The sequence below is a fragment of the Flavobacterium soyae genome (genome assembly GCF_021245985.1).
Classification (GTDB): Bacteria; Bacteroidota; Bacteroidia; order Flavobacteriales; family Flavobacteriaceae; genus Flavobacterium; species Flavobacterium soyae.
Genome location: NZ_JAJQXA010000017.1, coordinates 1 through 57,671 on the forward strand (window position 1 = coordinate 1; position 57,671 = coordinate 57,671).

Annotated in this window: 54 protein-coding genes (1 of these 54 running past the window's edge); 15 read left to right on the top strand and 39 right to left on the bottom strand. The window is 32.8% G+C overall.

What is annotated here, in order from left to right:
- Window positions 1–787: 787 nt before the first annotated feature.
- Together LUU93_RS17805 and LUU93_RS17810 are read right to left on the bottom strand one after the other, a co-directional pair.
- Window positions 788–2,023 carry an ABC transporter permease gene (locus LUU93_RS17805; RefSeq protein WP_232682513.1) on the bottom strand — a complete coding sequence of 412 codons (1,236 nt, stop codon included), beginning with the start codon at window positions 2,021–2,023 and terminating at the stop codon, window positions 788–790.
- Between the two features lie 108 nt (window positions 2,024–2,131).
- Window positions 2,132–2,626 carry a YkgJ family cysteine cluster protein gene (locus LUU93_RS17810; RefSeq protein ID WP_232682514.1) on the bottom strand — a complete coding sequence of 165 codons (495 nt, stop codon included), beginning with the start codon at window positions 2,624–2,626 and terminating at the stop codon, window positions 2,132–2,134.
- 74 nt (window positions 2,627–2,700) lie between these two features.
- Between LUU93_RS17810 and LUU93_RS17815 the strand changes: the two genes are divergently transcribed.
- Window positions 2,701–3,408 (top strand): class I SAM-dependent methyltransferase, encoded by a 708-nt coding sequence (locus LUU93_RS17815; protein ID WP_232682515.1) that lies wholly within the window; start codon window positions 2,701–2,703, stop codon window positions 3,406–3,408.
- A 21-nt stretch (window positions 3,409–3,429) separates the two neighbouring features.
- A complete protein-coding gene (locus tag LUU93_RS17820; RefSeq protein WP_232682516.1) occupies window positions 3,430–3,975 on the top strand; it encodes a YfiT family bacillithiol transferase in 546 nt (181 codons plus the stop codon).
- Window positions 3,976–4,051: 76 nt separating this feature from the next.
- Here LUU93_RS17820 and LUU93_RS17825 read toward each other — a convergent pair whose 3' ends face one another.
- The 8 genes from LUU93_RS17825 to LUU93_RS17860 all read right to left on the bottom strand — a co-directional run bounded on the left by LUU93_RS17825 (window position 4,052) and on the right by LUU93_RS17860 (window position 10,526).
- Complete coding sequence (locus LUU93_RS17825; protein WP_232682517.1) at window positions 4,052–4,684, bottom strand: 7-carboxy-7-deazaguanine synthase QueE; 633 nt, start codon at window positions 4,682–4,684, stop codon at window positions 4,052–4,054.
- 101 nt (window positions 4,685–4,785) lie between these two features.
- On the bottom strand, window positions 4,786–6,453 hold the full coding sequence (locus LUU93_RS17830) for a tetratricopeptide repeat protein (RefSeq protein WP_232682518.1): 1,668 nt from the start codon (window positions 6,451–6,453) through the stop codon (window positions 4,786–4,788).
- Window positions 6,454–6,469: 16 nt separating this feature from the next.
- Window positions 6,470–7,393 carry a PstS family phosphate ABC transporter substrate-binding protein gene (locus LUU93_RS17835; RefSeq protein WP_232682519.1) on the bottom strand — a complete coding sequence of 308 codons (924 nt, stop codon included), beginning with the start codon at window positions 7,391–7,393 and terminating at the stop codon, window positions 6,470–6,472.
- A 2-nt stretch (window positions 7,394–7,395) separates the two neighbouring features.
- Window positions 7,396–7,626 (bottom strand): hypothetical protein, encoded by a 231-nt coding sequence (locus LUU93_RS17840; protein WP_056208268.1) that lies wholly within the window; start codon window positions 7,624–7,626, stop codon window positions 7,396–7,398.
- Window positions 7,626–8,426 (bottom strand): energy transducer TonB, encoded by an 801-nt coding sequence (locus tag LUU93_RS17845; protein WP_232682520.1) that lies wholly within the window; start codon window positions 8,424–8,426, stop codon window positions 7,626–7,628. The genes LUU93_RS17840 and LUU93_RS17845 overlap by 1 nt, the downstream gene beginning before the upstream one ends.
- Window positions 8,427–8,464: 38 nt before the next feature.
- A complete protein-coding gene (locus LUU93_RS17850) occupies window positions 8,465–9,013 on the bottom strand; it encodes an ExbD/TolR family protein (protein WP_232682521.1) in 549 nt (182 codons plus the stop codon).
- A gap of 19 nt (window positions 9,014–9,032) precedes the next feature.
- The gene (locus LUU93_RS17855) at window positions 9,033–9,644 is read right to left on the bottom strand and encodes an ExbD/TolR family protein (RefSeq protein ID WP_232682522.1); all 612 of its coding nucleotides are present in this window, start codon (window positions 9,642–9,644) and stop codon (window positions 9,033–9,035) included.
- A 57-nt stretch (window positions 9,645–9,701) separates the two neighbouring features.
- Window positions 9,702–10,526: a MotA/TolQ/ExbB proton channel family protein gene (locus tag LUU93_RS17860; RefSeq protein WP_232682523.1), complete on the bottom strand. Its 825-nt coding sequence runs from the start codon at window positions 10,524–10,526 to the stop codon at window positions 9,702–9,704.
- Window positions 10,527–10,906: 380 nt separating this feature from the next.
- On the opposite strand from LUU93_RS17860, the gene LUU93_RS17865 reads away from it, so the two are divergent.
- Complete coding sequence (locus LUU93_RS17865) at window positions 10,907–12,424, top strand: helicase HerA-like domain-containing protein (RefSeq protein WP_232682524.1); 1,518 nt, start codon at window positions 10,907–10,909, stop codon at window positions 12,422–12,424.
- A gap of 159 nt (window positions 12,425–12,583) precedes the next feature.
- Here the strand turns inward: LUU93_RS17865 and LUU93_RS17870 are convergent, their stop codons facing one another.
- Window positions 12,584–13,927, bottom strand: coding sequence for an FAD-dependent oxidoreductase (locus tag LUU93_RS17870; protein WP_232682525.1), 1,344 nt, complete (start codon window positions 13,925–13,927; stop codon window positions 12,584–12,586).
- A 498-nt stretch (window positions 13,928–14,425) separates the two neighbouring features.
- On the opposite strand from LUU93_RS17870, the gene LUU93_RS17875 reads away from it, so the two are divergent.
- The 3 genes from LUU93_RS17875 (at window position 14,426) to LUU93_RS17885 (ending at window position 16,982) form a co-directional block, all read left to right on the top strand.
- A complete protein-coding gene (locus LUU93_RS17875) occupies window positions 14,426–14,749 on the top strand; it encodes a hypothetical protein (RefSeq protein ID WP_232682526.1) in 324 nt (107 codons plus the stop codon).
- A gap of 171 nt (window positions 14,750–14,920) precedes the next feature.
- Window positions 14,921–16,381, top strand: coding sequence for a serine hydrolase domain-containing protein (locus LUU93_RS17880; RefSeq protein WP_232682527.1), 1,461 nt, complete (start codon window positions 14,921–14,923; stop codon window positions 16,379–16,381).
- A 151-nt stretch (window positions 16,382–16,532) separates the two neighbouring features.
- Window positions 16,533–16,982 carry a hypothetical protein gene (locus tag LUU93_RS17885; RefSeq protein ID WP_232682528.1) on the top strand — a complete coding sequence of 150 codons (450 nt, stop codon included), beginning with the start codon at window positions 16,533–16,535 and terminating at the stop codon, window positions 16,980–16,982.
- 177 nt (window positions 16,983–17,159) lie between these two features.
- Here LUU93_RS17885 and LUU93_RS17890 read toward each other — a convergent pair whose 3' ends face one another.
- Window positions 17,160–19,547, bottom strand: coding sequence for a penicillin acylase family protein (locus tag LUU93_RS17890; protein WP_232682529.1), 2,388 nt, complete (start codon window positions 19,545–19,547; stop codon window positions 17,160–17,162).
- Window positions 19,548–19,847: 300 nt separating this feature from the next.
- Between LUU93_RS17890 and LUU93_RS17895 the strand changes: the two genes are divergently transcribed.
- On the top strand, window positions 19,848–21,659 hold the full coding sequence (locus LUU93_RS17895; protein ID WP_232682530.1) for a hypothetical protein: 1,812 nt from the start codon (window positions 19,848–19,850) through the stop codon (window positions 21,657–21,659).
- Between the two features lie 61 nt (window positions 21,660–21,720).
- On the opposite strand, the gene LUU93_RS17900 is transcribed toward LUU93_RS17895, so the two are convergent.
- From LUU93_RS17900 to LUU93_RS17995, 20 genes are all read right to left on the bottom strand, one after another.
- The gene (locus LUU93_RS17900; RefSeq protein WP_232682531.1) at window positions 21,721–22,143 is read right to left on the bottom strand and encodes a YMGG-like glycine zipper-containing protein; all 423 of its coding nucleotides are present in this window, start codon (window positions 22,141–22,143) and stop codon (window positions 21,721–21,723) included.
- A gap of 524 nt (window positions 22,144–22,667) precedes the next feature.
- Window positions 22,668–23,945 (bottom strand): kynureninase, encoded by a 1,278-nt coding sequence (gene kynU, locus LUU93_RS17905; RefSeq protein WP_232682532.1) that lies wholly within the window; start codon window positions 23,943–23,945, stop codon window positions 22,668–22,670.
- Window positions 23,946–24,230: 285 nt separating this feature from the next.
- Entirely contained in the window at window positions 24,231–25,280 is a 1,050-nt protein-coding gene (queA, locus tag LUU93_RS17910; RefSeq protein ID WP_229355780.1) for a tRNA preQ1(34) S-adenosylmethionine ribosyltransferase-isomerase QueA, read from the bottom strand.
- 370 nt (window positions 25,281–25,650) lie between these two features.
- On the bottom strand, window positions 25,651–26,880 hold the full coding sequence (gene aroA, locus LUU93_RS17915; protein WP_232682533.1) for a 3-phosphoshikimate 1-carboxyvinyltransferase: 1,230 nt from the start codon (window positions 26,878–26,880) through the stop codon (window positions 25,651–25,653).
- 134 nt (window positions 26,881–27,014) lie between these two features.
- Window positions 27,015–27,341, bottom strand: a complete 327-nt coding sequence (locus tag LUU93_RS17920; protein ID WP_012022600.1) for a nucleotide pyrophosphohydrolase — start codon at window positions 27,339–27,341, stop codon at window positions 27,015–27,017.
- 2 nt (window positions 27,342–27,343) lie between these two features.
- Window positions 27,344–29,332 (bottom strand): DUF3858 domain-containing protein, encoded by a 1,989-nt coding sequence (locus tag LUU93_RS17925; protein WP_232682534.1) that lies wholly within the window; start codon window positions 29,330–29,332, stop codon window positions 27,344–27,346.
- Between the two features lie 2 nt (window positions 29,333–29,334).
- On the bottom strand, window positions 29,335–31,350 hold the full coding sequence (locus LUU93_RS17930) for a DUF3858 domain-containing protein (RefSeq protein WP_232682535.1): 2,016 nt from the start codon (window positions 31,348–31,350) through the stop codon (window positions 29,335–29,337).
- Window positions 31,351–31,370: 20 nt separating this feature from the next.
- Window positions 31,371–33,278, bottom strand: coding sequence for a DUF3858 domain-containing protein (locus LUU93_RS17935; protein ID WP_232682536.1), 1,908 nt, complete (start codon window positions 33,276–33,278; stop codon window positions 31,371–31,373).
- Between the two features lie 64 nt (window positions 33,279–33,342).
- Window positions 33,343–33,795: a D-aminoacyl-tRNA deacylase gene (gene dtd / locus LUU93_RS17940; protein ID WP_232682537.1), complete on the bottom strand. Its 453-nt coding sequence runs from the start codon at window positions 33,793–33,795 to the stop codon at window positions 33,343–33,345.
- A gap of 177 nt (window positions 33,796–33,972) precedes the next feature.
- Complete coding sequence (gene rsgA / locus LUU93_RS17945; protein ID WP_232682538.1) at window positions 33,973–34,950, bottom strand: ribosome small subunit-dependent GTPase A; 978 nt, start codon at window positions 34,948–34,950, stop codon at window positions 33,973–33,975.
- A gap of 277 nt (window positions 34,951–35,227) precedes the next feature.
- Complete coding sequence (locus LUU93_RS17950) at window positions 35,228–36,310, bottom strand: bifunctional 3-deoxy-7-phosphoheptulonate synthase/chorismate mutase type II (RefSeq protein WP_232682539.1); 1,083 nt, start codon at window positions 36,308–36,310, stop codon at window positions 35,228–35,230.
- Between the two features lie 12 nt (window positions 36,311–36,322).
- Window positions 36,323–37,183, bottom strand: a complete 861-nt coding sequence (locus LUU93_RS17955; RefSeq protein ID WP_073485360.1) for a prephenate dehydrogenase — start codon at window positions 37,181–37,183, stop codon at window positions 36,323–36,325.
- 223 nt (window positions 37,184–37,406) lie between these two features.
- On the bottom strand, window positions 37,407–38,552 hold the full coding sequence (locus LUU93_RS17960; RefSeq protein WP_232682540.1) for a pyridoxal phosphate-dependent aminotransferase: 1,146 nt from the start codon (window positions 38,550–38,552) through the stop codon (window positions 37,407–37,409).
- 88 nt (window positions 38,553–38,640) lie between these two features.
- Complete coding sequence (locus LUU93_RS17965) at window positions 38,641–39,480, bottom strand: prephenate dehydratase (RefSeq protein WP_232682541.1); 840 nt, start codon at window positions 39,478–39,480, stop codon at window positions 38,641–38,643.
- Window positions 39,481–40,048: 568 nt separating this feature from the next.
- Window positions 40,049–40,321, bottom strand: a complete 273-nt coding sequence (locus tag LUU93_RS17970; protein ID WP_232682542.1) for a hypothetical protein — start codon at window positions 40,319–40,321, stop codon at window positions 40,049–40,051.
- A gap of 3 nt (window positions 40,322–40,324) precedes the next feature.
- Complete coding sequence (locus LUU93_RS17975) at window positions 40,325–40,549, bottom strand: hypothetical protein (protein WP_232682543.1); 225 nt, start codon at window positions 40,547–40,549, stop codon at window positions 40,325–40,327.
- A gap of 2 nt (window positions 40,550–40,551) precedes the next feature.
- Entirely contained in the window at window positions 40,552–41,046 is a 495-nt protein-coding gene (locus LUU93_RS17980; RefSeq protein WP_232682544.1) for a hypothetical protein, read from the bottom strand.
- A gap of 200 nt (window positions 41,047–41,246) precedes the next feature.
- On the bottom strand, window positions 41,247–43,640 hold the full coding sequence (locus LUU93_RS17985) for a ribonucleoside-diphosphate reductase subunit alpha (protein WP_232682545.1): 2,394 nt from the start codon (window positions 43,638–43,640) through the stop codon (window positions 41,247–41,249).
- A gap of 265 nt (window positions 43,641–43,905) precedes the next feature.
- Entirely contained in the window at window positions 43,906–44,883 is a 978-nt protein-coding gene (locus LUU93_RS17990) for a ribonucleotide-diphosphate reductase subunit beta (protein ID WP_053472511.1), read from the bottom strand.
- 337 nt (window positions 44,884–45,220) lie between these two features.
- On the bottom strand, window positions 45,221–45,790 hold the full coding sequence (locus LUU93_RS17995; protein ID WP_232682546.1) for a DUF3109 family protein: 570 nt from the start codon (window positions 45,788–45,790) through the stop codon (window positions 45,221–45,223).
- 380 nt (window positions 45,791–46,170) lie between these two features.
- Here LUU93_RS17995 and LUU93_RS18000 point away from each other — a divergent pair, with 380 nt between their 5' ends.
- The 3 genes from LUU93_RS18000 to LUU93_RS18010 all read left to right on the top strand — a co-directional run bounded on the left by LUU93_RS18000 (window position 46,171) and on the right by LUU93_RS18010 (window position 47,664).
- A complete protein-coding gene (locus LUU93_RS18000) occupies window positions 46,171–46,749 on the top strand; it encodes a MarC family protein (RefSeq protein WP_056208369.1) in 579 nt (192 codons plus the stop codon).
- 105 nt (window positions 46,750–46,854) lie between these two features.
- A complete protein-coding gene (locus LUU93_RS18005) occupies window positions 46,855–47,055 on the top strand; it encodes a hypothetical protein (protein ID WP_053472508.1) in 201 nt (66 codons plus the stop codon).
- A 3-nt stretch (window positions 47,056–47,058) separates the two neighbouring features.
- Window positions 47,059–47,664, top strand: coding sequence for an FAD-dependent oxidoreductase (locus LUU93_RS18010; protein WP_232682547.1), 606 nt, complete (start codon window positions 47,059–47,061; stop codon window positions 47,662–47,664).
- 116 nt (window positions 47,665–47,780) lie between these two features.
- Here LUU93_RS18010 and LUU93_RS18015 read toward each other — a convergent pair whose 3' ends face one another.
- The 5 genes from LUU93_RS18015 to LUU93_RS18035 form a co-directional block, all read right to left on the bottom strand.
- The gene (locus tag LUU93_RS18015) at window positions 47,781–48,098 is read right to left on the bottom strand and encodes a hypothetical protein (protein ID WP_232682548.1); all 318 of its coding nucleotides are present in this window, start codon (window positions 48,096–48,098) and stop codon (window positions 47,781–47,783) included.
- Between the two features lie 92 nt (window positions 48,099–48,190).
- Window positions 48,191–48,556 (bottom strand): nuclear transport factor 2 family protein, encoded by a 366-nt coding sequence (locus LUU93_RS18020; protein WP_232682549.1) that lies wholly within the window; start codon window positions 48,554–48,556, stop codon window positions 48,191–48,193.
- A gap of 18 nt (window positions 48,557–48,574) precedes the next feature.
- On the bottom strand, window positions 48,575–50,152 hold the full coding sequence (locus tag LUU93_RS18025; RefSeq protein ID WP_232682550.1) for a S41 family peptidase: 1,578 nt from the start codon (window positions 50,150–50,152) through the stop codon (window positions 48,575–48,577).
- Entirely contained in the window at window positions 50,152–50,583 is a 432-nt protein-coding gene (locus tag LUU93_RS18030; protein ID WP_232682551.1) for a deoxycytidylate deaminase, read from the bottom strand. Before LUU93_RS18030 ends, LUU93_RS18025 begins: the two co-directional genes overlap by 1 nt.
- A 5-nt stretch (window positions 50,584–50,588) precedes the next feature.
- Window positions 50,589–51,182 carry a HupE/UreJ family protein gene (locus LUU93_RS18035; protein WP_232682552.1) on the bottom strand — a complete coding sequence of 198 codons (594 nt, stop codon included), beginning with the start codon at window positions 51,180–51,182 and terminating at the stop codon, window positions 50,589–50,591.
- A 171-nt stretch (window positions 51,183–51,353) separates the two neighbouring features.
- Between LUU93_RS18035 and LUU93_RS18040 the strand changes: the two genes are divergently transcribed.
- Window positions 51,354–51,785 (top strand): tellurite resistance TerB family protein, encoded by a 432-nt coding sequence (locus tag LUU93_RS18040; RefSeq protein WP_232682553.1) that lies wholly within the window; start codon window positions 51,354–51,356, stop codon window positions 51,783–51,785.
- A gap of 288 nt (window positions 51,786–52,073) precedes the next feature.
- Here LUU93_RS18040 and fbp read toward each other — a convergent pair whose 3' ends face one another.
- On the bottom strand, window positions 52,074–53,081 hold the full coding sequence (gene fbp / locus LUU93_RS18045) for a class 1 fructose-bisphosphatase (protein WP_232682554.1): 1,008 nt from the start codon (window positions 53,079–53,081) through the stop codon (window positions 52,074–52,076).
- Window positions 53,082–53,252: 171 nt separating this feature from the next.
- Between fbp and LUU93_RS18050 the strand changes: the two genes are divergently transcribed.
- On the top strand, window positions 53,253–53,747 hold the full coding sequence (locus tag LUU93_RS18050; protein WP_232682555.1) for a GNAT family N-acetyltransferase: 495 nt from the start codon (window positions 53,253–53,255) through the stop codon (window positions 53,745–53,747).
- A 164-nt stretch (window positions 53,748–53,911) separates the two neighbouring features.
- Window positions 53,912–55,171 carry an aspartate kinase gene (locus tag LUU93_RS18055; protein ID WP_232682556.1) on the top strand — a complete coding sequence of 420 codons (1,260 nt, stop codon included), beginning with the start codon at window positions 53,912–53,914 and terminating at the stop codon, window positions 55,169–55,171.
- Between the two features lie 60 nt (window positions 55,172–55,231).
- Here the strand turns inward: LUU93_RS18055 and LUU93_RS18060 are convergent, their stop codons facing one another.
- Complete coding sequence (locus tag LUU93_RS18060; protein WP_232682557.1) at window positions 55,232–55,585, bottom strand: helix-turn-helix domain-containing protein; 354 nt, start codon at window positions 55,583–55,585, stop codon at window positions 55,232–55,234.
- A 762-nt stretch (window positions 55,586–56,347) separates the two neighbouring features.
- Here LUU93_RS18060 and LUU93_RS18065 point away from each other — a divergent pair.
- Together LUU93_RS18065 and LUU93_RS18070 are read left to right on the top strand one after the other, a co-directional pair.
- Entirely contained in the window at window positions 56,348–56,590 is a 243-nt protein-coding gene (locus LUU93_RS18065; RefSeq protein ID WP_232682558.1) for a hypothetical protein, read from the top strand.
- Window positions 56,591–57,169: 579 nt separating this feature from the next.
- Window positions 57,170–57,671 carry the 5' portion of a hypothetical protein gene (locus LUU93_RS18070; RefSeq protein WP_232682559.1) on the top strand. It continues 128 nt past the right edge of the window, so only the first 502 of its 630 coding nucleotides appear in the window; the start codon lies at window positions 57,170–57,172; its stop codon lies beyond the right edge, outside the window.

Consider the following 57,671-nt stretch of genomic DNA (forward strand, 5'->3'; position numbering starts at 1 on the left):
ATGTAAAAGCATTTTTCAAATCTCACAAGCTTTTTCTAATCTTTTTTCTGAAAAATTTTTCAGTTTTGATTTTCATTTCTTGCCAGTGTTTCAGGGAACGTCTTTCGCTGTTGCGGGTGCAAAAGTAGAACCTTTATTTACATTTACAAGCCTTTTTAGCGAGTTTTTTTAATCTTTTTTGCAATTATTTCTTAACTCTCTGATAACACAAGTTTTACAATGCAAAGTTTTTTAAAATATTGTCAGGTTTTTCTGCAGTCCTTTGCTTTTTCCTTATTTTACACCCTTTCACCAATACCGTTTTTGAAGAGTTTTTATGTTTTGCCAGGGTTTAATGATGAAGAATTATGTTTCCAAGGTCCGATTTTCTGTCGTTTTATTAATCTCACAGAGGCGCAGAGGTGCAGAGTTTCTTTTTTTTAAGATGTTTTTCTTCTGAAAACTCATACCCCAGCCCTGATAGTCCCGAGGCTTCGGGAGGAAATCCTTTTATTTTGGGTTCAAAATAAAAGATTGAAACACATAGCGGGATTAAGCTCCTTATTAATCTTCAAACTTAAAAGGCTTCGACTTCGCTCAGCCGGACAGTACTATATATATTAGGTATGGGTGAATTAGATTTTCTTTGGAGATGCAGTTCGTCTTATACAGGACGTAGACGCACTGCTGTGCGTCTCTACGGTGAATTAGGACGCAATTATAATGTTATTACATATAATATGTATAAAAAACAACCCCGACAGGTTTTCAAAATCTGTCGGGTTGTTAAATATCTTATTTTCTTGAATCAATCGAAGCGAATTGCTTTTACAGGAGAGATTTTTGTAATTATATAGGATGGAATTAATAATACTAAGAAGCATACTGTGATGGTTAGTAAATTCAACAGAGCTATATAACCCCAATTTAAATATACGGGAGCCTGGTTAACGTAGTAGTTTTCGGGATTTAAATGGATGATTCCGAATTGCTGTTGAATTAACAACAGTGTAATTCCAATTAAATTCCCCCAAAACAATCCTCGAACGATTAGATAGAATGCATTGTATAGAAAAACTTTGCGGACTGTCCAGTTATTTGCTCCTAATGCTTTTAGGATTCCAATCATTTGTGTGCGTTCTAAAATAAGAACGAGTAATGCGACCACCATATTAATTGTAGCAACCAGAATCATTATAGCAAGGATTACAATTATATTGAAATCGAAAAGTTGAAGCCAGTCAAAAATATAACTATATTTTTCGGTAATTGTTTTTGTATCGAGATTTGAAGAGATTTGTTCGTAAATCTGATTTCCTGTTTCTTTAATAGTTGTAAAGTCTTTTACAAAAACCTCAAAAGCCCCAACCTGATCTGGGCTCCATTTGTTGATTCGCTGAATATGACGAATATCTCCTATTATATATGTAGCATCGAAATCCTGAAATCCTGAACTAAAAATTCCTGCTATTTTAAATCTACGGCTGTTTGGCAGTTTCCCTTGTTCTTCTTTTATAAAGAAAGTATTAAAACTGTCACCTAATTTTAAATTCAATCGATCTGCAAGAAATCTTGAGATGATGACTTCTTCGTTTAGTGTTTTTGAAAAATCAGGCAGTTTACCTTCTACTAAATATTCTTTTATATTATTCCAATTGTAATCGGCCCCTACTCCTTTAAAAACAATTCCTTCAAAAGCATTTTCGGTTCTAATTATTCCTGCTTTACTTGCGACTGCCTGAATATGGCTTACTTCTGGAACTGATTTGAATTTTGGATAAAAATCTTGTTTTTTTGAAATTGGAATTAAGGTTATCTCTGAATTATTGTTATCGTAATTCGAAATAATAATCTGGCCGTTGAATGCAGAAACTTTTTCGCGTATTTTTTGCTGTAAACCAATTCCGGTTGCTACAGAAACGATCATCATAATAATACCTATTGCAATTGCCGAAATAGCAATTTTAATAATTGGTGCCGATATACTGCTTTTGTAATCTTTGGCAGTGATGAGTCTTTTTGCTATAAAGTATTCTAGATTCAATTTAAGGTTCTGTTATGATTTATATTTCTTATTCAATTTCAGGTTATTCAAAAATACATTTAAAAAAGCGAAATGTATAATCTTAAAGTAACAATGCTTTTTAAACACTTAAAGCGGTAATTTCTTTTTCATTTCTTCTACTATATTATAGGCGGCTGGACAAATTGCAACATTTTTTAAAGTCAAGTCGGCAATTTGATGAAACTTTTTACGATCTGTATGCGGAAATTCACGGCAGGCTTTCGGTCTTACATCATAAATCATGCAATAATTCTCGCTATCTAAAAAAGTACAAGGAACGCTTTTCAACACATAATCTTTATCTTCATCGATACGCAGATACTGGTCAATAAATTGCTGTGGTTTTTGCCTGAAAGATTTTGATATTCTTTCAATATCTGCCAAAGTAAACAGAGGCCCAGTTGTTTTGCAACAATTGGCGCATTGTAAACAATCCGTTTTTTTAAATTCGACATCATGCAAGTCCTGCATAACATAATCTAATTTTTTTGGCTGTTTCTTTTTCAGCTTATCAAAATACTTTTTGTTTTCGATATGCTTATCTTTGGCTAACTTATTTAAGTTATTTAAAATCTGTTTCAAGTTTAAAATTTAAAGTTGAGCTGCAAAATTAAACAACTTTAAACTTGAAACCTTAAACTTTGAACTAAATTACGATGAAAGATCTTTTTGGGAAAGCGATGTATGATTTCCAGACTAATAATTCGCCCGAAGATATTATTACTGAAACTTCAATTTCTGAAGAAGATGAAATGAGTGTTGAATATTTATTCCGCTCTTATAATGAAATGCCGAAAATTGAACAAAAGGCTTTACAACTTGCAACAGGAAAGACTTTAGATGTTGGATGCGGAGCCGGAAGCCATAGTTTGTCTTTGCAAAATGACCGCAATTTAGATGTTGCTTCAATAGATATCTCTGAAAAAGCAGTTGAAACTTGTAAACTTCGAGGATTGAAAAATGCTAAAGTTGAAAATATATTAGATTTTGAAGGAGAAAAATTTGACACGATTATTTTACTGATGAACGGAACTGGTATTTTTGGAAAATTAGAAAACTGTAATACCTATTTATCAAAACTGAAATCACTCTTGAATCCGGGCGGGCAGATTTTAATTGACAGTTCTGATATCATTTATATGTTTGATGAAGATGAAGATGGCGGAAAATGGATTCCGTCTGAAACAGAGTATTATGGGGAGCTTACTTTTACAATATCTTATAAAGGAGAAAAAGAAGAAACTTTTGACTGGCTGTATCTCGATTATAATACCCTGCAAAATGCCGCAATTGCAAACGGATTAAAATGTGAATTAGTTATGGAAGGTGAGCATTACGATTATTTAGCCAGGCTTTCTATTTAACACAAAACAAAAATTGAAATCATGGAAAATTTAGATTTAGAAAAATTAAAATACCCTATAGGAAAATTTGAAGTTCCTAAAGAATTCACATCTAAATATATTTTAGATAAGATTGAAGAAATTTCGACTTTTCCAGAAAGGTTAAAAAAGGAAGTTATTCTTCTTAATGATGAGCAATTAGATACTCCGTATCGTCCTGAAGGATGGACTGTTAGACAAGTAATTCATCATTGCGCCGAAAGTCACATGAATTGTTACATTAGATTAAAGTGGGCTTTAACTGAAAACAATCCGATTATAAAACCATACGATGAAAAATTATGGTCGGAACTGCCTGATAGTTTAACGATGCCAATCACTCCAACACTAAATTTATTGGATGGACTGCATTTTAGATTAACTTATATAATGAGAAATTTATCCGAAGTTGATTTAGAAAAGTCATTTATTCATCCTGAAAATAATTCGGAATATCGGATTAAACAAATTATTGGAATGTATGCCTGGCACGGAAATCATCATTTAGCACATGTTACCAATTTGAAAAAACACAAAAACTGGAAATAACATATTGTGCATTTTTTATACAATGTATATTTATTACATAAAAAAACTCTCCAAATTTGGAGAGTTTTTTTATGACTTATGGTATATTTAAATACTTATGCGTTTGAAGTGAAACTCTCCATTTCGGATTATTCATTACATAATCTACAATCAGCGGAGTCATTTCTTCTTTTTTACTCCATTCCGGCTGAAGAAACAAAATGGCATTATCATTAACCAATTCTGCTTGTTCTTCTGCAAAGATAAAATCGTGTTTATTATAAATAATTACTTTTAATTCATTCGCATTAGCGTAAACATCCAGCGTTGGAAGTTTATTTTTCTTTGGTGAAAGACAAATCCAGTCCCAGATTCCAGATAATGGATAGGCTCCGGAAGTTTCGATATGAACTTTTAAGTTTTTATTTTTTAATTGCTGCGTCAATAGCGTCATGTCCCATGTAAGCGGTTCTCCGCCGGTAACCACAACTGTATTTGCATAACTTGAAGCATTATTTACAATTACATCGATATTTGTTGGCGGATGCAGTTCTGCATTCCAGCTCTCTTTTACATCACACCAGTGACATCCAACATCACAGCCTCCAATTCTAATGAAGTAAGCAGCAGTTCCGGTATGAAAACCTTCGCCCTGAATGGTATAAAATTCTTCCATCAAAGGCAGCATCGCTCCTTTGTTTACTTCTAATTGTATTTCTTTTGGTAACATTATTTTAATTTAATGTGCAAAGATAGTCAATTAATTATGGAACAAAAAAACCGATAGTTCAAAGTGAACTATCGGTTTTAATAAATTAGTTTAAAACTATATTATTTTAAAGCTTTCACTGATTGTGAAGCGTATGTATTTGCCGGATCTAAAACTAAAGTTTTATTGAAATATTCAATTGCTTTTGCTTTATCAGTATTTGCATAACTTGCTCCAATACTGTTATAAGCTTCTACGATTTTTTTAACTGTAGCAGGTTTTGCTAATTCTTCAGCGCCTTTTGCAGTTGTTTTAGCAACGTATTCTTCGTAGTTTTTGATAATTAAATCATCTTTTTCTAACAAGTTGTTGATTCTTCCTTTGTATAAGTAAGCCTCGTCGTAAGTTGGAGATGCAACTAAGATTCTATCAAAAGCAGCATCTGCTTTAGCTAACTGAGCAGCATCCGCAGCTCCGCCAGTTTTATTAGCATTTGCATAGTAAACTGAAATACCATAATAAACGTTATCATCTAAGTAGTTCTTAGAATCTTTGTTGTTTGCACCAAATTCAAAGATAGAAGCTGCCTGAGCAAATTGTTTTTTTCCAAATAAAGCTTTTCCTAAATCGTTAAGTTCTTCAACTACTAACGGCTCTAATTCAATTGCTTTTTTGATGTCTGCAATACCTGCGTCAAACGAAGCCTGATCTACAGCACCTTCAGCATTTGTTCCTTTTTTAATTTTAGATAAACCTAAATATAAATAATCTCTGCCAATTACTTTATTCGTTGGAGTTTTGATATAATCTTCGATAGATTTAATAGCGACATCAACGTTTCCATTTTCGTAAGCAGCGTAACCTAAATATCTAAAGATTCTAGGATTTACTTTATCTTCAGCAATCATTTTGTTTGCAACAGTTTCTAAACTCTTATAATCTTTTACCAAGATCAAGAAATCTGCGTGACGCATTTTAGAATCTAAAGAATAATCTGTTAAGCTTAGGTATTTTTCGTAGTTTGTAATTGCATTTTGCAAATTAACTTTAGCTGTAGAAGGTTTGTTTCTTCCCCATTTGTAATATGTTTCAGCTAATTCTCTGTAAACTGGGCCATAATTTGCGTTCAAAGCAATAACTTCATTGAAAGATTTAATAGCTTCATCGTAAGATTTTGCTCCTTTCAATAAAACACCTAATTGCATTTTTGCTCTCAAAAGGGTTGGATCTGCTGTAAAAGCATCACGATAAGCCTTGTAAGCATCGTTTTGATTGTTAGCTCCATAATATGCATCTCCAATAGCTAAAAGCGCACTTGCATTTTGCGGTTCGATTAGTAAAGCTTTTTTCAAACTTGCAACTGCATTTGTATAATCAGGATTTACAGAGTTCATGTAAGCTTTACCAATGTAAATGAATTCATCTACATCTTTACGCTTAATATCTTTTGTAGCCAAAGCAAAGTTAGCTTGTGCACTAGCAGTGTTTTTATTATCAAGATCGATTTGACCTAAACCAATATAGTTTAAATTTTTCTTATCTGATGCTTCAATTCCGTTTAAGTAATAGATTTTAGCAGAATCTACAACACTTTGATTTAAGTAAATATTACCTAAAACAAAATTAGCTTCACCATCTGAAGGTTTCGCTTTGATGATTGATTTAAGTAATGTTTTTGCTTTTTGAAACTGTTCAGCATCGATTGCCTTTTTTGCTTCTTTGATATCTTGCGCATTTGCAACAGAAGCTGAAGCAACCATAGCAAGACTAAAAATTTTAAATTTATTCATCTTTATAGTAATTAATTTATTCGTTATCTTTTAAAATTTCATTTCTAATTTTAAGTTTTCTACCCGGAGTTCTTATTGGAAGTAATCCCGATTTCAAAACTATTCGCTGTCCGATGTCTCCTGCAACAAATGAGGCAAACCCCATTCCTAATCCAGAATAACCCTGACAGTTAATTATAAACAAATCACGTGCCAAAGGATATTTCACTTCTGCAAGATCATTTTGTGTAGGATTATAATATTTATCATCATTTAATCCTTTTACACTCAATACATTTATTTTTTTCACAACATCAACCATATTTGGTGACGGCTGTGATAACCAATTTACTCCAACTACACCAATCATTCCATCATTTTCAGAAACAAATTTAATTACTTCATCATTTGTTTTAAAAGAAAAAACATTCTTTGTTGAAACATCTTTTACTTTTGCCAGTTCTTTCATATATCGAACTGTACTTGAATTTGGGTTATCAAACACCAAACCTTTAATTCCAGGATCTGATTTACCTTGCATAAAGTCAATTACAGTTTTCAACGCAATTAATGTATCATTATTACTTTTGTTAGAAATTAATGCAATAGCATCTATAGCAAAAGGAGTGATTCTAGGTTTAATTTTACTTTTTTCGAATCTGCTGATTTCTTCTTTAGTTAAATCTCTGGTTGTAACTGCAACTTTAGCTTTTTGATTTAGCAGATCATTTATAAGTTCAGCTTCAGATTTAGGCTTAAGTGAAATTTTTGCATTGTAGTAAGTTCCTTCAAAAACCGCAACCTGGTCTTCAACAATTGGTTTTACAGTTTCATCAACTGTAATTTCTAAAGTACCTTTTAGAATCGTTTCTTTATCAGATTCATTCTTGCTTTTTTGGTTACACATTGCAAACAAAAAAACAAAAACAACCAAACCTAAAAACCTGCTGTTTTTTAGCATAATTATTCTGTATTTGAATTTATTAATCTTAAAAAACGTATTGCTGAATAAACAATGAGCAATCCGCCAAAAGCATATCTGTATTTAGGTTCCATATTTAAAGGAAGTTTTTCCCAAAACATTATCATTAAACCCAGCACAAGATATATTAAAAAAAACAGTATTCCTAAAACAAGAAGAAATCGCTCTTTGAGCGATTTCTTCTGAATATTATTAAGCATATTTTTTAACATTATTCTGCAGATTGAATAGTAATAGGTAAAGAGTAAAGAACCCTAACTTTTTTACCATTTTGCTCGCCAGGAGTCCATCTTGGACATTTTTTAAGAACACGAATTGCTTCTGCTCCTGTACCGTAACCGATATCCCTTAAAACTTTAATGTCGGTTAATGAACCGTCTTTTTCAACTACAAAAGTAACGTAAACTTTACCTTTTAAACCTTCTTCTTCCGGAGTCTTGTAATTATTTCCTACGAATTTGTAGAATTTATCCATCCCTCCAGGGAAATCAGGTTTTACTTCGATACCAGCTGTGTTATATACACTGTTATCTTCTTCTACTACTTGAGAAACTGGTCCCGTACCTACTGGCTCATCTACAGTTAAAACTGCATCCGGATCTCCTTTTATTGTTTCAGAACCCACTTTCTTATCTTTAAGCTCTACAATTTTTGGTGGGTCTTCAGTAATTTCTTCTGTTTTAGCTACAACCGGTTTCACAAACTTCACCTGATCCACTTTTGGAGGCGGAGGTGGAGGTGGTGGTTGATTAGGCTTAACTTCCTCTTTTTTAGGAGGCAATTTTACTGTAGCAATCTTGATATCTTTATTTACATCTTCTTCACTAGAATCTGGTAAAAAGCTTGCAATAAGAGGAGCTGCTACAGCAAAGCTAAAAATAACTGAACCAATGATAAGTGCTCTTACCGTAGTTTTTGTGTTCGATTTTCTTAACTCATATGCACCATATATCTTATTACGCCCTTCGAATACGATATCAAGCCACTGATTTTTAATTATATCTAATTTCATTTTTATTGATTATTAGGTTATTGAAAAACAAGAAAATCTTATTTTTTCTCTAACAATTCTTTTTCTTTAGGTTGAAAATCGTTAACGATAGCGTAAGTTCCAACTCCAGTAATAGCCATTTCATCTAAAATATCTACTAAGTTTTTGTACTTCGATTTTGTACCTGGTTTTATGATAACGATAATTCCTTTATCTTTATTTCCAGTATACTCAATAACAGATTTTTTACGAGCTAATAATTCTCTACGTATACCATCTTTACCATAAGCAATATCTTTAGGCCCTGCGATTGGTGCATCTAATAGTCCCATGTAATACACAAGTTTATTATTCTCACCCATCATGATGGTCATCGTACGTTTTTCATCAACTTTTAAATCCTTGTCTTTAGTTGGATCTTCATTTTTATCCGGTAATGACAAATCCATCGATTGAGGTTTTGACAACGAGGTAGTTAACATAAAGAACGTAATCAATAAGAATGCCAAATCCACCATCGCCGTTAAATCGACTTTCGAATTTTGCTTTTTACTTCTTACTTTACCACCTTTACCACCACCGCCGTCGCCGGTATTTAATTCAGCCATTTTAGTGTATATTTTTTAATTAAAAGTCTTTCCCTCTCATACCAGTAACTAAGTTAAAGGAATTGATTTTCTGATCTTGTAAAATATCCATAATTTTTTTAATTTTTGGATATTCTTCTTTAGCATCTCCTTTTATTGCAATCTGCAATTCTTTATCATCAAGATCTATAGTTGCTCTTCTAGAAACTAGAAGCCAGTCTTTTAATTGATTATCTAAAGAATCCAATGGAATTCCAGGTTGACCTGCTTTAGTTCTATCTGCCGCTTTCATATCTATGATCTGCTTTAAACCTGCAATTGGCACACCGAAGTCATCCATTAAAGCAAATTTAGCTTTATCATCTTCTGAAAAAGTTATACCATATTTTGCACCCATTCCTTCAAGAGTTCTTTTACGAATCTCTCTCCCTTTGATGTCAAAAAATACTTTTCCTTTTCCTACTGTAATAATAGCCAAATCAGAATCTGGTAATTTACTTTGTACAGTAGATGCTGGCGTATCTACAGGAAGCGCCTCAGGCACTTTAGCAGTAGCGGTCAAGATAAAGAACGTAAGCAAAAGGAACGCAACATCACACATGGCAGTCATATCTGTCGATGTTGACTTCTTTTTCATTTTTATTTTAGCCATTATCTTTTTATTTTTATTTTGATATAATTAATTGTAATTATTAATATCAAAAATTAATTATTGTTTCAAACTTCCTCTGAATCTTCTGTAAGTATTCACGATTGTAGTACCAGCCTCATCGATAGAGTAAGTTAAATCATCGATTTTAGCAGTAAAGAAGTTGTAAGAAACAATTGCTAAGATAGATGTAGAGATACCTGTAGCAGTGTTGATAAGTGCCTCAGAGATACCAGTTGCAAGAGCAGCCTGGTCAGGAGTTCCAGCAGAAGCTAACGCACCAAACGCTTTAATCATACCTGATACAGTTCCTAATAATCCTCCTAAAGTTCCTAATGATACTAAAGTAGAGATAATAGTCATATTTTTTTCTAACATTGGCATTTCTAATGAAGTTGCCTCTTCGATTTCTTTGTGGATTACTTCTGAAGCTTCTTCACTGTTGAAACCTTCTTTTTTAACGTCTTGATATTTAATCAAAGCAGATTTAATTGCGTTTGCAACTGAACCTTGTTGTTTGTCACATGAAGCGATAGCAGCCTCGATGTTTCCTTCTTTAATACTTCCTTGAACGTTTTTCATGAATTTGTCAAGGTTAGCTTTTCCTGCAGCTTTACCAATAACAATGAATCTTTCAATTGAAAAAACAACAACCATTAAAAACATACCTAATAATACTGGTACAATAAATCCTCCTTTATAAACTTGTCCTAATGTATTGATTGGATGTCCAGTTTCAGGGTTACCTCCTTCGAAGTTAGCAGCATCTCCCATGATTACTTTCCAAATAAACACCCCAACCAAAATACACGCAACAATAATGATTCCTGTAATCATCCCTCCTCCATTTGAAGTGCTTTCTTTTTTAACTTTAACGTTTGCCATTTTTTTAAATTTTAATAGTTTTAAATAATTTTTATTTTTTAGTTATATTTAACTTGTAGGGTAGCAAATTTATACGTTTAGTTTAAATAAAAAAACTTTTTTTAATTTTATTGAAGGAAATTTAACGTCAAATTAAAAAATATCTCATTAATTTGTCGGTGTCTTTTTTATGATAAAACAAAAAAAAAGGCGATTAATAAAAAAATTACAACGTTTTAGTAAATATTCAAACAATCCATTGAAATCTTCTTAAAAAGCTGCGAATTTATTTTTTATGTTTATTTCAATCAAAAAAAGCATTTTCCTACTAAAAAAAAGATAGTTAAATTGTTAAAAAATCAAACAAAACCCTTATAATCATCTAAATTACAAATAAAAACATGAATAAAAAAGATAATTTCATTCAGGAGATAAATAACGGTTATTCTGCCAAAGGTGACTCTATAATTCTTGGGGGCGCAATTTTAGATGGAGAAGCAATTGCTGAGGCTCATGTCAAGATTCCTTTAAAAACCTTAAACCGCCACGGTCTTATTGCCGGAGCCACAGGAACCGGAAAAACAAAAACAATTCAGGTTTTTTCTGAACAATTGTCAAATGTCGGAATTCCGGTTTTGATGATGGATATAAAAGGTGATTTTAGCGGTATTGCAAAAGAAGGAAAAGAAGAAGGTTTTATTACAGAACGACATGCTAAAATAAATGTACCTTATAATGTAGCCGCATTTCCGGTTGAGTTAATGTCTTTGTCTAAACAAAACGGAGTTCGTCTGCGTGCGACGGTTTCAGAATTTGGTCCGGTTTTGTTTTCGAGGATTTTAGATTTAAATGACATTCAGACTGGAGTTGTTGCGGTTATCTTTAAATATTGTGATGACAAGCAAATGCCTTTATTAGATTTAAAAGACATTAAAAAAGTTATCAATTATATTACAGAAGAGGGTAAAGATGAAATTGCAGCCAGTTATGGCAAAATTTCAACTGCTACAACCGGAACGATTCTTAGAAAAATTATTGAACTGGAACAGCAGGGCGGTGATTTGTTTTTTGGCGAATTGTCTTTTGAAACTGATGATTTAATGCGAATTGACGAAAACGGAAAAGGTTATGTAAACATCATCCGCTTGACGGATATTCAGGATAAACCAAAATTATTCTCTACTTTCATGTTAAGTCTTTTGGCTGAGATTTATCAAAAAATGCCTGAAAAAGGTGATGCAGAACAGCCAGAACTGGTAATTTTTATAGATGAAGCACATTTAATATTTAATGAAGCCAGCAAAGCATTATTAGAACAAATTGAAACGATTGTAAAACTAATTCGTTCTAAAGGTGTCGGAGTTTATTTTGTGACTCAAAACCCAATGGATGTTCCTAGCGGTGTTTTGGCACAATTAGGATTAAAAATTCAGCATGCACTTAGAGCTTTTACAGCAAATGATCGTCAGGCGATTAAAAAAACAGCCGATAATTACCCAACTTCTGAATATTATAAAACCGATGAATTGCTTACAAGTTTAGGAATTGGAGAAGCTTTGGTAACAGCTCTAAACGAAAAAGGAGTTCCAACGCCGCTTGTTGCGACAATGATGCGTGCGCCTGAAAGCCGAATGGATATTTTATCTCCATCTGAAATTGAGGAGATAAACAATAAATCGAAATTGGTTAAAAAATACGCTGAAGAAATTGACCGTGAAAGCGCCTACGAAATCTTAACTAAAAAAATAACCGATGCCAATGAAGCTGCAGCTCAACGAGAAGAAGAGGAACCTACAAGATCTTCAAAAGCAGAACCAAGCACAGCAAGTGTAGTAGGGAAATCTGTTTTAAAAGTAGTAACTAGTGCTACTTTTATAAGAGGTGTATTTGGCGTTTTAACCAAAATCTTTAAGAAGTAAAAAATATTAAACCATATAAGTTATATAAGTTCATTTAATTTATATGTTGAATTATATTAAGTCACTAAATACCAAACCCGACAGGTTTTAAAACCTGTCGGGTTTATTATTATTCGCAAAGCATTATATTAACTTATATAACTTATATGGTTTAAAAAATTATGCGTTTTGCAGCAATTCTAAAATTTTGTTTTCAACTTCTGGTGAGTCCCAGATATTTTCTATGTTGTCCAGTTTTAAAACTTCATCCATAATTGCGTTTTGGAAATCCCCAATTGCCAAAGCTTCGGCATACGGGCGGTCACTAAAGGTAACACGGCTATAAAGCGGGATCCATTTATCCGGATGTTTATCTGAGAAGACTTTTTCTATTTTCTTTTGCAATAAGAATTTTTCGTCTGCTGTTTTGGTACTCATTTCCATGAAATTTCGATAGGAAAGTTCCGCAATTGCATCGGCATTTGGTTTGCGTGAAATTTGATATTCAGAGAAAATCTTTTTCCAGTCATCTCCAAATTTCTCAATCATTTCATTTAAAACCGTAATATCTTCAAAACCGGCATTCATTCCTTGTCCGTAAAACGGAACAATAGCATGGCAGGCATCTCCAATCAAAGCAATTTTATCTTCGTAAGTCCAAGGGAAACATTTCATCGTTACCAAAGTACTTGTTGGGTTTTTAAAAAAATCATTTGCCAGTTCCGGAATCACTTCTATCGAATCAGGGAAGTTTTTCTCAAAGAAATCTTCTACCATTTTACGATCTGTAAGCGATTCAAAAGAATTAGTTCCTTCAAAAGGCATAAATAAAGTGCAGGTAAAACTTCCGTCAAGGTTAGGAAGTGCAATTAACATATATTCGCCTCTCGGCCAAATATGAAAAGAATTTTTATCTAATTTATGTGTTCCGTCAGCATTTGCCGGAATATTCAATTCCTTATAACCCATATTTAAAAATTCCTGAGAATAATTAAACATGCTCTGACGCTGCATTCTGTGGCGGATTCTCGAAAAAGCACCATCGGCACCAAAAACCATATCATATTTTCTCTCCTCCCACTCGCCTCTTTCGCTTTCGCCAATGTGCAAAGTCGCATCGCTCAGCGTTACATCCCAGATTTTTTGTTCAAAATGAAATTCTGCTCCGGCATTTTCGGCCAAATCAATCATTTTTCTATTTAGCTTTCCTCGAGAAATCGAATAAATCGATTCGCCTTCCTGTCCGTAATTCTGAAAATTGAGTTTATCGACTAAATGAATAGCACGTTTACCCATCGGAATTGCAATTTCCCGAACCGCATCTCCAACTCCAACACCATCAAGGGCTTTCCATCCACGATTAGACATTGCAAGATTAATAGAACGTCCAGAAAAATTTATTTTTCGAATATCAGGGCTGCGATCATAAACATGAACTGTGTGACCTGCTTTTTTAAGATAAATTGCCAACAGCGATCCTACAAGTCCAGAACCTACAACAGCAATTTTTAGAGAAGTTTGCATCGGGGAAAATCTAATATATAAGATCGTAAAAATAGGTAATAATTGTACATAAGCTTTAAATTACAACAAATATTTAACCTTAAACACCAAATATTTATTGGGACATATATACCCGGTTTCATAACAAAATCCTGTTTTATTAGATATATTTAGATTTTCAAAAGAAGTCATTTCGTTTAAATAAAATCTTAACTGGCGAAAAAATCTCGCAAAGCCACAGAGTTGTTAAGTTTCTATTTAGCCACAGATTATTCAGATTGTAATGATTTTTTCACGCAGATTTAGCTGATTGAGCAGATAAATTATGCTTTACAAAAATCTGCCAGATCTGCTAAATCAGCGTAAAAAAAAATTGCAGTAATCAGAAATTATTTTAGAAGAATGTCAGAATACTAAGCGAGATTATTGGGGGAGTTTGTTTTAAAGAATGTAATAGAAAAAATCTTATTTTAGTCTACAATTTTAAGATTACTGAATACCATATAGAAAAACCCAAAAATGAACCTCTACTCAGAACATTATGTAACCCCAAAAGCTGAAAGGTTTGTCAATAAAATTTGGTGTCTGGATAACAGCATCGGCGAAAGCCTGATCGAAAATAAACTCGTTTTACCAAATGGCTGTTTTAATCTTGCTATTGTAACTGGAAATGTTATAGAAGTTCATACCAGTAAAAACAAATACGAAATGAATGAAGGCATTTACTTTTGTTCGCAAATGACTAATAAAGTTATGGTAAATATTCAGCCCAAAACTAATAATAGAAGGTTTAAATTTATGCTCGAATTCGTCTTGATTGAAAATAAAATGAAAAAAAAATGATTAATAGTGAAACCAAAAGCTAATTTAATCGTCTAACATTTTAAGCTCATAGATTTAATTCAAATAAAAAAATCGTAATTTCGATTCAACATACTGAATATCTATATTTTATAAATTTCAATCATCAATCAAAAACGAATCATTCATTAACTAAACCCATAACTCATCATTATGAAAAAATCAATCAAACTAATTGCACTATGCATAATACTGCAGCTTTTTACAATAACTGTTTTTGCACAGGACAAGGCAAAACAAATCGAAGATCTTTTAGCCAAATACAATGAATATGGACAATTTAACGGATCTGCTTTAGTTTCCGAAAACGGAAAAGTAATCTTTAAAAAGGGTTTTGGTCTGGCAAATATGGAATGGAATATTCCAAATCAACCCGACACTAAATTCAGATTAGGCTCTATCACCAAACAATTCACAGCCTTTTTAATTGTAAAACTGGCTGAAGATGGTAAACTAAAACTGGATGTTCCAATCACAACTTATTTGCCTGATTATCCAAAAGAAACCGGAGATAAAATCACTATTCATAACTTGCTTACGCATACATCCGGAATTCCAAATTATACTGCTGCACCAAACTTTCTTAAAGATAAAAGCCGTACCCCTTATACTCCGGAAAACTTTGTAAAAACATTTAATAAACTGCCTCTTGATTTTAAACCAGGCGAAAAATTTAACTATAGCAATTCCGGTTACTTTTTATTGGGTTATATTATTGAAAAAGTAACAGGCAAAACATACGAACAATATTTACAGGAAACTATTCTTACGCCTTTAAAACTGGTAAACACAGGTTTTGACCATAGCGAAGTTATACTTAAAAACAGAGCAGCCGGTTATGAAAAACAAGGAAAAAATTTTGTTAACTCTTCTTTTATTGACATGAGTATTCCTTATGCAGCAGGCTCTTTATACTCGACTGTAGAAGATTTATATCTTTGGGATCAGGCCCTATATGGCAATAAAATACTTTCAGAAAAATCAATGGAATCATTATTTAAGTCTTATATAAGTTTAGGAAGAGCTTCTTACGGTTACGGCTGGTTTATTGATGAAGTGGATAATGGAGATAAAGTAAAACTAAAAACCATAGGTCACGGGGGCGGGATTAACGGTTTTAATACAATAATCTCTCGTTATCCTGCAGATAAAAATCTGATTGTTTTATTGAATAACACAGGCGGAACTGTTTTAGGTGAAATGAATGATGCAATTCGTGCTATTTTGTACAACAAACCATTTGAGCAGCCGAAGAAATCAATGGCACTTGAACTTTTAGACATTTTTAAAGAAAAAGGTACAACTGCAGGTTTAGATACTTATAAGAAATTAAAAAGCGATCCAACTTATGGTATTAAAGAAGGCGACATGAATGATGCAGGTTATCAATTATTGCAAGCCGGAAAAAAGAAAGAAGCCATCGAAGTTTTTAAAATTAATGTAGAAGCTTTCCCAAAATCAGGAAATGTATACGATAGTTTAGGCGAAGCTTATTTAGCCGATGGTGATAAAAAACTGGCTTTTACCAATTATTCTAAATCCGTCGAACTTGATCCTTCGAATGAAAATGGAAAAAAAGTATTAGAAGAACTTTCAAAAAATAAAGCCAAATAATTTTTAGAAAATCTCTTAAAACCAACTCCGATAAAATCGATTTTAAATCTGTTTTATCGGAGTTTTTTTGTTATAACTTGTAACATTCAGATTTGATGATTTATCATAAAAAATATTATTTTAGCCGTACCCAAAACAACTAAAATAACCTATGAAAAATCTAAAAAAGCATGTTTTTCTGGCTTTATTCCTATGCCTGTTTATTCCAACTATTTCTATTTCGCAAGTAAATCCGCCTCCTCCGGCAATGCCCACACAGCAAAACAAAATTATTGTAGACAAAATCATTGAAGCCGCACATTACAAAACCTACGTAATTGATTTTTGTTTAGCTAAAATCAATGAAGCTTCGGCAAAAGAAGGCTGGAACGAACAAAAAGCAATGGAAATTACGGAAAGTATCAATTACAAAAATTTCAGGGATGCGGTCTACAATCTTTTTGTTGTGTATGATGAAGTCGAATTAGAGACTTTACTAAAAGCATACGAGAAAGATACGGCATATCAAACCCAAAATATTATGACTACAAGTAAAGTGCTTACTAATAACCTGAACATTTTTGCAAATGATATTGTAAAGGGGAAGTATATTTCTAAGTAAGGTTCTGAGGTTCTGAGGTTCTGAGATGCTAAGTTTCTAAGTAAAGGTTCAAAGGGACAAAGTAACAAAGGTTCAAAGTTTTTTTAAGTCTCAAAATCTTTGTCGAAGTTTGAAACTTTGACAAAGATTTCGCAGCGCAAAACTTGAAACCTAAAACTTGAAACAAAACAAAACAAACTACCCTTTAGGTTTCAAAACCAGTTTCGTAGATGTTTTTATAATTTCCTCTTTATTCAATTTCATTTTTCTAAACTTTCCAGCGTTGTACATTTCTGCCTGATCGCTGTAATGTTTGCTGAAAGGATTTCCGGATTGTCCTGTTGGCAAAATACTCCAGCAGTTTTCTATGTCTGAGAAATCTACAATTCTTCTGGTTGAAGGACCGCCTTTTACATAATACTTTCCTTCATTATTTAAACCAAAGAATAGATTATTAATTACTTCATTTGAGCCCGGCGAAGCAAATGGGCCAACGTTGAACAAACCGCGAAGTGCTGCTACTTTTCCTAATGGATGTTCATGTTCTACCGTGTGGACTTCTCCCCATTTCCAATCTGCAATTGTGGTTCCTAATTGTTTTTCAAGTGATGCAGCCGTCTCGTGAAATGATTTTGAAATAATGTCTTTTCTGGTTTCTTTTACATTTTTCGTTTTTATATTATCCCACCAAACCGAATTTTCATTTTTAATTTGATTGGCAATGACTTGTTTCCCTATAGAAATTCCCAAAAACATATTGAAATTGTCTTCGCCCATTTCATCTTCAAAAGTATTTTTTAGATAAAGATAAATCCATTTATTGTAAATCGTTGGTGCAACATCTTCCAAGTTTGTAGTTCCTTTCCATGATTTTAAAACCTTTACAGCTTCTTTTTCTTCTGCCGAAATAGAATTAAGATCAATATTTGAAATTAGATTTTGAACCGTTCCAACTGCAACTTCCGATGTATTATCATAAATCATTTTGCTGATCGCTTCTTTATCCCAGTCAGATTTTGCATCCATTAAACCAGAAATTCTTTTCGCACGATCTTCCGGCAGATAATATCCCGGATACAAATACCCATCAATTGCTTCAGGCTGATTATTAGCCGAATATACATAACCCCATTTTGGATTTTCAGCCGATGGGTTCTTAGAAAAATCTAAATATTCTACAATATCATCTTTCCCGCTTGAACCGTCTAAAATTAAATGCGTATTTACGCCTTTATTGTGTTTATACAATTTCCCTGTTGCCCACCAGCCCACATTTCCTTTGGCATCGCCGTACATCACATTTAATCCCGGCGCAGCAATTAAGCTGGCAGCTTTTTTAAAATCGTCTTTGGTTTTAGCATGCGAAAGACCATAAGCAGCATCTAAAATTTGAATTGGCTGATGCGTATAAGTCCACAACATTGCAATTGGGTGTTTACGATCCAGACGTTCCAGTAAATCATTCATAATTGGTCCGTGTCGACTTGACTTAATAGTCAAAACAACATCTGAAGTATCTTTTACTTTAATAGTTTTTTTTCTTATTTCGTAATTTGCAAAACCTGTTGGGGTTTGATATTGATTTGAATCCCCAGTTTTATTTTTTTCCTGATAAAAATCGATATCATCATTTTCAAACATCGTTAAACCATAAGCATAATCGCGATTGTGCGCTAACAGTGGAAACGGGGTTCCTGCCAGATAACAACCATACAATTCATATTTTGGAGTTACTAAATGCGCTTCATACCAGGTTGCAGGCTGAGAAAACCCAATATGCGGATCATTAGCAAAAATTACTTTTCCGCTCTTTGTTTTATGCGGCCCCGCAACCCAGCTGTTACTTCCTATAAATGGCGGAATTGGCGATTTATCCAGCAATGCTGCAATCGATTTTGAAACAGCCGTATAATCTTCAATATTTTCTTTTGAGCTTTTGATCTGTGTAGTATTAAATTCGCCTTCAATTCCCAAATCCTTCAAATATTCTGCTCCATATTTGTTGCGAATATCGGTCAATAAAGGATCTGTTTTTTGAGCCATTGCAAAGCTAAAAGACATATATCCAAAGATATTATAAACATCTTTTATAGTAAATTTTTCTTTTTTTACGCCAACCAATGTAAACTCAACTGGTGTCGTTCCCTCTTCTAAATATTGATTTATTCCATCCAAATATGCCATCGTTAATTGATAACTTGGACTGTTCTTGTCTAATTTGGCAATAGTTTTCGCCGATGCTTCGTCAATACCAATTCCGGCAAAAAACTTATCATTCTTAAGTGCCACAGAACCGAAGATTTCTGATAATTTTCCTGGAGCAATTCTGCGAAGCAATTCCATCTGCCATAATCTTTCCTGCGCATGAACATATCCAAGTGCAGTCATCGCATCCTTTTCAGAATCGGCATAAATATGAGGAACTCCAAATTCATCAAAATATACTGTGGTTTCCTTTTGGAGGTTTTTCAATTGCAATTCACCTTCATATTTGGGCTTCAAATGAAAAATATAGGCACATAGACCTATGCCGATTACAACTATAAGTAGTACTAAAACCAGCAGAATTTTTTTAAATCTTCTCATATTTTGCAAAAAGTATAAACAACAAGGTTTGTAAAATGATGTAACCTAAAAGAAGAATAATGTAATAATCCCTCTTTTTAAAAGCCTAAATTTATGTATTTAAAATCAATCCTATAAATGTCAATATGTAAAAAAAGAGTAATTAACATAATTTCTTTTTTCTTTTTGCCACGAATTACACGAATTTTTACTAATTTTTTCTCAAATAAATTAAAGGCAAACAATCTACAAACCTGACAATTATCAGGTTTTTAAAAAAGATTTTTTTTTTCATTTGCTTTTATTTTAATCTGAAAACAAATGACAAAAACGCCTTTGCATACTTTTCATATACCGGTAATGGGCCTTGCCTATACTATTGACAGCCCAATTCGTATTGCGCAATACGGGATTTCGTCTGTTATTTCAATCGCCGATGACGATTTAATTGAAAAGATGCGTAACTTTTACAGTACTAAATTCAATATTCCGTACGAAGAAATCACTCAAAAATTTCACGATTACCGTGCCGAAAGAATTACTTCATACCTAAATTTAGTTGACAAAATCGTAAAAGAAAAATTTGAAAATTTTAAAACTGAATTAGCAGAAAGCAAAACGGCTCTTGAAAATTTTATGTCGATGCTGCCTAATACTTCTGACATTAAAAAAGGATTTCAGAATTTACTGGATGACGGAATCGCCTTTAAAGAAAACATTCAGAATTATATCGAAACGCATCTTTTTCCCGGCGAAATCGACGTTAACATTATGACGAAGCTGGACAAAGATAATTTTATCAAAAACGAACAGCTTCCAATTGAATTTAATGACGCTCACGCTGCTTTAAGAGGTTTTGCAAACAGTAATCTGGAATCGTCTGTTGTACTTTCTGCCGGAATGAATCCCAGATTATACAGTTATTTTGAAAACTTCAAAGATTTTTTCCCAAATGAAAATAATGAGCTTAAAAAGAAAATTATTCTAAAAGTAAGTGATTTTCGATCGGCTATGATTCAGGGAAATTTCCTGGCCAAAAAAGGGCTTTGGGTTTCTGAATACCGAATCGAATCCGGATTAAACTGCGGCGGTCATGCATTTGCTACTGACGGACTCTTATTAGGCACCATTTTAGAAGAATTCAAGCAGAAAAAAGAACAGCTGGTACAATCAGCCCACGATTTAATGATTAAAGCTTTACAGCTAAAAAATCAGGCTTTTCCGGAAAATCCTTTAAAATTAAAAATTACGGTTCAGGGCGGCGTTGGCACAGCTGAAGAACATGAATTTTTATTAGATGAATATCAAGTCGATTCTGTTGGCTGGGGATCTCCATTTTTATTGGTTCCGGAAGCAACCTCTGTAGATCAGGAAACGAGAAATTTATTAATGAATTCTAAAGAAGATGATTTTTATTTAAGTAATATTTCGCCTTTAGGAGTTCCATTTAATACTTTAAAAGGCACAACAAATGAATTTTTGAAACAAAAAAGAATTCACGAGAATAAAGCCGGAAGTTCCTGCCCAAAGAAATTTTTAGCGTTAAGCAAAGAATATGATCCTCATGGAATTTGTACAGCATCTAAAAAATATCAGGATATTAAACTGGCAGAATTAGAAAATATAAAAAATATTTTATCTGCTGATGCTTTTGAAAAAAGCAAAATCAAAATAACTGAGAAATCATGTTTATGTGTGGGTTTAGCAAATGCTTCTTATCTTGAAAATGGCATTAAAACTAAAGGCCAGGCACAAGGCGTAGTAATTTGTCCCGGACCAAACCTGGCTTATTTTGATCAGGAAGTTTCATTAAAAGAAATGGTACAGCACATTTATCAAGGAAAATCAGTTTTAAGAACTAATGAGCGTCCGAATTTATTTGTGAAGGAATTAAAAATGTATGTTGATTATTTTAGAAATGAAATTGAAACAATATCCGGCGAAGTAACAGCAAACCAGCTTAAAAAATGGAATTCTTTCAAAACAAATATTTTAGAAGGAATCGAATATTATCAGAATCTGTTTTCATCAACTTTTTATTTTAAAACCGAGAAAGAAAAAATCAAAAATCAATTCGATTTTTATAAATCAGAATTAAATGCGATCCGAATTCCGACACTTGAATTAGTATAAAAACAAAACGCCGATTTAGAGTTTTCTAAACCGGCGTTTTTAGTATTATAGATGTTAAAATTTATTCTTTTTTATTCTTGCTGTCAATAACAGCTCCTGTTCCAGTTCCTAAAGCAGCACCGGCTAAACCACCAATAATAGCACCCTCGCCTTTTTTCTTACTCACAATTGCTCCGGTTGCAGCTCCTACTCCGGCACCAATTACGGCTCCTTTAGCAGTTGCGCTCCAGCCTTTCTTTTTGGTAGTTGTGGCAGTAGCTGTTCCATCATTTTGATGTACGACAACAACTTTTTGAGATTCAATTTTCTGCTCTTCTTTTATCTTAGCCATTTCAGTCTTCATTGAATCGATAATACGCTGCTTGTTAATCTCAATTTTCATTGAATCAATACTGGCTTGTTTGGCTTTGTTTATATCTTCTTTACTTTGATTTTGACAAGAAGCGATAAGTATTGTCACTAAAATTATATATAAGCCTTTCATGATTGCAGTTTTTTAAATTATACACTACAAAATACGGTATATATACGATGTCGATTATTACATGATTTTTGAGAAACGTTATAAGATTAGAAGATTTAGCCTCTTTCCCGCAGATTATTTTGGATTTGACTTAATGTTTTAATCTCGCAAAGTTGTTAAGTTTTATTGCCACAGATTAAAGGATTAAAATGATTTAATAAAATATGCTTAAAAAACTCACGCAGATTAATCTTTTGAGAAAGTTTATCAAAAAATCTGTAAGATCTGCAGAATCTGCGTGAAACAAAAAAAATTTCAGACTGTTAAAGGTTAATTACATCCAGCTAAAGCTGGATGTAAATTTGATCAAAAAGAAAAGGGCTTTAGCCAAACAAGTATAGTTTGGTTAAAGCCCTTTTCAAACTTCATCTTTAATACCTCCAGTTAAAACTGGAGGCAATTGAAAAGTCTTTTTAATCCTTTTATCCCGATAGCTATCGGGAGTGGTAAATAAAACTTTGCGTCTTTGCAAGATTAATTCCTTTTTATTTTCCTAAAATTCCTTTTTTCAGGATTTGCCCAAAATCGTACATATCCTCATAAGAACAATATAATGGAACTGGTGCCAGACGAATTACGTTTGGTTCACGCCAATCTGTAATAACTCCGTTTTTCATTAAATAATCGAACAAGCTTCTTCCTTCTCCATGAAGGAAAACAGATAATTGTGAAGCTCTTTCTTCTGGATTTTTTGGTGTAATAATTTCAAAAGTACTTTCTACTTCTTTGTCTATTTCGTGTAGAATAAATTCTAAATAGGATGTAATGTGATCTCGTTTTGCAATTAAAGCGTCCATTCCAACCTCAGCAAACATTTCTACAGATGCTAAATATGGCGCTAAAGACAGAACCGGAAGGTTACTAACCTGCCATCCGCCTGCTCCGTGAACAGGATCAAAATTTGGTTCCATTTTAAAACGACGTTCTTTGTTATGTCCCCACCAGCCTGCAAAACGCGGTAAATCTGGATCATTATGATGTCTTTCGTGAACAAAAACTCCAGAAGCATTTCCTGGTCCTGAGTTCATATATTTATAACTGCACCAAGCGGCAAAATCAACATTCCAATTGTGAAGTTCTAATTTTATATTTCCTGCAGCGTGTGCTAAATCCCAACCTACTTTTGCTCCAGCTTTTTGACCCGCTTCGGTAATGGTTTTTATATCAAAAACCTGCCCGGTATAATAATTTACACCTCCAATTAAAACCAAAGCCAGTTCATCTCCCACTTCTTCGATTTTTGCTAAAACATCTTCCAGATGAATATTGTGTTCTCCATCGCGGCGTTTGATTTCTACGATTGCATCTTCTGGTTTGTATCCATGAAAATGAACCTGACTCTGAAACATATATTGGTCTGATGGAAAGGCTTTTTCTTCGCAAATAATTTTATAGCGTTTTCCTTTTGGCTGATAAAAAGAAACCATCAGCAAATGAAGATTCACAGTCAAGGTATTCATAACCGTAACTTCTGACGGAAGCGCTCCCACAATTTTACTTAAAGGTTCTGCAAATCGTTCCTGATAATCCCACCAAGGTTTTTCGGCATAAAAATGACCTTCAACAGCAAGTTCTGCCCAGTCGTTCATTACTTCATCTATATAGGCTTTAGTACGTTTTGGCTGTAATCCTAATGAATTTCCGGTGAAATAGATAACTCGTTTGTCATTTACTTTTGGAAAAATAAATTCTTGTTGATAGTGATTTAGTGTGTCTTTCGAATCTAGCTCTCGTGCAAATTCGCGTGTATTTTGAAAAGTCATTGTGTTTATTTTGAACCGTAAAAATAACAAAAAATTCGATTATTGTTTTTTTTGTTTCGGGTTTCAAGTTTCAAGTTGATATGCTTTGTGTGTTTAACCGCAAAGTTCGCAAAGCTTTGCGTTCTTTAGCACTTGGCAAACACAAACTGAGCAAAAAATCCTTGCGAACTTTGCGATTAAACTGTACAACGAACTTGAAACCTGAAACGTGAAACAAACTATCAAAAAACAAAAAACCCGACAAGTCATAAAACTAGTCGGGTCTTTTTATTAGATAAATTCTAATTAAAGAATTAACATCGCGTCTCCATAAGAATAGAATTTGTATCCTTCTTTGATTGCTTCGTCGTATGCTTTTTTCATTAGATCATGTCCACAGAAAGCAGAAATCATCATTAATAATGTTGATTTTGGGGTGTGGAAATTTGTAATCATACAGTTTGCAATACTAAAATCGTGAGGAGGAAAAATAAATTTATTTGTCCATCCTTCGTAAGGATTCAAAGTATTAGCAGAAGAAACAGAACTTTCGATTGCACGCATAGAAGTTGTACCTACTGCACAAATACGTTTTTTCTTTGCTTTTGCTTCGTTTACGATATCACAAGCTTGTTGATTGATAATCAATTCTTCTGAATCCATTTTGTGTTTAGATAAATCTTCAACCTCAACCGGGTTAAAAGTACCTAAACCAACGTGTAAAGTTACCTCAGCAAAATTCACTCCTTTGATTTCTAATTTTTTCAAAAGGTGTTTTGAAAAGTGCAAACCAGCAGTTGGCGCTGCTACAGCCCCTTCTTCTTTTGCGTAGATAGTTTGGTATCTTTCAGCATCTTCAGCAGTAACTTCTCTGTTGATGTATTTAGGAATTGGAGTTTCTCCAAGTTCTGTCAATTTGTTTCTGAATTCTTCATAAGAACCATCGTATAAGAAACGTAATGTTCTACCACGAGATGTTGTATTGTCGATTACCTCAGCAACTAATGAATCGTCGTCACCAAAATAAAGTTTGTTTCCGATACGGATTTTTCTAGCCGGATCTACTAAAACGTCCCAAAGACGCTGTTCTGAATTTAATTCTCTTAATAAGAAAACTTCAATTCTCGCTCCTGTTTTTTCTTTGTTTCCGTACAAACGTGCAGGGAAAACTTTTGTATTGTTAAGAATTAAAACGTCACCGTCATCAAAATAGTTGATAACGTCTTTAAACATTTTATGTTCGATAGTGTTTTTTTGACGGTCAATTACCATTAAACGAGATTCATCTCTATTTTCTGCCGGAAATTCAGCTAAAAGTTCTTTCGGTAAATTGAAATTGAAGTGTGATAATTTCATATTTGGATTGTTGATTTTAGAATGTAGATTTTAGGTTTATTTACCTAAAATTTTAAATCGGTTGCAAATATACGATTGTGAGATAGGCGTTGTCAAGTGTTTTGGCTTTTATTTTCAAAAGTCCTTGATTTTGTGAGGTTTCAGATTGACTTAAAAATGTATTCTTTAAGTCAATTTTAACTTTTTTGAAACCATATAAGGAATAAAAGTTCATTTTATTGGGATTCGCAGATACGTTCTTAAACCCGACAGGTTTAAAAACCTGTCGGGTTTGCTTTTAGATACTCATAAAAAAACCTCTGGTTAAAACCAGAGGCTATCTTTTATTGAGCTTTTATTTTAAAATGAACTTATTTATACGGTTCAAAAACTACAATTCTGAAATTTGGAAATTTAAAGCTTTTAAATCGTTCCAGAAATCTGGATATGATTTTGAAACTACTCCTGCATCTTCAATAATAATAGGTACTTTAATGGCTAATGGAGCAAATGCCATTGCCATACGGTGATCGTTATACGTCCCGATTTTTACATCGTGATTTATATTATCTGATTTTACTAAAGTTAAGCTGTCATTGGTTACTGAAATATTCGCGCCTAACTTTGTAAGCTCAATTCGCAATGCTTCAAGTCTGTCCGTTTCTTTAATTTTTAAAGTATGAAGACCTGTTAAATGACATCCAATTCCTAAACCTAAACAAGTTACTGCGATTGTTTGTGCGATATCCGGCGTGTTGTTTAATTCAAAATTTACATCTTGATAATTAAATCCTGCCACTTTTTCTAAAGTCATTTTGTTGTTTTGGAAAATCGTTTTTACGCCCATTTTTTCATAAAGAGAAACTAATTCTGAATCTCCCTGAAGACTGTTTTCTTTATAACTGCTCAATGTTATTTTTGCAGCATCGGCCAAAGCCACAAGACTAAAGAAATACGAAGCCGAACTCCAGTCAGATTCTACAACCATTTCTTTTGATTCAACAGATTCTTTAGGATAAACTTTAATTATGTTTCCTTCAAAACTTGTTTTGATATCTAAATCATTCAGTAAAGCCAAAGTCATTTTAATATAAGGAACTGAAGTAATTTCTCCTTCTAATGTCAGCTCTAAACCATTTTCTAGTTTTGAAGCGACTAATAAAAGTGCCGAAATATATTGACTGCTTACATTGGCTGCTAAAGTAACTTTTGAATCTGTAACTTTTTTTCCTTTAATTCGAATTGGCGGATAACCTTCTTCTTTTTCATAAGAAATCTCAACACCTAATTGTTTTAAAGTATCAACCAAAATTTTAATTGGGCGTTCCTGCATTCTGCCAGAACCTGTCATAACTACTTCTCTTCCTTCGTTTACCGCAAAATAAGCGGTTAAAAAACGCATTGCAGTTCCGGCATGGTGAATGTCAACAATTTCGTCATTACCAATTAATGCTTTCTGCATTACTTCGCTGTCATCTGAATTTGAAGTATTGGCTAAAGTAATATTTGGAAATAAGGCTTTTAGTAATAATAAACGGTTTGTTTCACTTTTAGAACCTGTGATATTTAGCTGCGAATTATCAATTGTAAATTGTGAATTCGTTCTTAATTTTAAATTCATTTTTTTAATTGTAAGTTGTGAATTATGAATTATGAATGATTAGAAACATAATTCAGCCCCGCAATTTACCACTCCCCATTCATAATTCAAAATTCAAAACTCATAATTCAAAACTTATGAGTGATATTTCACAATTATTTCAATTTATCGTTGTTTTTGTGACGATCTTTATCTCTAACCGATTTTAAGTCCATTTTTTTATCAAAAGCAGCTTGTAAATCGATTCCTGTTTGGTTGGCCAAGCATAAAACTACAAATACAACATCGGCTAATTCTTCGCCTAAATCTTTGTTTTTATCGCTTTCTTTTTCAGATTGTTCTCCGTAACGACGGGCAATAATTCTGGCAACTTCACCAACTTCTTCTGTAAGCTGTGCCATATTGGTTAATTCGTTAAAGTAACGAACTCCGTGTTCTTTTATCCAGGTATCAACGTCTAGTTGTGCATTTTTCAAATCCATGATTACATTTTTTTAAGGACAATTTTTTCGTTTTGACTTGCAATAAGCTTTTGAAAAACATCTTTCAAACCTTTATATTGCTCAGTGGCAAAAATACTACTGTTAATTTCATTTGTACAGTTTATCTGAATTTTGTTTCCCTCTTTAAAAAAAATCATCGTATAAACCAGATCATTATTTTCTGATGCTATTTTAATAGGTGAAGGCATCGATTCGACAACAAATCCATCAGGGATTTCCAGATTAACATTATATTTTTCGTGCATTTTATACCCAAAACAAACTGGCATTCTTCTTATTTCCTGATTAAAAGGGTTTTTAGTTCTGGTAAAGAACAATAATGGTTTTATAAATATTTTACCTTCAATTATATCTGACTGACTATTTGATGTAAAAGCAAAAGTTTCAAGTATTGGATCTTTTATATTTGACTTTTGGTTTTCGATTTTATAATTCGAGATATTCAAATTACCTAATTTTTCTTCAAATTTTTCTAAGTAGCTATCTTGTGATACTGCATTGTTTTCAACTCTAAATCGGTAAGCGTCATAATCTGTGCGCAAAATTCTGACCTGGCCATTCATTTTTCCTTCGCTGTCTATTTTAACCAGCATGTTAAAATTTTCTCTTGATGGACTTGATGGCTCTAAATCTATTTCTATAGAAGTGCCGTCTTTTTTTATCAATCTGCCTTTCCAGTTCAAAACATTAAGAGGTAAAATATTTGGAGAGGTATATTTATGTGTGGCGTCAAGCAAAATTTGTTTACCGTCAATTTCAGCAGCAGCAATGACATAATTAAATCCTGTTCTGGTTGGATAAATTGGAAGTCCATTTTCAACTGTACTTATCAAGACTGGATTCGCATCTATTCCGGCCAATATCAACATATTTATCAAAATAAAATTGATCTCGGCAACATTACCCGTTTGATCTGAATATGCTTTTACAACACCTTTATCTGTATAAAAACCATTGCTTTCATTCCAGTTCATTCTGTTTTGAATGTAGGTAAAAATCAGGCTTAATCTTTCATTTTGAGATTCTGCCTTTCCAAGTAATCGTTTAACATCTTCTATTAAAAAATTACTTTCATTGAGCTGTTTTCCAAAACTATTATCTGTAAAAATTGTTTTTGCTACACCTTCCCAAGTCAGCGTATAATCTTTTACAGGCTGTTCAGGCATTCTTACCCTTTCAAGTTCATGCTTGATTATTCCTTTGTAATTTTCAATATTATTTACATAAGGTTCCTCATTCAAAGCCGGGATATTTTTTCCTGAATAATAAGCCTCAATTTGTCGGTACGAAAATGAATTGGTTTGATTGTGTTCGTTTTCGAATGTTTGACTTCCAGTAGAGAATTTAGAATCGTTTTCTAATGGGATTCCTCCTATTAAAATTGGTTTGTAGATGTAAAATTCCGGTATTTCTGTTTTATAATAAAAATAGTTAACCGGAATATCATATTGAATATCAAAGTCTGGGAATTTTACAATATTCTCAGACTTTAAAATATATTTATATTCGATAATAGAACCCACTTTTACATTGGGCAGTGTAATGGCTTTTTCTTTCCAGTAATTATTGATTTTTTTCTTAAATGCTCCTTGATTTTCAAGTTTGGTTTTTACTATAGCACCATTTTCCAGATTATATGTTACCGCATCTGAAAACTCCAAACGATCTTCGTTTAAATTTTCATATCCTATATAAAAACGCACTTTTTGATCTGCCCATTTTAGGCCTTCTTTTTTGTAAATTTTAATTTTTACTTCACAGACATGATTGGCAGAAAAACCAACATCTCTATTGTACGTAAAATATGTCCTGCCTTTTTTAAATAATATGGCTGCAGAGGCGCTGCTGTCGATTGGATGCACTTTTTCCTGAAGTTCTGCTATTGTTACTTTTCCTAATTGATAAGTTTGGGACTGTACCTTTATAACAAAAAGGAAAAATAAAATAATTACTGAACTTGAAAATTTCATACTTATATTCTTTTTAATACTATTTTTTCAGTCTCTTTTGCTACCATTGCTTTGTAATATTCTTTTAGCATTTCGTATTTTTCAGCCGATACAATCGCTTCGTTTATTTGATGTAACACTAAAAGCTGCAAAGAATTTCCATTTGTTGCAATATTAAATTTAAAAATCCCTAGATTATCTTCCATCGTAATCGCCGCAGGAGCTGGTAACGTTTCGACTGCAAAACCTTCCGGAATTTGAATTGTTATATTGTATTTATCAGCAAAAGGATAACTAAAATCTACCGGATATTCCCTAACTTCCTGTTTAAATGGATTTTTATCTTCGGTAAAAAACAACATTGGGTTTACATAAATTTTCCCGCCAATAAGTTCACATAAATTTGTTCCCGTAAAAGAATAAGTTTCTATAATAGGCAGTAAAATATCTTTTTCATTTGTTTTAGAATATTCGCTTATTTCAATTTTATTATTTCGATTTTCTAATTTTTCAAGATATTCTTCTTCTTTCAAACTACTAATGTTATCTCGAGTGACCATCGCATTATAATCAGTATATTGTCTTCTGGTTTTTCCCGTAACTTTCCCTTCAGGATCAATAGTATAATTCATAAATACATTATCGCCTGAAACTTTTTTCGGCATTAGATCAACTTCTTCAGATGTTCCGTCTTTTCTAATTAAACGACCATTCCAGTTTAATGCTCTTAATGGCAGAATATTTGGAGTTGAAAATTTATCTGTTGCATCTAGCAAAATATTTCCATTTGGAGTTTCTACTGCTGCAATAACATAATTAAATGCAGTTCTGTTAGGGAATAATGGAATTCCATTAGAACGTGTACTTACTAAAACCGGGTTTGCTGTTAATCCTGCATAGCGTAACATTGCTGTAAGCATAAGGTTTATTTCGGCACAATTACCAATTTTTTCCTGATATGCTTTTTTTACTCCTTTGTCACAAGTATAACTTTGATATTCATCCCACTTCACTCTCGATTTAACATAACTCAAAAGTACTGCTATTTTTTCTTCAGGAGTATTTGTTGCTGCTAAGACAGTTTTAACATCTTCTTCAAAATAACCTGTTTTATTTAATTCAGGACCAAAATCATCATAATCATAGATAGTTTTTACAACAGAATTCCAATCTGACGAATAGGACTTAATTGGAGTATCTGGCCATTTAACAACAGATAATTCATAAGATAAAGCTGCTCTGTAATTATCAATATTGTTTACATGAGATTCTTCTTTTATTGCTGGTACATTATCAATTATATAAGTAGTTTTATCTTCAAAATAATCTATTTTATCTTGAGAAAAAGAAGTTGCCCCGCCATTACCGCGTGCATCTGGTCTTTCTTTGCTTGTAAAAATAATCGAAGAACTCTTTCTGTCTTTAGAAACTTTTGGAAAAACATACCCTTTCTGCATTACATTATACACATAATACTCGGGTATATAAGTTGTAAATTCTGAGTGATTTACAGGAATAGCATATTGAAAATTCCAATCACGCATCCATGAAACATAAGGAGATTTAACTGTATACTTAAATTCAATCACGGAACCTTCAACTATATTAGGCATTGTAATTTTTTTTCGTCCTAAAAATTTATGCACAAGCTGATCAAATATTCCATCACTTTTAAGCTTCGTTTTTTCAATTTTTCCATTTACCAAATTAAAAGTATTAGCATCTGATATCTGAATACTTTCTTTTGAATTTCCTGAAATAGAATAATTTATTGTTTGATTAGCATAATCATAACCTTCTTTTTTATATATCTTGATACGGGTTTCAACTTCAGTAGTTAGTACAAATCCGTCATTTTGATTATAGTCTAATCTAGAATTTCCCTTTTTATAAAGAATTGCCGCAACAGCTGCTGTATCTATAGAATGTTTTTTTTCTTTTATTTCCTCAATAGAAACTTTGCCTAATTTAAATTCCTGTGCAGCAGCTTTTGAGATAAATAGCAATAGAATTGTTAGACTAAAAATTTTGATTTTCATTATTTTATTTTTGATTTTGGTTAGTTCTTGTTTAATATAATTTTTGCATTATCATTTTTTGACACTTGTTCCATAAAAAGACGATATTCATCATACTCTTTGTTTGAATATTTTCCTTTGTTTACAAACATTGAGCGTTTGTAAATCAATTTATTATTGTCTTTTTTGATAATTTCGGTTTTGTATTCTCCAAATTTTCCTTTTAATTCAAAGTTTGAAGGCAGAAATTCTATTGAAAAGCCAGTTGGAAGATTAATTTCGATTTCATCGGTATCTAAATATCCGCGCTGAATTTGAAATGGATTTTTGCGGTTTCTAATTCGTTTTATATTTCCTGTATATTGATTAAAAGCATCAACCACAAACATCATTTTATTACCCGAAAGTGTTCCGTAATTTGAAGCATTAATCTGAACATCTTCAGTAAAACGAATATTTTCCTTGTCGTTTGTAAAAGTTATTTTACCCAATTTCAAATTATTGATATTACCCCAATAATCTTTGTAATGCTCTTCTTTTTCATTTGGCTGCATGGTTTCAACTCTTGACCTGGAAGCATATTGACTTCCTTGCGATGCAATTTTTAAAATACCTGAAAAATTTCCGGTTTCATCAATTGTATAAATTCCTTTCTCTTCCTGCGTATTTCCTTTATCATCGTAAATTTTAGTACGAACAATTTCTCCTCCTTCAGGTTTTACAACGAGAACATCACGATCATCAGTAAAAATTCCTTGATATCCAAAAGGATCATCCTGACTTGTACACTCTAACCAGATATAATTATTCCCATTCGGAACGGCAAGAATCATATGATTGCCTTGCATTGAAACAAAATCTGGCTGAATATCTAACTTATATCTATCTCCGTATAAAATCGTATTATAAGACGGAACATCTACAACCTGCAAAAGTGCTTTTGTATAATTTGACAATGCTTTACAATCTCCATATCCTAAGCGATCTACATCGCTCGCCAGCATAGGTTTCCATCCTCCGATACCTACTGCAATATTTACATACCTGGACTTTTTTTGGACATAATCGTAAATAATTTTTGCTTTCTTAACAGGATCTTTTTCGTCTCCAACAAGTGCTTTTATTTTTACTTTAGTTTCATCTGGTAAAACAGTAGTTCCATTTAAGATTTTCTCTCCGTACCATTTTCCAAATGCTTCCCATGTATCGGCTTTTCCGTCAACTCCTTCTAAGTGAAAATTTTCTAATCCCATCATAACTTTAGGAAAAAGCTCCCCATATGACGGGCTTAAATCTTCTTGCTTTTGAGCCACAATATTTGCTGCTATATAGCTTAAATTAGTGTCTGTATCAGTTGTTTTTTTAATATTGAAACCATCAAATCGGAACTCTTTCTTTTTAAATCCTAATTCTTTAGGAAAAGTAACATTCAAAACACATTTCTCTACACTCAGATAATAACCTCCCAAAAAATACCATTGCGGTATAAAAGCTGTATTTGAAGTTTCTGTTTCACAGTTGTAGACAATTGTAAAAGGATATGAGATTGGAGTATAATCTAAATAAAGTACGCGATTATCCGAAAACAGCGTACTGCCGCTAACTGCACTTTGGTCTCTAAAGTCTTTTCGCCTGATCTTTTTTATCTCATTTCCCAATGCATCATAAACTATCGCTTCTATATTTTTTATTGAAGTAGTTTTATCATAATGCTGATAGGCATCAATATCATTTAAACCTTTCTCATTTAACACAGAGACCACCCTTTGGGTTTTGATATTCATACTTCTTTGTGAAACAATAACAATATCCATCTGATCTAAGCGAAGAACAGCATTAGCATTTTGTTTAAGACTATCAGGTATAGATAGTGTAGAATAATTAATCTTCTGAGCAGAAGAAACAAGAGAAAATAAGAAAAAAAACAGCCCGCAAAAGGTAGATTTCATTAGTAAGTAATTTCACCAAATATATATCATTTTTAGAAATCCTTAACATTTGTTGATTTATTTTTTATTCCTTGTTTTTACTATCTATAACAATCGTTACAGGGCCATCATTTAATATGCTTACTTTCATATCGGCGCCAAAAATTCCGGTTTGTACTTTCTTGCCAAACTCTTTTTCTAAAGCTTTTACAAAGTTTTCATACATAGGAATTGCGAACTCAGGTTTTGAAGCTTTTATATAAGACGGTCGGTTTCCTTTTTTTGTAGAAGCATGAAGTGTAAATTGGCTAACAACAATAATTTCGCCGTCGACATCCTGAACTGAGCAGTTCATAATATCATTTTCGTCACCAAAAATTCTCATTTTTATAATTTTTCCGGTAAGCCAGTCAATGTCTTCCTGAGTATCGGCATCTTCAATTCCAACTAAAACTAATAATCCTTTTTTAATGTCGGCTGTTTTTTGACCATCAACGGTTACGGATGCCTCGGAAACTCTTTGTACGACTACTTTCATTATTACAGAAGGTGGTTTTATGCCACAGATTAAAAGGATTTAACAGATTTTAAATTCTAGGGTTAGATGCACAGCAGTGCATCTCTATATTTGAATATGTTGTATGATTTTTTTGTTTGGAATTTGGACTCGAGCGATAGAGAACAGGCGAAGCAATTTGAAAAAATTGGAATTTAATTATTTCCTCGTTTCATCACTCGCTGCACGATCATCACCATAAATATCGGTGCGATAATGTTCTTCATCGCCTTCAAGGATCTTAAGATAACTATTGTAACGCGACCATGCAATTTCATCTTTTTCTAAAGCTGCTTTTATGGCACAATGCGGCTCTTCTTTATGCAGACAATTATTAAACTTACATTGATCTTTTAGTTTGAAGAATTCCGGAAAATAACCGCTGATTTCTGATGGCTCCATATCGACGATTCCGAAACCTTTAATTCCAGGTGTATCGATAATTCGAGCATCAAAAGATAAATCATACATTTCGGCAAAAGTCGTTGTATGCTGTCCTTGTTTACTTTGTTCTGAAATTATCGAGGTTTTTAAATGAAGAGTTGGTTCCATTGCATTTACCAAAGTCGATTTCCCAACTCCGGAATGTCCTGAAAACATACTTACTTTACCAACCATCATTTCTTTAAGCTTGTCAACTCCTTTGTTTTCTGTTGATGATATTCGGAGACATTTATATCCAATTTCGGTATAAATATGCTGCAAATAAAGCTGATCGTCTAAAGTCTGTTCATTGAGCGTATCGATTTTGTTGAAAATCAAAACTGCTTCAATTCCGTATGCTTCGGCAGTAACTAAAAATCGATCTATAAAACTTGTGGTTGTGGGAGGATTATCAATTGTAATCAATAAAAAAACCTGATCGATATTTGAAGCAATAATATGAATCTGTTTGGATAAATTAACCGATTTACGGACGATGTAATTTTTTCGTTCGTGAATTTTATGAATTGTACCCGTAACGGCATCTGAAGTTTCTTCTAATTCATAATCGACAATATCGCCTACAGCAATTGGGTTGGTACTTTTAATACCTTTCATTCTGAATTTCCCTTTCATACGGCATTCTATAAAATCGCCTTTTTCAGATTTTACGGTGTACCAGCTTCCTGTAGATTTATATACGATTCCTGTCATTCTTTAATTTTAGATTGCTGATTTTAGATTTTAGATTCAAACCTTAAAATCTTTGCAAAGATAAATGAATAATTTTAACCATATAAGCTATATAAGTGAATATAAATAAAGTGATCTTATACAGTCTGCATTAAACAAAAAATCCCCAACACTTCTTTCAAAGTGATGGGGATTTTAAAAAACAATCTAATTTTAGTATTGTGATATAATAAAACTCAAGAGCAAAGTTTAGAAAAAACTAAAATTAATTTATATCACTTATATGGTTTAGAAAAAATTATGCGTTAAAAATTTTCTCTTGGTGACCAATACTTTCCTGGTGAATTGCTTTGAACATTCTCAAAACAAACTCTTCGGTAAGACCTTTTTTCTCACCTTCAAGAATCATTTTTCCTAATATTTCATTCCAACGGTTATTTTGAAGGATCGCAACGTTTGCATCTTTTTTCACCTGACCAATTTCGTCAGCAACTTTCATACGTTTTCCTAATAACTCTAATAAGTTAGCATCAAGAACGTCGATGTTAGCTCTTAATTTTTTCATTTTTTGGCTGTACTCATCTGTAGTATCATCCGTTTTTCTGATAGTCAAATCTTTAATGATTTGTTTCAAAGCATCTGGAGTTACTTGCTGCGCAGCATCAGACCAAGCGTTGTCTGGATCGAAGTGCGTTTCGATAATCATACCATCGTAGTTCAAATCTAAAGCCTCTTGCGTTACTTCAAAAATCATGTTACGATCTCCTGTAATATGAGAAGGGTCAATGATTAATGGTAAATCAGGGAATTTATTTTGCAATTCGATAGCAATCTGCCATTCTGGAATGTTTCTGTATTTAGTTTTTTCGTAAGTAGAGAAACCTCTGTGAATAACTCCTAATTTCTCGATTCCAGCCATGTGTAAACGCTCAACACCACCTAACCATAAAGCTAAATCTGGGTTTACAGGGTTTTTAACCAAAACGATTTTATCAGTTCCTTTTAAAGTATCAGCAATTTCCTGAACCGCAAAAGGGTTTGCAGTTGTACGGGCACCAACCCATAAAACGTCGATATCATGTTCTAAAGCTAGTTTACAGTGCGCTGCAGTTGCAACCTCAGTACCCATTAATAAACCAGTTTCAGCCTTAGCTTTTTGTAACCATTTTAAACCAATTTCTCCAACACCTTCAAATCCTCCCGGACGCGTTCTTGGTTTCCAGATTCCAGCTCTGAATACACTAACTTTAGAATCTTTTAATTCATGAGCGATTCTCAAAACCTGATCTTCCGTTTCTGCACTACATGGTCCAGCTATCACAAGTGGGTGATTTAAATTGAAATCTTCTAACCACTTTCTCATTTCTTTCTTATTTTCCATCTTATTTTTAATTTATTTCTTAGTTGTTGTTAATCCGTTTAATATCTCTTTTATTTTATTTGTGCTTTCCATTTCTTCAAAAATGGCATTGTAATTTTCATCTTTCAGCAAATCCCTAAACCGACTGAGATTTGAAATATATTCTTCTAAGGTTTCCAGAACGTGTTCTTTGTTCTGCTTAAAAATCGGCGTCCACATTGCGGGCGAACTTTTTGCTAAACGAACGGTACTTTCAAATCCACTCCCCGCCATATCAAAAATATCCTGCTCGTCTTTTTCCTTATTCATTACCGTTTTACCCAGCATAAACGAACTAATGTGCGACAAATGCGAAACGTAAGCAATGTGTTTATCGTGCGAAGTCGGGTCCATATATCGAATCCTCATTCCTATTTCGCTGAAAAGCTTTAATGCCTTTTCCTGCAATTTAAAAGTGGTTTTTTCCACTTCGCAAATAATGTTTGTTTTTCCTTTAAACAAACCTTTTATTGCCGCCGAAGGTCCTGAAAACTCTGTTCCTGCTATCGGATGCGTGGCAATAAAATTTCTTCTTTTTGGGTGGCTTGCTACTGCTTCGCAAATTGGTTTTTTCGTCGAACCAACCTCAAAAACAATTGTTTTGTCTCCAACTAAATTCAGAACTTTAGGCAAAACCGTCAGCGCCACATCAACTGGAACCGAAACAATTACAAAATCGGCTTCTGCCAAATCTTCAAAACTTCCTGCTTCATCGATAACTCCTAAATCAATGGCTTCCTGCAAATGTTTTTCGTTGCTGTCAATTCCAAAAATTGTCGAATCAGGATGCTGGTCTTTGATGTCCAGCACCATCGAACCGCCTATTAATCCTATTCCTATTACGTATACTTTCATATTTATTTTTATTAGAAGCTGTTTCCTGCTATCCGCTGTATCTTTTATGGTGAACCCCACCATAAAAGGATGCCGCTTCTATCAGGGCTAGGGCTTCTCGTTTTTCAAGACCTTTTATTTTTTCTGTCACCCTGAGCGAAGTCGAAGAGCTTTCCAATCTGGGTGTGGCTTCGACTTCGCTCAGCCTGACAATCTAAAATCTAAAATCTGATATCTAAAATTTTCAAAATCGATCAATCGCTTCTTGTACTTTTTCTTCTTTTACACACAATGAGAATCTGATATACCCTTCACCGTTGCTTCCAAAAATAGTTCCCGGTGTAATGAAAATATGTTTCTCATATAATATTTCGTCAATGAACTTCTCTGCTGATGCTATTCCTTCTGGAAGTTTTGCCCAGACAAAAAGCCCAACTCCTTCTTTATAAACTTTGCAGTTTAACTTTTCTGCTAACTTTTCAGTTAATTCTCTACGGCGTCTGTAAATTTTGTTTTGATCTTCGAACCAAGACTTATCACAATTCAACGCTGCTACTGCACCTTTCTGAATTCCATAGAACATTCCGCTGTCCATGTTGCTTTTTACTTTTAGGACTGCATCGATAATTTCAGGATTTCCTAAAACCATCCCGACTCTCCATCCTGCCATGTTGAAAGTTTTGCTTAAAGAATTTAATTCTAAAGCTACATCCTTCGCTCCTTCAACCTGCAACAAACTCATTGGGTTATCATTCAAAACAAAACTATACGGATTGTCGTTGATCAATAATATATTGTGTTTCTTAGCAAAAGCAACCAATTTTTCAAATAACGCTAAACTTCCTCTTGCTCCTGTTGGCATGTGCGGATATCCCAGCCACATAATTTTTACTTTCGAAAGATCTAATTTTTCCAAAGCTTCAAAATCCGGTTCCCAGGCATTTTCTTCTTTCAAATCATAATAAATCGGAACTGCCTGAACCAAATTAGTTACCGAAGTATAAGTTGGATAACCCGGATTTGGAATTAAAACGTGATCGCCTTCATTTAAAAAAGCTAACGAAATGTGCATAATTCCTTCTTTTGAACCCATCAAAGGCAAAATCTCATTATTAGGGTTCAACTCAACACCAAATTGATTCTGATAAAAATCTGCCATCCCTTTTCTCAATTCCGGTAATCCCTGATAGCTTTGATAACCATGCCCGTTTTCATCTTGAATTGCTGCAGCGACTGCTTCAATTACTGCTTTTGACGGACTCAAATCAGGGCTTCCGATTCCCATATTGATGATCGATTTTCCTTCAGACTGTAGTTGACGAACTTCTCTCAATTTTGATGAGAAGTAGTATTCTTCAACTGTATCTAATCTTTTTGCTGTTGTAATCATTTTTTTATTGCTTTAGGCCGTAAGCTTTAGGCTTTAGGCTCTTTTTAAACTTTCTATTTTGGACTTTAAGACTTTCGACTTTCCAACTTTAAGACTCACTTAAAGGTCTTGTATTTTTATATTCTCCCAACACTTTAAAATATTCTGCCATTATGTTTAATAACGCTTTGGCTTTTGCAAAATCTTCGTATTTTTCAAATGTCACGTCTACGAAGAATGAATATTTCCAAGGCGTTTCAATTTTTGGAAGCGACTGGATTTTTGTCAAATTCAGTTTGCAGTCGCTCATTACATTCAAAACCGCTGCTAAGCTTCCTCTTTTGTGATCTAATTCAAATTTGACAGATGCTCTGTTAATTTCGCTTTCCGGCAAAAATGAATTTTGCTTTTTGATGATTACGAAACGTGTCATATTATTTTTGATCGTTTGAATAGATGGCGCAATAATATCTAAATCATACATTTCAGAAGCTGTTTCACTTGCAATTGCAGCAATTCCGATTAATTGTTTTTCCTGAATTCTTCTTGCTGTTTCGGCTGTATCTTTATCCTCAACCAATTTGATATTTGGATATTGTTTCAGGAAATCCATGCATTGCAAAAGTGCCATCGGGTGTGAATGAACTTCTTTTATATCTTCAATTTTCTGGCCTTTTAAAGCCATTAAATTCTGCTGAATATTTAAATAATGCTCTCCAATAATATGTAAATTATTCTTATCGATCAAAGCATAATTCGGGATAATTGGCCCGGCAATTGAATTTTCGATCGCCATAACCGCCTGATCTGATTTTCCGGCAATAAGGCTGTCAATTAATTCTTCAAAGGACAAACATTCATCAATATCCACATTTTCAGAGAAATACTCCTTCACAACCTGATGATGAAAAGATCCTTTAATACCTTGTATTGCAATTTTCGTTGTCATATATTCAAAAAAAAATCCTGATTTGCATCAGGATTGTATATTAGTTTTATTTGTCTTAGAAATATTTCTCAAATAACCATAGCACAATCCTGACTTCTACTAAAGAAGAAATAAAAACTGTTGCTAAAATAAAAACGGTTACTTGCCATTTTGTTTGTGTTATTTTGTAAATTCTCTGCGAATGTATAAATTATTTTTACTGCACCAAAAAAAATATTGTATTTTATGAAACAAAAAAGGATTTCTTAACAAAATTAGGATGATTTGTATGATAATATAAAAATATGGGCTTAAAATGAGATATTTATAATTGAGGTTTTTCTGAAATTCTAAGGTAGTAAGTTGCTAAGCAACTAATTTTCTGCCACGAATTTCACAAATTTACACAAATCATTATGGCTTTAAAATTCAATTTCTCGAATTATAACAAATTCTTTTGCTCTGTCTGTCATTTCCGACAGAGAAGAAATGACACTAGAAACTCGACAAAGATTGACGACTTTAGTCAGGGAATACCTAGCGTGATTTCTCGTCCAGCGAAATGACAAAAAAGAGAACTATAGAAACATTACTTATAAATTAAAAATTCATCGACAAACACTTTTTCTTCATCTATATATAAAAAGTAATTTCCAATTGTTTTTTGTTCCTGTTGCGAACTAAGTTCTAATCTTATTTCAATACAAGGTGTTACAATAAAATCATGATCCATTAAGATTGAAATAGATTTTGGAGAAGCCAGGCATTTTTCCCGACATTCTTCATCAATATTATTATAATACGCAACTGCAAGATTGTAAAGCATTACCTTATCCTCAATAATGTTTTTATATAAATCCATTTGTTATTCTTCAATTTTACAATTAACACCAATTCTTTCTGCTTCTTCTAAAAACTCTTTTGCGATGTTTAAATCTTCTATTTCTAAAATTATGACATTATCATCTAAAAGCATATCGGTATTTGTTTTAGAATCAACTAAAGACATTCTGAGTTTCTCCTGCTGCAACTTTGTGAGGGATATTTTAAGCAATCCCTCTCTCCAGCTTTCCATTATTACTTTTACCACAACTATCTTTTTATAGCATCAAAATCCTTCTGTGTCATAACCTTTTTAGCAAGCATAAGATTTAACCAGTCTTCAATTGGTTTCTTAGATATTTTATCTAATTTGCTAATATCAATTTTTTCAAAATCAGAATAATCTGCGCCGTACTTCTCATACAACGCTTGAAGATAATCATAATATCCTCTTTCATAATTGTATTTTAAAGCCATGATTTTGGAGTAAACCATCACGCTATCTGTTCGCACCTCTTTACCACATTCTTTAAAATCATAAAAAAGCTCTAAATAAGCATCTTCATCTCCCTTCTTTTTAACTCTATTAACCAATGTATCGTAATTGGTCGCTATAGTATTCATCGTAACAACTTCATCCTGATCAACATCTTCATGATTCTTTTCTTCCTTTGCAATCTTAACTTCTTTTATCTTATTTACTTCCTTCTCTTTGCATGAAACAAAAACGAGTACTAGCAATATAAAAATGATTTTTCCTTTCATAAATTTCTAATTTTAATTATTTCTTAGCCACGATTGCAGTGGAAATCCTTTATATTTTTTCTTTAAAAATATAAAGATTGAAACGAAAAGCGGGAAATAGCTCTAAAAAAATAAAAGCAGCTATCATTACAATAACTGCTTTCTATTAACTAAAGAATAAACTTTTTCTCTTTCTTCTAATTTCTTTCTTCTAAAAAAAATTAAGACCCACACATTTCACAATCTTCAGGATCTGCAGCTTGTGCTTTTAAAAGCATTGCTTTGTAATCTTCAACGCTGATAGATTCTGTTTCTGCAACTAATGATGGTGCTGTTTCTTCTTTTTTATCGTTGTTTAATGTGAATTTAATCGCATCTACAGCCGCTTTTGTTCTTAAGTAATACATTCCTGTTTTTAAACCAGACTGCCAAGCGTAAAAGTGCATTGACGTAAGTTTAGAATAGTTGGCATCCTGCATGAACAAGTTCAACGATTGTGACTGGTCAATGAAATAACCTCTTTGACGAGACATATCGATAATATCTTTCATCGACATTTCCCAAACTGTTTTGTATAATTCTTTTAAGTCTTGTGGGATAATATCAATATTTTGAACAGATCCGTTATGACGCATAATTTCTTGTTTCAACGTTTCATTCCATAAACCTAATTTTACTAAATCTTCTAGTAAGTGTTTGTTTACTACGATGAACTCTCCAGACAACACACGACGTGTGTAAATGTTTGACGTATATGGTTCGAAAGCTTCGTTGTTTCCAAGAATTTGTGAAGTCGATGCTGTTGGCATTGGCGCCACTAATAATGAGTTACGAACTCCATGTTCCATAACTTCTTTTCTTAATGAAGCCCAGTCCCAACGGCCTGATAATTCTTCATCTTTCATTCCCCACATATTGTGTTGGAATTCTCCTTGTGACATTGGAGAACCTTCAAAAGTTGAATATGGTCCTTCTTCTTTTGCCATTTCCATAGAAGCGGTTACAGCAGCAAAGTATAGTGTTTCGAAAATCTCCTGGTTTAATTTTTTAGCCTCATCACTAGTAAACGGCATACGCAGCATAATGAAAGCATCTGCTAAACCTTGCACCCCTAAACCTACCGGACGGTGACGCATATTAGAGTTTTCTGCTTCTTTTACTGGATAGTAATTTCTGTCGATTACCTTGTTCAGGTTACGAGTTACACGTTTTGTAACATTGTAAAGCGCTTCGTGATCGAATTTTCCGTTTTCAATAAACATTGGTAACGAAATAGAAGCCAGGTTACAAACCGCAATTTCATCTTTAGAAGTAAACTCCATAATCTCTGTACACAAGTTAGAAGAACGAATTGTTCCTAAATTCTTATGGTTCGATTTACGGTTTGCTGCATCTTTGTACAACATATATGGTGTTCCGGTTTCGATTTGTGATTCAAGGATTTTCTCCCATAATTCACGAGCACGGATTGTTTTTCTTCCTTTTCCTCTAAATTCGTAATCTGTATATAATGCTTCGAATTCATCTCCGTAAACATCATATAATCCCGGGCATTCATTAGGGCACATTAAAGTCCACGTTGAATCTTCCTGAACACGTTTCATGAATAAATCTGAAGTCCACATAGCGAAGAATAAATCTCTTGCACGCATTTCTTCTTTTCCTGTATTTTTCTTTAAATCTAAGAAATCAAAGATATCAGCATGCCAGGTTTCGATATAAATCGCAAAACTTCCCTTACGTTTTCCACCACCTTGATCTACGTAACGAGCAGTATCGTTAAATACTCTCAACATCGGAACAATTCCGTTTGAAGTTCCGTTTGTACCACGAATGTAAGATCCTGTTGCACGAACGTTATGAATAGAAAGCCCAATTCCTCCCGCTGACTGCGAGATTTTTGCTGTTTGTTTTAATGTATCGTAAATACCATCAATACTATCATCCTGCATTGCCAAAAGGAAACAAGAAGACATTTGCGGTTTTGGAGTTCCTGCATTGAACAACGTTGGCGTTGCGTGCGTAAAGAACTTTTTAGACATTAAATCATAAGTTTCAATAACTGATTTTAAATCGTCTAAGTGAATACCAACAGAAACACGCATTAACATGTGCTGCGGGCGCTCTACGATTTTTCCGTTTATTTTAAGAAGATAAGAACGCTCTAAGGTTTTAAACCCAAAGTAATCGTAATTAAAATCTCTTGTATAAATGATGTGAGAATCTAAAAAAGCAGCATTTTCCTGAATCACTTTAAATACGTCATCAGCAATTAATGGTGCTTCCTGACCATTTCTTGGGTTTACGTAGTGATACATATCTTTCATCGTTTCAGAGAAAGATTTTTTTGTATTTGAATGTAAATTTGAAATTGCCACACGAGCTGCCAATTGTGCATAATCTGGATGTGCAATCGTCATAGATGCCGCAGTTTCTGCAGCTAGATTATCCAATTCAGAAGTAGATACCCCATCATACAATCCTTCGATAACTCTCATTGCTACCTTAACCGGATCTACAAGCTCATTCAGGCCGTAACACAATTTTTTTATTCTTTCTGTAATCTTATCAAACATTACAGGCTCTCTGTGTCCATCTCTTTTTACTACATACATAAGCTTACTTTTTTAGTTATTGAATAAATGAAAGTAACTAGAAAACGAATTCCAGTACTTAAACATTGCGTGTTTTTAAATTATTTTTCGAGAATTACAGAATTCTCAATAGTTGTCCTTTCCCAATTTGAATATCAAACCGAAAAGCCGTTAAAATTGCTATTAAACCTCCGATTTGGGTGATAGAGATTTAACCTAAAATGTTCTGTAAAAATTAATCCAGGCTTTAGATAAAATTATCCCGAATTAAAAAAATGCTGTTGTTCTAAAAATCTGCGTCAAATGAAATTTTTTGAGCATCGCTGTCTGTGTTCATTACTCCAGATTTTTGATACTCGGCAACACGTTTTTCAAAGAAATTAGTTTTTCCCTGAAGCGAAATCATGTCCATGAAATCGAATGGATTTGCAGATCCGTATACACGCTCGCATCCTAATTCAACCAAAAGTCTATCTGCGACGAACTCCAGGTACTGTGTCATTAAACCTGCATTCATTCCAATTAAACTTACCGGAAGAGATTCTGTTACAAACTGTCTTTCGATATCCAGTGCATCAACAATAATTTCTTTGATTCTGTCTTTTGGCACTTTATTTACCAAATGGTGATTGTGCAGGTGAACTGCAAAATCACAATGTACGCCTTCGTCACGAGAAATCAACTCATTAGAAAAAGTTAAACCTGGCATTAAGCCGCGTTTTTTCAACCAATAAATTGAACAGAAAGCACCTGAAAAAAAGATTCCTTCAACAGCGGCAAAAGCAATAAGTCTTTCAGCAAACGAATCAGATTCGATCCATTTTAAAGCCCATTCTGCTTTCTTAGCAATTGCCGGGAAAACTTCTAATGCATTAAACAACTCAGCTTTTTCTGCTTCATCTTTTACGTAAGTGTCAATTAATAAAGAATACGTTTCACTGTGAATGTTTTCCATCATAATTTGGAAACCATAGAAAAACTTCGCTTCAGCATATTGAACTTCGTTTACAAAGTTCTCAGCTAGGTTTTCATTTACGATTCCGTCAGAAGCAGCAAAGAATGCTAAAATGTGTTTAATGAAATATCTTTCGTCGTCATTAAGTTTATTATTCCAATCTGTCAAGTCCTGGTGCAAATCGATTTCTTCAGCAGTCCAAAAACTAGCTTCCATTTTTTTATACCATTCCCAAATATCATGATGTTTGATAGGAAAAATAACGAAACGATTTTTATTTTCTTGTAAGATTGGCTCTACTTGCGACATGACAAAATTTGTTAAATTTTTATACTGAAACTTTACTAATTCAGTAGACCACAAAGATTGTCAATTATCGCTAAAAATGAAAGTCAAACTTATTCACAATTTGCTGTAGTTTTTAACAAAGGTTAAAATTTGAAACATTTTTCATACAATAATTAATTTATTGTAAATGAACACATTAAACACATCGATTACACCTTGAAGCCCCGTAAAATATAGACTTTTAAATATAAAAAGCAAGAAATTTTAAATTGTTTTAAAAAGTTTTTTTTGAGTTAAAACTTTATTTTTTTGAGCTAAAACAAGACCCGTCAAAAGAGTATTTAATACACCTCATATTTTAAGAATTTTTAAGTTCCTGAGCCACCTTTTCAAGTTCTAAATACCAGTCTTCACCAAAACGACGAATCAAAGCTTCTTTCACAAATTTATAAACCGGAACTTCTAATTCTTTTCCTAAAGAACAAGCATCATCGCAAATATCCCATTTGTCATAATTTACCGCTGCAAATTCTGTGAAGTCTTTTACACGAATTGGATACAAATGACAAGAAACCGGTTTTTTCCAATCTACGATTCCTTCATTATAAGCTTGCTCGATTCCGCAAAGCGCGGTTTTTCCATCAAAAATTACGTAAGCACAATCTTTATTATCGATAAGCGGCGTTTCAAGATCGCCGTCGGTTCCTTTTACCCAGGTTCCCTGCGCTTCGATCGCTGCAATTCCTTCTTTTCTTAAAAAAGGTTTTACTTTTGGATAAATTTCTTCTAAGATTTTAGTTTCAGCCTCATTCAAAGGCGCGCCCGCATCTCCATCAACACAACAAGCCCCCTTACAAGCTGACAAGTTGCACACAAATTCTTTTTCCAAAATATCTTCTGAAATAATAGTTTTTCCTAACTGAAACATGATAATAAAATACGCTAAATTTATAAAGTGCAAAGATAGTCAAAGAAAACAGATATATTTTTATTCTTTTTTTTCACGCAGATTTGGCAGATTTAAGCAGATAATAAAGATTTATTTAAAAATAAAGTAAATCTTAACCATCAGCAAAAAATTAAAAATCTGCTCAAATCTGCCAAATCTGCGTGAAAATTTTTTATACGATCCAAAAAAAATCATTTGAGCTGCCTTTGAATTAGCAATTTAAATCATCAATTGTTATAAATATCACTTTTTTAGCTACTGAAACGTGTTTTTATAACAAAAATGAATTATACCGAAAAAACACCTAATTTTATTAACTACTTTTGCAGCAGTTTTTAAACCCTTAAAATCAAAGCGATATGTTAGAAATAGACTTTAAAGAAATCATTACAGTAAGCATGGTACTTTTTGCCGTGATTGATATTGTAGGTTCAATTCCCATTATCGTGAACTTAAGAGCAAAAGTGGGACACATTGAATCTGAAAAAGCTTCGATAGTTGCCGGAGCCATTATGATTGTTTTTCTTTTTGTTGGAGAGGGGTTATTGAACCTTATTGGTATCGATGTGCATTCGTTTGCTGTTGCCGGTTCTTTTGTGTTATTTTTTCTGGCTTTAGAAATGATTTTAGGAATCCGTATTTATCGTGACGAAGAACCAGGGTCTGCTTCTATTGTTCCATTGGCTTTTCCATTAATCGCCGGAGCGGGAACTATGACCACTTTACTTTCGCTTAGATCTCAGTTTCATACTATTAATATAATCATTGCGATTTTACTAAATATTATATTAGTTTATGTCGTTTTGAAATCATCAAAAAAGATCGAAAATTTACTAGGAGAAAACGGACTTGGCGTGGTCCGCAAGACATTTGGAGTAATACTTTTAGCAATAGCTGTTAAATTATTCGCTGCTAATGTTAAAGGTTTGTTTGTCTAAGATTTATTTTTATACTTTTACCCCCACTAAATTTATAAAATACAACTTTAAGACATTTTTTATTAGAGTTTTACTTTGATATTTTTATACAAACAAACAACCAATATGAAAATCTTCACTTCAATCTTAGTACTTTTAGCATTAGCTTTAATTGTTTTTAATATTACGCTATTAGACTTTACAAACCCGTTTCAGGGAGATAGTATGGTAGCTTTTATTGGAATCGCAGCTTCGTTTTGCGCCGTGTTGATTCTTTTGATTTTTAGAATTTCAAAAAGAATTGAAGAAAAAACAAACGGTCGATAATATATGTTTGACGTTTTAATTATCGGCGGGGGCGTATCAGGCATATCTTGTGCCTTAGTTTTAGGTTCTGCCAAAAACAAAGCTTTTGCTACCGACAAAAAAATCGGAATTTTTACTCATCAGAAAAACTCTTCTTTGCAAGAGGCAGTTTTCTACAATGCTTATGGGATTACTCCAGGCAAATTAGGTTCTGAATTACTAGCAGAAAGTACAGCGAATTTAGCCGCAGCCTATCCACATATTGAACAAATTGCAAATGAAAAAGTAATAAAAGTTGAAGGTTCTTTTCCTTCATTTACTGTTATTACAAACAAAAGCTCATATAAAACAAAAAGTATTGTTGTTGGAATTGGTTCTGCTAATACATTTGATATCGAAGGTTTAACACAATATATTGAACCTCACAAAAAAACACTTCCGGAAAAACAGCGTATTCAGCTTAAAAATGAAGATCATAAAGTTGCTGACGGCATTTATGTTATTGGAACTTTAGCCGGCTGGAGAAGCCAATTGGCCATTGCAGCAGGAAGCGGTGCTGCCGTTGCCACAGATATTCTGACTTTATGGAATAACGGAACACAAACTCATGCTCACGACAGCATTCGATAAGATTATATAAAATTATTAAACCATATAAGTTATATAAGTTCATATTATACTTTGCGTATAGAATTAAATGAACTTATATAACTTATATGGTTTATTTTTTATTTGTTTTTGGTTTTTTATTTCACCGAAACAATCTGGGTTACTTTAATATGGTTTTCGTCATCGGTTTTCCAGATTTCTCCTTTTAGTGACACTACATCTCCTATTTTTAATTGTTTATAATTTTGCGGTCCGCCAACGTTTACGATGCTGATTGTTGCAAAATATACTTCTTTTATATCTGTAGTAATTTTTGCAGTATAACCGTCTTTTCCTGATTCTATTGATTCTACTTTTCCTGAAACTGCACTATTAGTATTATTTTTCATAGTTGTACAAGAGATTACAAAAATCATTAAAACGACAAGGAAACTTATACTTTTTAGATTTTTCATATTTTGAGATTTTAACCGCAATCGCGAAGCCGTCGGGAGCTAAGAATTGCGTAAGGTTCGCTAAGTTTTGTTTTATAATTCCTTTTCAGGATTTATACCAGCTGAACACAGCTACCGGCAATAACTTTTAAATGTCCATCAAATTGTTTCCAGACTCTTATGTATTTAAAAACACCATTAATGGGATTATTATCATAAGTTCCATTTAATGAAACCGAAACGGTAACTACTGCCAAATTATCTATAATATTTACAATTTGATCTGAAGCTTCGAGAGAATCAATTTTCATTTTACCTGAACGATAGGAATTCAAATCAAACTCTTTTGTGATGGTTTGTCCATCTGGCAGATTGAACAGTAAATCATCGTGAAGGATTTGTTCTAAAACAGAAACATCTGCATTTTTAACAGCGGTTAAAAGTTTAATTTCGGCATTCACGATTAGATCTTTTTCCATCACATTAGAATTTAAAGATTACTTCTTTTGGTTCAAAATTGTTTTTATCATGGCATCGTCTTTTAAAATAACATCATAATAATACATTTCGCCATACAATTGACGGGCAAATTCTGCAGTGATATATCGGTTTACCAATGCTTTGGTTTTGTCTAATTTTAGATCTAAACCTGTCATTAAAATATAGTTTTTAAACTTTTTGAAATAAGCATCAGAACTTTTCATTTTTTCTAAAAACGCAGCAAAATTAAGTCCTGCAAAAGCATTTCGGTTTTTATCTAATTCTTCAAAAACAAAATGACCAACGATTCCGGTTTGAAGTAAATAAGCAACATTTTCGTTTCCGTGCTCTGCCTCCATCGGAACAAAAACATCCGGAACGATTCCGCCGCCGCCGTAAACGATTTTACCTTTTGGAGTTTTGAACTTTAAAGAATCGGCCACTTTTATACTGTCTTTTGCGTACAATTCGCCAGAATTTATTCTTGATTCAGATTCTTTAAAGTATTCTTCATTTCCTTTTTTATACGGTTTTTGAATTGATCTTCCGGTTGGTGTGTAATATCTCGCAACCGTCAAACGAACGGCAGATCCATCGTTAAAATCCATTTCGCGCTGTACTAAACCTTTTCCGAATGAACGACGCCCAACAATGGTTCCGCGATCGCTGTCCTGAATTGCTCCAGCCAGAATTTCACTTGCAGATGCACTGTTTTCATTAATTAATACATATACTTTTCCGGTTTCAAAACTTCCGGCTTTTGTGGCGTATGTTTTTTCAGTCGTTCCGTTTTTATTTTTGGTAAAAACAATTAACTGTTTGTCTTTTAAAAATTCATCGGCAATGGCAATCGCCTCTTCCATATAACCGCCGCCATTATCGCGAAGATCTATTACAAGCGACTGAATTCCTTTTTGTTTTAAACGTGTTAAACCTGTTTTGAACTCATTAAAAGTGGTTTCGGCAAAACGATTGATTTTGATGTAACCTGTATTATTTCCAATTAATAATGATGCATCGACACTTTTTATCGGAATAACATCTCTTTTAATTTTAAACTTCAGTTTCTTTTGTTCCGATTTTCTAAAAACGGTCAATTCAATTTCAGAACCTTTGATTCCTTTTAATTTAGAAAACAAACTGTCAGATGGTAATCTTCTTCCATACAATTTAGTTTTTCCGGCATATAAAATCCTATCGCCCGATTTTAATCCTGCTTTCGCAGAAGGCCCATTTTCGACTGGTTTTATAATCGCAACAGAATCTTTGTACATATAGAAATTGATCCCAATCCCAACGAAATCACCTTTCATACTTTCGGCAACTTCGGCTTGTTCGCTTGGCGGAATATAAACAGAATGCGGATCTAATTTTGAGAGTATATTATCGACTGTAAGGTTTACAATCGAATCTGTGTTGACACTGTCAACATATTCAGTATTGATAAAATCAATCAGTTTATTCAGCTTGGTTTTGGAGTAATTTTTGGCCAAAAGCTGATCATCTGTAGAAGCGTTTGTTAAACTTCCCATTACGATTCCGAGAGCAAGAGTTGCCCCGATAATCATTGGCAGATATTTTGGGTTAAATTTCATTATTCTTCTAAAACAGGAATATGCTCTACTTCGATACCCGCTTTTATTAAAAACTGAATTCCCGAATCATCGCGATATCCATCTTTATACACCACTCTTTTTATTCCGGATTGATGTATTAATTTACTGCATTCTTTGCAAGGTGAAAGCGTTATGTACAACGTTGCACCTTCACAAGACTGCGTTGATCTGGCTACTTTTAAGATTGCATTTGCCTCGGCGTGCAAAACATCCCAGCGAGTTAATCCTTCTTCATCTTCGCAGCAATTTTCAAATCCCGATGGCGTTCCGTTGTAGCCGTCAGAAATGATCATTCTGTCTTTTACGATAATGGCTCCAACTTGTTTTCGCTTGCAGTAGGATAATAAACTCCATTCTTTAGCAATTCGCAAATAAGCTTTATCGTATTTATTTAATTTTTTTACTTCCATTTATTTTATCTGTTCCAAATTGGACTTTCAATAATCATTGGGATTACAACTCCAATAATAAAAGCCGACATTACAAGCGCCCAATCGCGTTTTGAAAAACGAAATACTGTCTGAACTATATAAGAGATTACCAAAACTACAAAAACAACTACCAATTGTGCGGCTTCGATTCCTAAAGCAAATTCTCCTAAAGGCAATAATTTTGAACTTGGCGATCCTCCTAAAATCGTTTTAAAATAGTTTGAGAATCCAAGTCCGTGTATAATTCCAAAGAACAAAGTCACAAAAAATATCACATTTACGCCGTCATTTTTAGCTGCTTTTCCTGCGGTAAAAAGATGATACAATGCCGTGATCAAAATCGTAATCGGGATTAAAAATTCAACGATATTTACTTTTATGGCAATTATTCCGAAAACAGACAGTATCAGGGCTAATGTGTGACCGATTGTAAAAACCGAAACTAAAAGCAAAATACGTTTCCAGTCTTTAAAAGAATACGGAACAGTTAAGGCGATTAAAAAAAGAACGTGATCGTAAGCGTTGATATCTAATACATGCTTTAATCCTATTTGAAAATAAATCCAAAATTGCGACATACAGGGAATACTATTAAATGATTAGGGGTTGTAAACTTACGATTTATTTTGAAGAATTTACGATGCGAATTCTTAAAAACAACAAGTAAAAATAAGTTAAATTTATGAGAAATTTAAAATTGTTAAATTAAAATAAGATTTATCTTTGTTCAATAAAAACTTATTATAATTATGCCATTTTCAGAATTATTTGATAACGAATTCAAACAAAGAAACAGAGGTCATTTCTCTGCAATTGTGCGTGTAGCGTTTGCTGACGGAAAAGTAAGTCCAGAAGAAAAAGACTTTTTGGACAAATTAGCTTCAAGATTAGAAATTTCAGAAGAAGAATATACTGAGATTCTTACAAATCCTTTGAAATATCCAATAAATCCGCCGTATTTATACTCGCAGCGATTAGAGCGTTTGTATGATTTGGCTAGGATGATTCATGTTGACCATCATTTAGGAGACCAGCAGGAAGTTATGTTAATCCGTATGGGATTGGCTTTAGGTTTTACTCCAGGAAATGTAAATTATATTATTAGTAAAGCATTGTCTTTAATTGACAAAAAAGTAGACTTAGATACTTTCCTTTTCGAAATGGAGAATATGAATAAATAGTGTTCAGTGTTCAGTTTTAACTGATCCTGAAATTGAACTCTAACTAAAATATAAACCCGACAGGTTTTAAAATCTGTCGGGTTTCTTTTTTTATTCAAAAGCATACTTTTAATGCAAATTTGGTTTTGCTTAATTTCGAAATGATTAATGTTATACATTTCTTCATTTCAACTGGACTTTAGTCCGGTTGAAATGTGAGAATACGAAAAATTTTAAACCCGACAGGTTTTAAAAACCTGTCGGGTTTGCTTTATCTGAAAACTGCGACTGTGACAGTAAACTGAATACTTACTCCGCTGTTGCCATAAACTCCTCAGCCTTTTCTACCATATTATAGCTCCCGCAGAAAAACGGAACTCTTTGGTGCAGTTCTGTCGGCTGGATTTCCATAATTCTTCCAAAACCGTCAGTTGCTTTTCCTCCGGCTTGTTCTGCAAGAAATGCCATTGGATTACATTCATACAATAAACGTAATTTCCCTTTTGGTGCTTTTGAACTTGTTGGATAAAGATAGATGCCGCCTTTAATCATATTTCGATGAAAATCGGCCACTAAACTCCCTATATATCTTGAAGTATAAGGTCTGTCTTCTTCTTCACGCTGACAATATTTGATATAGTTTTTTACTCCCTGCGGAAAATGGATATAGTTTCCTTCGTTTATTGAATAGATACTTCCATCTTTTGGAAATTTCATATTAGGATGCGAAAGGTAAAATGTACCAATTGCCGGATTCAATGTAAATCCGTTTACACCATATCCGGTTGTATAAACCAGCATTGTCGAAGTTCCATAAATTACATATCCGGCTGCAACCTGATTGATTCCCGGCTGTAAAAAATCCTCGCTTGTTACCGGAGTTCCTATTGGTGTAATTCTTCTAAAAACAGAAAAAATACTTCCCACAGAAACATTTACATCAATGTTTGAAGATCCGTCAAGCGGATCCATTAAGATCACGTACTTATTATTATGACTGTTGTCGCTCCCCTGAACAGTTATAAAATCGTCGTTTTCTTCAGAAGCAATACCACAGACAATCTCACGGTTTATTAACGTCTGGATAAATACTTCGTTTGCATAGACATCTAATTTCTGCTGGTCTTCTCCCTGAATATTTCGCTCGCCTGCGGCGCCAATAATATCCACTAATCCAGCCTGGTTTACTTTATGATTGACAACCTTTGCTGCCAAACGAATAGAGTTGATAATCCGGGAAAGCTCTCCCGACGAATACTGAAATGCTTTTTGGTTCTCAATAATAAACTCTCCCAGTGTTTTATTGCGTTCTTCCATTGCTATATCGTTATAGTTTTAATTTTAAGTCACAAATATCGCTTATTTTGTGAGAATGATTTAAAAATTATTTTGTTAGTTTGCTACTATTGTATATTTGCTAATTAATAGTAAAAAGTACCGTACAATAAAATACATTTTTAGCTAATAAGTGATTAATAATAGGAATATATGAATATTAGAAAAGGAAATCCTGAAGACATGAAATCGGTTTTGGGGTTAATTCAGGAGCTGGCAATATTCGAAAAAGAACCTGATGCCGTTGTCATTACAGAGGAAGATTTAGTACGTGACGGATTTGGAGAAAAACCTCTTTTTCAGGTTTTTGTAGCTGAGATTGATTCAAACGAAAGTGAAACAGGACAAGAAATAGTTGGAATTGCATTATATTATTACCGCTATTCGACCTGGAAAGGAAAAACAATACATCTTGAAGATTTAATTGTGAAGGAAAAAATGCGCGGTACCGGTTTAGGATCTGCACTTTATGCCGAAATAATGAAACAGGGAAAAAGAGACAATGTTCGAAGAGTTGAATGGAATGTTTTAGACTGGAATACTCCAGCTGTTAATTTTTATAAGAATTCTGGCGCGAGAATTCTTGATGGCTGGCAGGTTGTTCAAATGGATGAAACGGGAATTAATTCGTTCTTAGAAAAATTATAAATTTTATTTGCCACGAATTAAATTAGTGGAAATTTGTGAAATTCGTGGCAAACCGACACAGATTGTAAAATCATTTTAATCCCTATAATCTGTGGCAAAAAAATATAAAGAAATACCAGATTTCATTAAATCTGAAATCTAAAATTAAAAATCTAAAATTAAAAATGAGAGTATTTAAATTTGGTGGTGCATCAGTAAAGGATGCTGAAGGAATTAAAAACGTATACGACGTTTTACAAAAAGTGGGTTACGAAGATGTGATTTTGGTTGTTTCAGCAATGGGGAAAACCACAAATGCTCTTGAGGTTGTAATCAAGAATTATTTTGATAAATCGGCAGAACTGAATTCATCTGTACAAGAAATAAAAAAATATCACAATCAAATTTTATTAGATTTATTTGATGATGAAAAACATGCTGTTTTTGCTGCAATTAATGAGCAGTTTTCAGAATTAGAGTATTTTTTGGCACATAATAAATCCCCAAATTACAATTTTGTTTACGATCAGGTTGTAAGTTTTGGAGAATTGATTTCTACTAATATTTTAAGTCATTATATGAATTTCAGAGGAATTCAGACGCAATGGCTTGATGTTCGTAATTTCATCAAAACAAATGCAAATTACAGAGACGCCGAAGTTGACTGGGAAACTACGCAACAAAATATTAGCAAAAATGTACCAAGAAAGCAATTAAATATCACTCAGGGATTTTTAGGTGCCGATGAAAATAATTTTACTACTACTTTAGGCCGGGAAGGTTCAGATTATACTGCAGGAATTTTTGCTTACTGCTTAAATGCCGAAAGTGTAACAATCTGGAAAGATGTTCCGGGTGTTATGAATGCCGATCCTCGTTATTTTGAAAATGCGAGTTTGTTAAACCAAATTTCGTATCGTGAAGCAATCGAATTGGCGTTTTACGGAGCAACGGTTATTCACCCAAAAACATTACAGCCGTTACAGAAAAAAGAAATTCCGTTGTACGTAAAATCATTTATCAACCCGTTATTAAAAGGAACTTGCGTTTCTAAAGGTGTTGATTTGGAGCCGCAATATCCTTGTTTTATTGTAAAGAGAGAACAGCTTTTAATCTCACTTTCGTCTATTGATTTCTCTTTCATTATGGAAGAAAATATTAGTGAGATTTTCGGATTATTCCACGAATTTAAAATCAAAGTAAACCTGATTCAAAACTCTGCGATTAGTTTTTCTGTTTGTGTAGAAGATAAATTTGGAAATTTTAATGATTTGAATGCGATTCTTTCTAAAAAATTCAAAGTAGATTACAGCGAAAATGTAACACTTTATACTATTCGTCACTTTACAGAAAATGCTGCACAAACAGTTGAAGAAAACAAAGAGGTTTTATTAAAACAAGTGAGCCGCGAAACTATGCAGATCGTGACTAAAGAGTTAAATTAATACTTTATTATTAAAATTCAGATATATTTTGAAAAGGCTTCGCTTAATAGTGAAGCCTTTTTAGTTTTTACCCTTATTCAAATATTTAATAATTGTTTTTAAATCTTGAATTTCCAATTCATATTTCTTTATTATTTTTCTGTAAACACCCAACATTGCAATTTCCGTTTGACGATCTGGATTCATCAAACTTTCATAAGCAGCAATACCTAATTCCTTTTTAACTAATTCTTCTGGACTGATCTCAAAAACCTGACAGATTTTATTAAAATGAATTGCCCAAGAAGTACTTTCTCCCCGCTCCATCCTTGCATAAGCAGATTGCGAAATATTTAAATGATCTGCAACCTCTTCTTGTGACATATTTTTGGCTTTACGCAATATTTTTAAATTATTTCCTACAACAATATTCATGATTAATATTTTTTTAAATATAAATATAAGATTTAATTTACAATTATTCAGATTTAGGTTTTAATTAACCGATTTTAGACTAAAAATAAATCCTTAGAAGTGATAATTTTACGGTATCACTTAATACAATTAATAATGCCAACATTAAAAAAACAATCATAATAATATTGATTTTGATGTATCTATGTTTCGTAATCTTTGGAATTTATGAAATCATAAATAATGGGTTCAAAACTGGAATGAAATTATTAAGTCAATTTTTTTCAATTATAATTCGCAGTACAACATCTTATCTTTTATATCAAAAATATTTCAACAAGAATAAAACAACTAGGATTAAATACAGTGTTTCCAAATTATTTCTATCCAAATTTTCAATACAAAATGAAAAATTTACTTGTTTATTACTTTCAAATATTATTACCAATCCCATTGTTATACTATTTTGCAAAGAAGGGAGATTCAATTGCTTTTTTTGTACTAATGGTATTTTATTACATCTATAGACTTTTTACAGATTATTATAGGTTATCAAGAAAAAATGTACTTAAAAAGAATGATATTTTTCTTTTTATAATTCCTCTTTGGAACATGAAATATTTTAAAGAATTATATTTTGAGAACTAAATCTAACAACATAAAAAATATTAAAATTATTCGAATTTAGGTTTTAATTAACCGATTTTCGGTTAAGACTCTTTTTTGATTCATCATAAATTTGGTAATTATAAATTAAATATTAACAACTAAATTTATTTAACTATGAAAAAATTAGAATTAAATCAGATGGAGAATTTATTAGCAGGAGCTAATATACAATTAAAGGATGCCACTGCATATGACAATAGTACAAATAGTAGTAGTGGATCTATTGATTGTGTAGCTGCAGGAGCTGGATTAATTTTGGGTGCATTGACAATTGGAGCAGTAACTGGTGGTGTTGGTTTAGTAATTTGGGGAGCGGGAATGGGATTAAACGTATTTGGAATGATGAGAAGTTGCTAATTGATTATTTTATTGAATAATTTCTGATTTTTCTTTTGAATAATTATTTTTAAGTCTTTCTATGGATTATTTTTAAAAGAAAAAAATACTGCAAGCATAGATTTTAGTATTTAAATTAATATTCCATTTAGTGTATAATTCAGATTATTAATACTATTTAGATTAAAAGAACAATCAGAGATTATTTTAGTATTGTTTTTTAATTAAATTTTAAAATGAAAAAAAAGTATTTTGCATTTATATGCATTACAGTAATATTATTACAACTATTAAATTATATATTTTTTAAAGGTGATCTTATTTCTGTTATAGTAACCACATTAGGTATTATACTCATTCTATTCTCAGTTTATAGTGCCAAAATAAAAAAATGATAATTTCTACACTGGGAATGACTGGCATTGAGCTTATAGTTTATGCAATAAGATAAATTCAAAATAAAACTTATAAAATTATTTAACAATAGTTTTTCCTATTTACTAATCTCTAAAACCATTTATACAATAGAGGATTCCATATTAAACCTTTAATTATTTATTAAGAGCAATTATGGATCTTATTATTTAACAGTTCGTACTTATGAAATATCCATTCGTAAAATGGTTAATCCTTTCAATTGGAACAATTTTAATTGGCGAAATTTTTAAAAAGTCCATACCTTTTTATGAATTAATTTACAATTCTCTTTCTCAACAATTCACAATTAAACAAGTCAAGGAGATTATTGATATTCAAAAAAAGTGGGAATGGATTAATTATATTTTTCTTCCAATTTTACTATTACTAAAAACTTCAGCAATATCTTCCATTATTTATATTGGCTTATTTTTATCTAATAAAAATTTAAAATTTATTATCATTTTAAATTTTGTTTTAAAAGCAGAATTTATCTTTTTATTAGTACCTATTTTTAAAATTATATGGTTTTATTTTTTTCAAACCTATTATACTTTAGAAGATATTCAATATTTCTATCCACTCTCAGCGTTAAACATTGTAGGTTATAAAGATTTAGAAAACTGGTTCATTTATCCTTTTCAAGTTCTAAATCTATTTGAACTCTTTTATATTATTTATCTAG

What these genes read in the sequence shown, in the direction of transcription:
- aroA (WP_232682533.1), bottom strand. Translation starts at nt 26,880, where the DNA reads ATGAATTTAAAATTAAGAACGAATTCACAATTTACAATTGATAATTCG.
- LUU93_RS17925 (WP_232682534.1), bottom strand. Translation starts at nt 29,332, where the DNA reads ATGAAATTTTCAAGTTCAGTAATTATTTTATTTTTCCTTTTTGTTATA.
- LUU93_RS18030 (WP_232682551.1), bottom strand. Translation starts at nt 50,583, where the DNA reads ATGGAAGTAAAAAAATTAAATAAATACGATAAAGCTTATTTGCGAATT.
- LUU93_RS18060 (WP_232682557.1), bottom strand. Translation starts at nt 55,585, where the DNA reads ATGAATATTGTTGTAGGAAATAATTTAAAAATATTGCGTAAAGCCAAA.
- LUU93_RS17985 (WP_232682545.1), bottom strand. Translation starts at nt 43,640, where the DNA reads ATGTATGTAGTAAAAAGAGATGGACACAGAGAGCCTGTAATGTTTGAT.
- LUU93_RS17845 (WP_232682520.1), bottom strand. Translation starts at nt 8,426, where the DNA reads ATGAAATTAGATATAATTAAAAATCAGTGGCTTGATATCGTATTCGAA.
- LUU93_RS18000 (WP_056208369.1), top strand. Translation starts at nt 46,171, where the DNA reads ATGTTAGAAATAGACTTTAAAGAAATCATTACAGTAAGCATGGTACTT.
- LUU93_RS17885 (WP_232682528.1), top strand. Translation starts at nt 16,533, where the DNA reads ATGAAAAATCTAAAAAAGCATGTTTTTCTGGCTTTATTCCTATGCCTG.
- LUU93_RS17840 (WP_056208268.1), bottom strand. Translation starts at nt 7,626, where the DNA reads ATGTTAAAAAATATGCTTAATAATATTCAGAAGAAATCGCTCAAAGAG.
- LUU93_RS18055 (WP_232682556.1), top strand. Translation starts at nt 53,912, where the DNA reads ATGAGAGTATTTAAATTTGGTGGTGCATCAGTAAAGGATGCTGAAGGA.
- LUU93_RS17825 (WP_232682517.1), bottom strand. Translation starts at nt 4,684, where the DNA reads ATGTTACCAAAAGAAATACAATTAGAAGTAAACAAAGGAGCGATGCTG.
- LUU93_RS17980 (WP_232682544.1), bottom strand. Translation starts at nt 41,046, where the DNA reads ATGAAAGGAAAAATCATTTTTATATTGCTAGTACTCGTTTTTGTTTCA.
- LUU93_RS18015 (WP_232682548.1), bottom strand. Translation starts at nt 48,098, where the DNA reads ATGAAAAATCTAAAAAGTATAAGTTTCCTTGTCGTTTTAATGATTTTT.
- LUU93_RS17865 (WP_232682524.1), top strand. Translation starts at nt 10,907, where the DNA reads ATGAATAAAAAAGATAATTTCATTCAGGAGATAAATAACGGTTATTCT.
- LUU93_RS17960 (WP_232682540.1), bottom strand. Translation starts at nt 38,552, where the DNA reads ATGATTACAACAGCAAAAAGATTAGATACAGTTGAAGAATACTACTTC.
- LUU93_RS18010 (WP_232682547.1), top strand. Translation starts at nt 47,059, where the DNA reads ATGTTTGACGTTTTAATTATCGGCGGGGGCGTATCAGGCATATCTTGT.
- LUU93_RS18065 (WP_232682558.1), top strand. Translation starts at nt 56,348, where the DNA reads ATGAAAAAATTAGAATTAAATCAGATGGAGAATTTATTAGCAGGAGCT.
- LUU93_RS18035 (WP_232682552.1), bottom strand. Translation starts at nt 51,182, where the DNA reads ATGTCGCAATTTTGGATTTATTTTCAAATAGGATTAAAGCATGTATTA.
- LUU93_RS17820 (WP_232682516.1), top strand. Translation starts at nt 3,430, where the DNA reads ATGGAAAATTTAGATTTAGAAAAATTAAAATACCCTATAGGAAAATTT.
- LUU93_RS17850 (WP_232682521.1), bottom strand. Translation starts at nt 9,013, where the DNA reads ATGGCTGAATTAAATACCGGCGACGGCGGTGGTGGTAAAGGTGGTAAA.
- LUU93_RS17835 (WP_232682519.1), bottom strand. Translation starts at nt 7,393, where the DNA reads ATGCTAAAAAACAGCAGGTTTTTAGGTTTGGTTGTTTTTGTTTTTTTG.
- LUU93_RS17990 (WP_053472511.1), bottom strand. Translation starts at nt 44,883, where the DNA reads ATGTCGCAAGTAGAGCCAATCTTACAAGAAAATAAAAATCGTTTCGTT.
- LUU93_RS17855 (WP_232682522.1), bottom strand. Translation starts at nt 9,644, where the DNA reads ATGGCTAAAATAAAAATGAAAAAGAAGTCAACATCGACAGATATGACT.
- rsgA (WP_232682538.1), bottom strand. Translation starts at nt 34,950, where the DNA reads ATGACAGGAATCGTATATAAATCTACAGGAAGCTGGTACACCGTAAAA.
- LUU93_RS17830 (WP_232682518.1), bottom strand. Translation starts at nt 6,453, where the DNA reads ATGAATAAATTTAAAATTTTTAGTCTTGCTATGGTTGCTTCAGCTTCT.
- LUU93_RS17880 (WP_232682527.1), top strand. Translation starts at nt 14,921, where the DNA reads ATGAAAAAATCAATCAAACTAATTGCACTATGCATAATACTGCAGCTT.
- LUU93_RS17875 (WP_232682526.1), top strand. Translation starts at nt 14,426, where the DNA reads ATGAACCTCTACTCAGAACATTATGTAACCCCAAAAGCTGAAAGGTTT.
- LUU93_RS17860 (WP_232682523.1), bottom strand. Translation starts at nt 10,526, where the DNA reads ATGGCAAACGTTAAAGTTAAAAAAGAAAGCACTTCAAATGGAGGAGGG.
- dtd (WP_232682537.1), bottom strand. Translation starts at nt 33,795, where the DNA reads ATGAAAGTAGTCGTACAAAGAGTTTCCGAGGCATCCGTAACCGTTGAT.
- LUU93_RS18025 (WP_232682550.1), bottom strand. Translation starts at nt 50,152, where the DNA reads ATGAAATTTAACCCAAAATATCTGCCAATGATTATCGGGGCAACTCTT.
- fbp (WP_232682554.1), bottom strand. Translation starts at nt 53,081, where the DNA reads ATGGAAGAACGCAATAAAACACTGGGAGAGTTTATTATTGAGAACCAA.
- queA (WP_229355780.1), bottom strand. Translation starts at nt 25,280, where the DNA reads ATGAAATTATCACACTTCAATTTCAATTTACCGAAAGAACTTTTAGCT.
- LUU93_RS17950 (WP_232682539.1), bottom strand. Translation starts at nt 36,310, where the DNA reads ATGGAAAATAAGAAAGAAATGAGAAAGTGGTTAGAAGATTTCAATTTA.
- LUU93_RS17930 (WP_232682535.1), bottom strand. Translation starts at nt 31,350, where the DNA reads ATGAAAATCAAAATTTTTAGTCTAACAATTCTATTGCTATTTATCTCA.
- LUU93_RS17815 (WP_232682515.1), top strand. Translation starts at nt 2,701, where the DNA reads ATGAAAGATCTTTTTGGGAAAGCGATGTATGATTTCCAGACTAATAAT.
- LUU93_RS17890 (WP_232682529.1), bottom strand. Translation starts at nt 19,547, where the DNA reads ATGAGAAGATTTAAAAAAATTCTGCTGGTTTTAGTACTACTTATAGTT.
- kynU (WP_232682532.1), bottom strand. Translation starts at nt 23,945, where the DNA reads ATGACTTTTCAAAATACACGCGAATTTGCACGAGAGCTAGATTCGAAA.
- LUU93_RS17935 (WP_232682536.1), bottom strand. Translation starts at nt 33,278, where the DNA reads ATGAAATCTACCTTTTGCGGGCTGTTTTTTTTCTTATTTTCTCTTGTT.
- LUU93_RS18020 (WP_232682549.1), bottom strand. Translation starts at nt 48,556, where the DNA reads ATGGAAAAAGATCTAATCGTGAATGCCGAAATTAAACTTTTAACCGCT.
- LUU93_RS18005 (WP_053472508.1), top strand. Translation starts at nt 46,855, where the DNA reads ATGAAAATCTTCACTTCAATCTTAGTACTTTTAGCATTAGCTTTAATT.
- LUU93_RS17995 (WP_232682546.1), bottom strand. Translation starts at nt 45,790, where the DNA reads ATGTTTCAGTTAGGAAAAACTATTATTTCAGAAGATATTTTGGAAAAA.
- LUU93_RS17920 (WP_012022600.1), bottom strand. Translation starts at nt 27,341, where the DNA reads ATGGATTTGAAAAATGCACAACTAGACGTTGATACCTGGATAAAAGAA.
- LUU93_RS18050 (WP_232682555.1), top strand. Translation starts at nt 53,253, where the DNA reads ATGAATATTAGAAAAGGAAATCCTGAAGACATGAAATCGGTTTTGGGG.
- LUU93_RS17870 (WP_232682525.1), bottom strand. Translation starts at nt 13,927, where the DNA reads ATGCAAACTTCTCTAAAAATTGCTGTTGTAGGTTCTGGACTTGTAGGA.
- LUU93_RS17900 (WP_232682531.1), bottom strand. Translation starts at nt 22,143, where the DNA reads ATGAAAGGCTTATATATAATTTTAGTGACAATACTTATCGCTTCTTGT.
- LUU93_RS17970 (WP_232682542.1), bottom strand. Translation starts at nt 40,321, where the DNA reads ATGGATTTATATAAAAACATTATTGAGGATAAGGTAATGCTTTACAAT.
- LUU93_RS17955 (WP_073485360.1), bottom strand. Translation starts at nt 37,183, where the DNA reads ATGAAAGTATACGTAATAGGAATAGGATTAATAGGCGGTTCGATGGTG.
- LUU93_RS17895 (WP_232682530.1), top strand. Translation starts at nt 19,848, where the DNA reads ATGACAAAAACGCCTTTGCATACTTTTCATATACCGGTAATGGGCCTT.
- LUU93_RS17965 (WP_232682541.1), bottom strand. Translation starts at nt 39,480, where the DNA reads ATGACAACGAAAATTGCAATACAAGGTATTAAAGGATCTTTTCATCAT.
- LUU93_RS18040 (WP_232682553.1), top strand. Translation starts at nt 51,354, where the DNA reads ATGCCATTTTCAGAATTATTTGATAACGAATTCAAACAAAGAAACAGA.